This is a genomic window from Oceanobacillus halophilus, from assembly GCF_003628505.1.
GTDB lineage: Bacteria > Bacillota > Bacilli > Bacillales > Amphibacillaceae > Oceanobacillus > Oceanobacillus halophilus.
On the sequence record NZ_RBZP01000004.1, the window covers coordinates 57672 to 115342 of the forward strand.

Consider the following 57671-nt stretch of genomic DNA (forward strand, 5'->3'; position numbering starts at 1 on the left):
CAAAGATATATTTCGATTCATTTAATGGAAGCAAATCCCCACTGTTTATATCCTCAATCATCTCGCCGTTAATTCTTGTTTCCTGACCCGGCAGAACGGTCAGCGGAATATCCGCATCCTCTAATAGTTCATTTAGGATAGCTACATCTCGTACAATACTAGCTCGGTCATTGTCATATTTTCCATTTCTATGGTGAGGAGTTGCGATTATGGAGGTTATTCCCTGCTTAACAGCTTCGCGAGCCATTTTCAAACTATCATCTTCCGTCTTCGCTCCATCATCTATACCAGGTAAAATGTGCGAATGGATATCGATCAATATAATCACCTTCTCAGCCGATATTTTTTTGAATATTTTATGACTTATTATAACAAAACTAGGCAAGATGTAACAATGTTCTTAAGCCATCTAAATATTTATTTACATCTCTTTTACAGAAAATAGGTAATTAGTCACAAGAAATAGTGTAACAGATTTTAAAAATTTTAACAGTGATTTCTTGTATTTCTCACTAGTAATATCAGGAAGCATTTCCAAAAGAAAAACTCCTCACATGTTTACGTTGCAAGGAGTTCTATCCGGTTAATTCGTGCCGTAATAATAGTAATAGTTAGAGTTCTGCTTTTCACGACCATTCAATACAGTACCTAGAAGTTTTGCCTTCGCAGGTTCTAATGCATCTTTCGCCTTAGTCGCAGCTTCTAATTCTGTATGCTTGCTCTTTACAACCAAGATAGATCCATCTACGATATTCGCAAGTATCTGAGCATCCGTAACAGCTAATACTGGTGGAGTATCAAAAATCACGATATCATACGTCTTCTTCGCTTCTTCAAGAAACTGCTCCATTTTACGAGAAGCTAATAATTCAGATGGATTCGGCGGTATCGGCCCACAAGAAATAACATCCAAGTTCTCCACATCTGTACGGTTTGTTGCTTCATCGATCGTGTTTTCACCAACAAGGATATTGCTTAATCCTCTTAAATTATCCAACCGGAACGTATAATGAACAGTCGGCTTTCTCAAGTCTGCATCAATTAACAACACACGCTTCCCAGATTGTGCATACACAACAGCAAGGTTAGCAACAGTGGTAGACTTCCCTTCACTCGGCCCAGAAGAAGTAACAATCAATGATTGAATCTCATTATCTACCGACGAAAACTGGATATTCGTACGAATGGTACGGTATTGTTCAGAGATAGGTGACTTCGGATTCACTTTCGTAATCAGCTGCCTCATTTTATTCGTTATCTTAGCTGGTCTTTTGCGCGCCATTTAAAGCACCTCTTTTCGCACGTTGTTGCTGTTGCTGGAAAGTAACTTGCCCTTCCATCATTTCACGATCACTCACTTGAGAAATCACACCGATAACAGGTAGTCCAAGTTTCTTCTCCACATCATCTTCCGTAGTAACAGTATTATCAAGATATTCAAGTAAGAAAGCAATACCCACACCAACCATTACACCTAAAACAATCGCAATCGCGATATTAAGAATAGGATTCGGCGCAACCGGAGATGGATTCTCACTTAACTCCGCACGAGTCAAGATACTAACATTATCCACACTCATAATTTCCGGAATATTATTTTGGAACGTTTCTACCGTCGTATTCGCAATCTCAACCGCAGTAGCAGGATTCTCATCCGTCACCGTCACCGTAACCACCTGTGAATCTTGCGCACTCGCTACATTAATCTTCTCACTTAAAGCACCTGTTGTGTATGGCAAATTCAACGTTTCAATTACTTCATCTAATATAGCAGGACTCTTAATAATCACGTTATACGTATTGATCAAACGAATGTTTGTTTGAATATCATTCGACGTCACTTGTGCCGCTGCAGGATCTTGTTCCTTCTGATTCACAATAAACTGGGAACTAGATTCATAGGTGGGTGTTAATAGAAAATAACTAACAACCGCAGCTAAGATAGCAGCACCTAACGTAAGTGATATAATTAAAATCATTCGCTTCTTCAAAACCTCAAATATTTCCTTTAAGGAAATCGTCTCCTCCATGTCTTAACCTCCATGATCATGTATTCTATGTTTGTATAAAATTCATATATAAGTTCATTGGACTTCACAATAAGGAATTATATCATATGATTACACATTGATGTATGTTTTTTTAAAAGTTTTAAAGGAAAATTGTCGATTTATGGGGGTCGAATTGCATTTTACTCTTGCTAAATTACTATGAAGTCAATAATGGAAACGTTTTTATCTTATGTAGTTCAAATGTACTATATATTATTGGGATTAGTGGCAAATATTTCTTAATAAAGGAGACCGTAAGGTTAAATAGAAGAAACAAACCCACACTCCAAAAACACCCCCGCGCGATTCAGACCACTCCTCGGCCGATTCAACCACGAACCCGCGCGAATTAAAGCATCCCCCGACCGATTTAAGTATGCCCACGCACGATTTTAATCCACTCCCGCTCGAATAAAACACAGTGCGCACGATTCAAAACACAAGCGGTGCAAGCACCTTCCACACAACAAGCGCTCGTACACTCAACTGTTATTTAGTATATATAAATAAAAGTGTCAGCTTGTTTTGACAACACACTAACCATAACCACGCCTGTATTAACCCCCTTCTCACTCGATTCTGACGCAAACTCGCGTGTTTCAATCTTCCTCTCGCACGATTCCTACACGGAACCGCGCGTTTCAACGTTCTCCTCGCACGACTTAGCCGAGGCCTCGCGCGATTCTAAACCTCTCCCGCTCCATTCAACCTCACACTCGCTCGTTTCCACGACAACCTCGCGCGAATGCATCATCCCTACTTCATCCACCATCTCCGCTTCGCATCATAAAGCAAGTCTGAATTCTGTAGGATTCGAGTAATCGTGCTTCGAGAGTTAACTTTTAACCATTCCATACATTCTGAATTTCGTATCCGCGGTTTGACGAGGAGCAGGTAATCATCTATCGCTGGCATATGCGCGTTTCGGTATTTCTTCTGGCATTGATGGCAGTACCAGCCACTGTGTGTGCGGGGGATTCCCAGGTATCCACACTCAGGGCAAAACACGCCTTGTTGTAAATCAGATTGATTCAGTTGATGAATATCCATCACATCCAAATCAAATTCGACGCAATTATTTTTGATGGCATAGCAGATTTGTTGATGCTGGAATACGGGGCCATTGGTTAGGAGTTCTTCTTGATGTAAAATTCTCCTTGGCATATCTTCTCCGTGCCCAACGATTTTTGCAACTGCTTCTTCATCGCCTTTCACATGAATACTGGTACTCGGTTCACTAATCGCAACAAAATGATAGATAGGAATACTTGGTAGGGATTGTTCCAGAAGCCATTGTTGGAGTTTGTATTGCTGAAGTTCTACTTGTGTGATGGGGTACATATATCCTCTTTCCGTCTTGCCATCTGCGTGGATGGATTGCTTCAGAATGTGGTCAAAGTTAATCGAGCCATGGTAGCTTTTGACATCAATAATGTAGATTGCATGTGGGGTTATAATGAGGTTATCCATCTGGAAGGTCTGTCCATTTACATTCAAACAAACATCATGAAGTATCGTAAACTTAGACGCCAGCATCCGAAGGTAATAATCCACCTTCTTCTCCCCAGCATACCCTTTCCGCCTCTTCGCCAACTCATACTGCACCTCCGCCCACTTCGGATGCCCCCTCCTCAACCTCCGCGCCAACGCCTCATATTTCCGCAAAACCAAAGGCACCGTTCGATATTTAATCTCCACTCATATCTCCTCCTCTTTTTATTAAGATAATACAAATTAATTATAACTTTTCGTAAAATTTTGTCAAAACACGACTCCATACTCATAAAAATCGTGCGTGGCAGCATGATAATCGAGCAAAGCCTCCCAAAAGTCGCGCCACAATACTCCTAATTCGAGCAAGCAACCCATCACATCGCGCGAGCCCCCTCCCCACGCACGACCTCATTCTATCCCCGCTCGATTTCACACCATCATCACGCGAATTCAACTCCCTCTCGCACGATTCCCCATCACGCATCTCCCCCACCCTCACACGAATCTCACAAACAACAAATACAAGTCCACTAGACTCTTAGCAAATTATGTAAAATCATGTATAATATAGGTAAAATTTAGTATGTATAGAGGGGCTTGTCTGTTCATGAATAGAAAATCTATTATTTTTACATTGTTAGGTGTTTTAACAATTGGTGTGGCCATATTTTTTACTGTACAAGTCGTACAGTCCGAATCACCCACTGATAGTTTCGAGTTAGCCGAAGAGGCGCTGGATAACGAAGAATACGAGAAAAGCGTTGAACTTTTCAAAGAGATACTAAAAGAGGATGCTTCAAACACAGAGGCTCGTATCGGTTTAGCAAGTGCTTATATGGGACTTTCGAAATACGATGATGCAATTGATACTTTAAATGAAGGCATCAGACTAAAACCGAAAGAAACCCAATTCTATTATTTCCTATCATTAGCTTACGAAGGAAAGAGCGATTTACCTGGAGCGATTAATGCGTTTGAAGAAGGTATAGATGCAACAAATGATACAGCACTCACAGAATTATTCGAGCTACTAGAATCTAATCTCGAGATAGCAGTGGAAAGACATTACGTGCAAGCTGGACATAATCGAAACCTTGTCCTAGAGTGGACAAAGAATGATGGATCTGTAATCCCAGTAGAAGCTGAATGGGAAGTTGATGATCCATCCCAAGGGGAACTAGATAATACCACCACCACTTCCGTTACATTTACTGCAGAGGAAACAGGTACAGCAGAAATCACTGCAACAGTTGGCTCAATTACGAAAGAAACCGAACTACATATTGAAGAACAAGTAGTAGAAGAAATGAACGTTACACCTGAAGAAATTGATCCACTTTCTATAGGTCAAGAAATAGCAGTATCCGTAACGGGTGTAGATGCTGATGGCGAAGAGATGGAGATTAACCCAGAATGGGCAACTAGTGAGGATATTGTTAAGTTTTCCGATACGGAAGGTCAGCAAGTTTCAATAGAAACAACTGATGAAGGAATATCTACTATCACTTTAACTTATCAAGAATTAGAAGAAGAGATTAATCTAGTTGTCGAAGGCGAAAATAAACATATCAAAACCGATACAGAGGGACAAGGAACGGTTACGGTCTCCCCTAATGAAACGACTTACACTACTGGAAGCGAGGTAACACTTGAAGCCAATCCCGCTGCAGGTTGGGAATTTGTTCGCTGGGATGGAGATGTAACAGGAACTAATAACCCTCTAAGCATCACGGTTGAGAACAGTATGTCAGTCAAAGCCATTTTCAAAGAAACCGGTCATCATGAACTAACTCTTTCCATCTCAGGTGGAGGTAACATTCTCCGGGATAGTTTAAATTCCACTTATGCAGATAACGAGACAATCACTCTTGTCGCTCAAGCTGATGCTGGTTGGAAGTTTAGCGGATGGAGAGGCAGCGTTAGTGGAAGTAATTCGAGGATTAACGTGTTGATGGATGGGGATAAGGATATTCAGGCTGTGTTTGTGAGGGACGGAGTATCGTATGATAGTTCTGAAAGTGCAGGATCAAACAGTACGTCAAACAACTCGAAAGATAGTAGCAGTAAATCTAATTCTGAATCCAGTTCTAAATCTAAGAAAGATAAAAAAGAAGATACTAAGAATAACGATTCAAGTCCAAAAGACGACTCCAATAATTCAACAGATAAAGAAGATAATAAAGAAAAGGAAGAAATTGAAGAAGAGAAACCTGAACAGTCACCTGATGAAGAAAAGGAAGTACCAGTTTATTCTCTGACTACGGAAGTGAAAGGTAAGGGTATGATTACCGCTTCTCAAACAAGTGCTAAGGAAGGCTCTACAATTAGAGTAGAAGCACACCCAGCAGAAGGAATGATTTTTGCCGGCTGGATAGGTGACCTCCTTGGAAATGCTAAATCTAGAACTATTACGATGAACGGAAATAAAAAAGTGATTGCTATTTTCGAGCCAGACCCCGCTGTAAATAATAATAGCGAAGATTCAACCGACGACTAAGAAAATGGGGCTGGGACATAACTAAAGTGTTTAAATCAGAAAACGAACAATGTGCTAAATAACGGAGGAAATATACGTAGACTCCTTGAAAAAAGAAGACCACTTTTTTCTGCGTGCGATGTTTCACTGCCGAAGCGTTCCTTGTCCTGCGGGAAGAAGAGCATCGGTGATACTGCGTAGTGAGGGAACTACTTGAATACTCTTCCCTGCTCCCTTGCGCCGAGGAAGCCCGCTTCAAAGCATCACTGGAAGACGCAGGCGCACACGCTTTTCAGCACGAAGGAGGCTCACCAGCTCCCCGCGGAAAGCGAAGTATATTTCCGGAGCGGTATTTATGCACCGATTCACCAATCATGTTCGGTTTTTCTTATGAAAAAAACACTTCTGTCTCAGCCTCATTTTTTTACCTTATCTACCTATCACTATGTTCCACCTCCCTTTTGTATCATTACTTGTCCATACCCCAATAGATTCGTATAATAATCATATCTGCACAAAACAAAGGACGTGGATTTTATGGGGAGCGATCTATTAACTCTGGCCAAAGAAGCCCAGAAGAAACATCAATGGAAAAAATCAATAGAATACTTCGAGCAATATCTCCATATACAAAAAGATTCCAGCAATGAAACGGTTTATGCATCCTATGCCAGAAGCCTCAGAATTTCAGGCAGAACTGCAGCTGCTAAAAAAGTGCTGGACGAAGGCAAAAATCAACACGCACAAAGTGAACGTATCTTACTAGAGTATCATAATTTATATGATTTATTAGGAGACTGGGAAGCTGCAAAAAACGTCGCAATAAGCTTAATTAAATTAAATCCAACACATGCGGATTACCACTTTCGACTTGGCCGTAGTTATTCTTTCTTAAAGAAGTACAACAAAGCCAAAAAAACCTATCAAATTGCTTTAAAACATAAACATGGTCTATCATTTGAACAACTTACCGAACAAATTCAAAAAAGGTTTGCTGAAAATGCCCAAGAGGTTCGATCAAACTATGTTTACATAGACGGAAAAAATAATCTAGGAGCTTTTATTCACGAGTATAAAGGAAGGAAATTTTTCACCAAAATCTCTAAATACACGAATAAAAACAACGGGGCTGGACGAGAGGAAAATTTCTATAAAGACATGTGTACTAGCTTCTCACAGCTAAGAAACGTCGTACCAGAATATATCGATTCACTAGTTATTGATAAGATATCCTATATAACGGTAGAAATGATTGATTCTATCGATACGAATTCAATTGCCAAGGAAGATTATCTCATAAATGTAATTAAAGCATCTCAACAAATAACTTCCATTTCTTATGAGCAATTAGATAACTATCCATTACCAAATTACGTGTTCCAATTTAGAAAAGGTCGTGCTATTTCTGTCGTTCACTTTTTCACGCAGATTCATAAAGAAGGTTACAACCAGAAGCTATTTCAAGCCGTGAAAGCCATTATGAAACAGCATCGATATCCAAAAGCAGTACACCAACTTATCGAACGCCTAGAAACTGTAATCATGGATAACGAGTTATATACCTTCATAAATCCAGAAAAGCATTATTCCTTATTGCATGGTGACTTCGCTTTTCAAAATGTGCTGATAAAGAGAGAAAATAGAAATCCTAGCGTTATTGACTGGACATCTCACACAATCGGTCCGCATTTTATTGATATTGCCAGGTACTTCACAAGTATTTTACTCCCTTATTCAGAGGTAAAGCACCTCTATCTGGAAAATGATACGAATAATAAGAATCTCACGATGATTGAAAAGATCTTTTTCCTTTACGCATTAGTCCTCTTTTATTTTCAGAAGCTAGGTCGACAAGGGTTAGAAACAGAATTATCCGATTTTATTTTACCTGCTGTGGAGGATGTAGAAAAATTAGTATTATCATTTGCACAATCTAAAGAGGGGGATCAGATGATTAAGGACAGTGAATTACAACTGAAAGTAAAGGAACTGGAAATCAAGCAACTAAAACAAAAAGTCACGATTCTTGAACAAGAAAGAAAACACCTTCATAAACGACTGAATGACACACTAAACAGTAAGTCATGGCAGCTAACCGCACCATTAAGAATTTTTACAGAAAACAGAAAGAAAAGGTAGTTAAAAAAACTCCACTACATGTTACATGCAGTGGAGTTTTATCCTACATTCTTTATTCACTCAACTTAATAACAACAACATCATCAATAATTACGACAGACTCTTTTGCAGGCCAAGCATTCATCTCTTGAACCAAATCATTCTCCCTCAACTCACTCAACCGGTCCTGATTCACGAAACTAAAGTTTTCACCAAAAAAAGTAGCCCACATTCCAGTGAAATGATATGGTGCACTCAAAAAGGTCTCACCTATTACGCCAGTCATGCCTGGAATATTTTCACGTACCTTATTCGATGAGAGATTGGTCTCTACATGATGATATCCTAGGATAGCTACTTGAGACACATTATCATAACCTTCCAACTGCTCGATTCTGTCTAGTAATCGATTCATGAACGCGTAGGATTTTTCATAGCGCAGTTCCATATTAAAATAAGATATATTGCTGATGATAGCAAAGTTAAAAACAATTAAAAACAGCAGAACTACCGCGCTCCATGAAAAGACTTTCACAGATAAAACCGGTTCCTGCAATCTGTCATAGATAATGATAGGAAATATATAAAGGAATGCCAAGGCTAAAACCATTAACATATGATAACTCACACCAGGTGAAACAAAATAAAGAACAAACGCAGCAACTGGCAATAATAAACCAGCTAGGATAATCGAAACCGTTTTTAAAAGGGATAAATGTTGTATATTTCTTATTATCGCTACAATCACCGCAATTAAAATTAAAATGGCTAAAAAGATATTTAGTATTTCAAACAAGTTTATTGGCATATCCGATACAAAACCTCTGCCAAAAAAGTCGAGAAATCTGTTTACTATCTTTTTTAATTGCTCCGGAATCATACTTATTTCAAAACCAACACTATTCAATCCCTGGTAATCAACAATCCCCCTGGTGTTTTGATAGGATTTAAATAATAAGACATACAGAAGCATTCCAATAGAAATCATGATGACATATTGGATGAACAATTGAAGAGTCTCTTTTACATTTTGTTTAAATAGTAATTCAATAATAAGCCATACTAAAACTGCTGTAAGTACAATTGGCAAGTTTGCTTGATAAATGCCAACACTTATAAATAAAAGAAAGGATGAAGGCAAAAATCCTAACTTAAACTTCTTCGTAACCACTAAAGACAAAATAGCCAATAATAACCCTGCCATGTAGCCATCTGCTGTATACATATAAGCAAAAGTAGAAGCAATGGTTGGGAAAGTAACCATAATCCCAGCAACTAGGACAATGGATGGGGTTTTCTTTAACTTATAAAATTCCGTAAGCGCAACTACTGTTAAGGCAATATAAAAGATAGATAGCAAACCATTTATCCATGGCAAATTAAAAAAAGAACTAATCCCACTAAAAGGGGCGAGAAAAAATCGTCCGGAGGATAAATGATTCTGGGGATGATGCATATTATTAATTCCATCATGATTAAGTAACATATTGGTGAACACGTACATATGAGTTAGGAAACCAATAATTACCGTGCTAAGGAAGGCAATTTTCCATTCTCTTTTTACCATGCTCTTTAATTTAGAAAAAAACTGTTCTGGCATTTACTTACTCCTTTACCCTTTTTTCTTGAATCAAATAGTGTGGTCTGTCTTTTATTTCACAATAAATTCGCCCAATATATTCTCCGATAATTCCTAAAAACAGTAACTGTACTCCACCAAGGATGATAATCGCTGAGATAGTAGTAAAATAACCAGGTGTTTCAATGCCATGTAAAAAATAATTGATTAGTGTTAGAAATATGTAGATAAAACCAGCTATCGTGATATACGTGCCTCCATGAATAGCAACTCTTAATGGTTTCGTGTTAAAAGATAAAACACCATCGATTCCATAATTGAGCAGGCTCTTGAAACTCCACTTTCCATTTCCATCCATACGAACCTGATTATCATATTCAATCAACTTTTCATGAAAACCGATCCAGGCAAATAGGCCCTTCGAGAAACGATTGTATTCGCTCATCTTTAAGACTGCATTTAATGCTCGTCTACTTAATAATCGAAAATCTCCTACCCCATTCGTTATAGAGATTTCCACCAGTTGATTGGCTACTTTGTAATAAAGGTTCGTTAAGTGTCGTCTCCAAAAGCCTTCCCCTTTTCGATTCCTTTTTCCAATAACTTGGTCATATCCCTCTTCATAATACTTCCACATAATTGGAATTAATGATGGTGGATGTTGTAAATCAACATCCATCAAGATTACTGCGTCCCCTGTTGCATAATGAAATCCAGCAAGAATAGCAGACTCTTTTCCAAAATTCCTGCTAAAGGAAATAAAATTAACATTCTCATCATGATTCGCTAAATCACGAAGAATGGAAAGTGTCTGATCCTTACTGCCATCATCAATAAAAACAAACTCTATTTCAGCTTGAATTTCTTTTACATACTTTTGTGTTTCTTGATAAAAATCGTATACATTTTCTTGTTCGTTATAGCATGGAACAACGATGCTTAACTTTTTCAACGCAACATGCTCCTTTATGATTTTAAGATTTTTCGTGAAATGACAAAAGTAAACGGTATAGCCATACCCGCAGCCAATAATGGTGCGATTTTATTATCCAAACCTACCCACTCTCTAAAGATATAAAGTGCACTAGTGGAAACAGCAATATTAACAAGATAGGTTAATGGAAATTGGAAAAACTTCTTCCAACTTGGCTTGGAACGGTACGTAAAATAGGTATTTAAATAAAATGACCCAATCATACTAATCACAAAAGCCATCCAATGACCTATCAGATAGTAAATTGCCAATGGTTCCGTGAATAGCAAATACCACGCATAATAATGAATCGTATTAAAAAAACCGACTAAAACAAATTTAATCGATTCGGTCCTAAAAATAGTTTGCATAGATTCTCGTTTCATCTCTCTTCGTTCTATTGTCTAACCGACAACTACTCTAGACATTATCGTCTAAAGTAATAAAATTCATACCATCACTATTTAGAGAATGAACAAATCAAAACTGCTAAAACTAACCTTTAACAATACGTTTTAGGAGTGGCATGATGCAGCAGTTATTTGTTAACCATTCAATAGAAGAAAAACATCATAAGATTGTAGTTACTTTATATATTGATAAACGGTATGGTTACGAAGAATTTGGCGAAGAGTTTTTGGCAAAAGGAAAGAAATGGATTCTTGAAAATGAAGCACGAAAGTACGTTTCTACTCATTTACCGAATGTGAAGGGCGGTATTGTTAAGATTGCGTTTGGTACCATGATTCTTGCAGCTCTCCCCATTCATACCTCCGTCTCTGCAGAAGAAGCAAATAACATACCAAATGACGTGATAATCTATACCGTTCAACCGGGAGATACTTTAACTCATATTGCTAGTGAGTATAAACTAAACATTGATGAACTTAAACAAATTAATGGGCTTACAAGTGATGCAATTTATGCTAATCAAGATTTAATCATCCCTACTGATAATCCGGTGATTCCAGAGCAACCAACCATAGAGACAAACCCAGAAGATACTTCTCTTCCAGAAATAGAAGTAAAACAAGAGATTGCTAAAGAATCCATTGACAATGATATGGGAAGCTACACAGTGAAACCCGGTGATACATTAACTTCCATATCCAACAAGTTCGATGTAGATATAAACCAAATGAAAGCAGCAAATGACTTAACAGCTGATACTATTTTTATCAATCAAGTACTTAAGATTCCCGGTAAGGACGAACAAGGTACAACTCGTGTGGAAGAAACGAAAGATCAATCATCTACAGTCATTCTTGCACCTGGCACATCCAATCCAGATGTTAAGAAGATGAAATTAAATCTAGCCAAGCTCGGGTTTATCGTTTCCAACAATCCGAACAACGACTTTGGACCAAAAACGGAAAGTACGGTTAAAGACTTTCAGGCAGCTTATGGACTCCAACCTACAGGTGTTGCGGATGCGGAAACACTGAGTAAATTAGATGCGTTATCGTCTGCTTCTATCGTTTTAGCAAATGGGGTTTCCCATCCGGACGTGAAGCAACTCAAACTAGATTTGGCTAGACTTGGTTATATCGTGTCGAACAACCCAAATAATGACTATGGTCCGAAAACAGAAAGTACAGTGAAGGAATTCCAATCTGCCAATGGACTAAAAACGACAGGTGTTGCGGACACTAAAACGTTAAACAAAATAGAGGAACTATTGACCACTTCTACCGTGTTCGCAAACGGTGATTCCCATCCAGATGTTAAAAAACTGAAATTAAATTTGGCCAAACTCGGATTTATTGTATCCAACAACCCAAACAACGACTTTGGACCGAAAACGGAAAGTACGGTTAAAGACTTTCAATCCGCTTATGGGTTAAAAGCAACCGGAGTAGCAGATGCGAATACCATAAATAAAGTTGAGGAATTGCTAGCATCTTCTACTGTTTTAAGTAATGGTGTTTCTCATCCTGATGTTAAACAACTCAAATTAAAACTTGCCAAACTTGGTTTTACTGTTTCTAATAATCCGAATAATGACTACGGGCCGAAAACAGAAAGTACGGTAAAAGATTTTCAATCTGCTTATGGACTGCATCCTACTGGAGTGGCAGATGCAATAACACTGAATAAATTAGATGAATTATTAACGGGAACAACCGTTTTAGCAAACGGCATTTCCCATCCAGATGTCAAACAAATGAAAATAAATCTAGCTAAGCTTGGTTTTATCGTATCCAATAATCCGAATAATGACTTTGGACCAAAAACAGAAGAACAAGTTAAAAAGTTCCAAAGAAAATACGGACTTTCCGTTACTGGAATTGCCGATGCGAAGACGTTAGATACACTGGAAAAAATCGTCAAAGGAGAACATGGTGATTCGAACGAAGAAGAAACGATTCTTTTAAAAGAAGGCGTCAAACACAAAAAAGTTATTCAACTAAAATTAGACCTAGAAAAAGCCGGATTTAAAGTATCCGATAACCCGAATACAAGCTATGGCCCAATTACCACTCATACGGTCAAAGAATTTCAGCGTGCGTACAATTTGACTGCGGACGGTATAGCTGGTGAAGCAACGTTAAAGAAATTAGAAGAAGTAATTAGTCAAACGATTCCCTCTCCATTCAACCGAGTGATGAAGCAAGAGGATAGCGGAAATGACGTTAAACTATTGCAAACCTATTTGAATGATGTAGGTTTCAAAGTCGTTAATGTACCTACTAATTACTATGGAACATTAACCGAAAATAAAGTAAAAGAGTTCCAGCAACAAAATGGTCTGCCGATAACAGGTATCGCTGACGCACGAACCTTACAACAATTAGTAACTGCAAGAGCTGGCATCAAGGAAAATATCAATAGTTTTTTCATTACTGGAAGAGGATATGGACATGCTGTAGGTATGACGCAACACGGTGCTTACGGTATGGCAAGTGAAGGATACGCTTACGATGAAATCTTAAGTTATTATTACACGGGAACAGGAATCGGTGTACGAGATACGAGTAATCAAAATATCCGTGTCTTATTAGCGGAAGGGTTGGATAAGCTCACTATTTCCAGTAACCAAGCCTACCAGGTTGGTGATAGGGAATTCTTGCCAAACACGAAAACAACGATCATATATAAAGATGGGAAGTACACCTTAGAAAATAGCGGGAGAACGTATGAACTTACGAAAGCTTTCCAGGTTTCTTCATCAAATGACGGCCTTCTTATCTTTAATAATAAATACTATGAAGGGAATTTCTCTGTTTCTACATCCAAAGATAAACTAGATCTTGTCAACCATTTAAATATTGAAAACTACTTAAAAGGGGTAGTTCCATACGAGATTATTCCAAGCTGGAACAATCTAGATTTATTTAAAGTGCAGACTTTAGCTGCAAGAACGTATGCTTTAAAACAAATTAATCCCAACAAGAAATTTGATGTCTATGATACAACGAGGTCACAGGTTTATAATGGGATTCCACAAGCAATTCCAGAGCAATATGTCAGAAACATAAACCAAGCTATTTCAGCTACCAAAGGAGAAGTTATTCTTTATAATGGAGCACTGATTGATGCAGTATATTCTGCATCTGCAGGTGGACAAACGGTAGATGCGGTAGATGTTTGGGGCAACAACGTACCCTACTTAATAGGGAAGGAAGATCCATATGACAGATCCAAATATGCAAGTAATTGGTGGAGTTACACCATCACCAAGCAACAACTACAAAGTTTATATCCAGAAGTTGGGAAAATCATTAATGTCACTGTTACCGAAACAAAATATAATCGACCCACCAAGATCAGAATAAGTGGAGAAACAAAAGAAATAACCGTTACAGGATCCGAATTTAGAAACAAACTCGGAACCAACCATATGCAATCCGCCACATTCACCATCGAAGGCATACAATAACACAAGTGGTGCCAACTTAAGAGGTGCCTGGCACTTCCCGGATTTTGTCGAATACTCCATTGTAGCTTTACCCTATGGCGGACAAGGGTTTGCGACGTTCGCCTTATTATCAAAAAATGCGAACAGTGCCAGGCACCTTACTTATTTCTTGCTTAAAACCTCTAGTGCATGTCTAGCTGCGTAATAATACGATTCGTTTCTCAAATAATGTAAGAGTTGTATTTCTTTTTTATCCACTCTGTTTCTTCCCAGCCTTTTTCGAATGAAATTCTTTATAGTGGACTTCCAACTCCGCTCTAACGGAAATGGTAATAAGGAGTCCGAAAGCTTCCCTTTTATGCGATTATGGAAGATATCTAGAGACATTTGTTCAAGTAAGTCCTCATATTCTTGATCCAACGATGCATTCAAGTGCTCCAGATTAATTTGTTTTTCGGGTGATGATAACTGTACTTTTCCGTCCTGCTTCTGATGAAATACTGGCTCAAACTTAATAGGTCTGTCTTTATTCAAATCCAGTATGACTGAGTATGAACGGTCCTCTTTTTCCTTAAAATTAGCCGAATCAAAATAAAAATTACCTAAACTATAGAATATTAACGAATCACGGTAGTATTCATATCCTTGTGGAACATGAGGGTGGGAGCCAACCACTATATCTGCGCCAAGATGACAAAAATGTTTATATCTGTGTCGCCATTCTTTTTGGGGGATAGAGTAATGTTCTAATCCAGCATGCGCTAACACGATAACAAAATCGCAAACATTTTTTAACTCTAGAATCATCTCATCTATACGGTCATGATTAATCCAGGCATACCCAGGTTGATTCGACTTTGAATGGTAATCCAATACACCAAATTGAGCTTCACATGCATTTATAAACCCTATTTTCAGATCACGTATCGTTGTTACCAAAGGTTGATACGCTTCTTCCAATGTTTTCCCTGCACCAACCGTCTTAATTTCAGCTCGCTCTGCTTCTTCTATGGTAGCTAATAAGCCCTGCTCTCCATAATCCATCATATGATTATTAGCTAGACATAATAAATCAAATCCTTGCTTCTTCAACCCATCAATTGTTGACTTTCTTTGAAAATGATGAGGACCAATTTTCCTTATTGGCTCACCAACTCCTTCGATTGGCGCTTCCAAATTCCCAATGGAGAAGTCAACTTTTCTTATCTTGTCCGCTAACAGATCGGAACAAATCATTCCATTAGCATTCTCATAATTAACGATATCTCCACAGACAAATAACGTAGGCACCCTGCTATTCCTCCCCTACTGGTTTAAAACCCTTACTTTTATGGATTGTTAACACGATTAAAAGGATATTTAAAATTGCACCAGAAACTCCGAATAAGGCAATAGCTACGAGGTCACTTGAAAATACATAATACCCAATTGCTAAGAGGATGGTTCGAGTGCTCAGGGTGATAACCGTAAATTTCAAATGAAAAGACTGAGCAGACATAACCGGTAAAGCTTTCACACTTGGTTGATTCATAAACATAAAGTATATCCATAAGGCAATCCAACGTGCATATTCCCCTGCTTTCACCCATTCTAAACCAAAAACCAGTCCATAAAGCCATGGACCAAAAAGAATCACTAAACCATAGGGAAGGATTCCTACCGCCCCTAATGCAAGAGTAGCTTTTTTTATTAACTGCGTCATATTTTCTTTATGATTCGCTGCTTCTGCAATTCTAGGATAAAATACATCCCCTACAGATTTCCCTATTAGTTGTGAAGGCACACCAAGTACGGTCCTTCCAATAGAGTAAAATCCAGCCGCTGCAGGTCCAAAAAACGTTGTTAATAAAAGGATAGGTAAGCTCTGAGAAACTGCATTTAGAAAAACTTGCGGAGCTCTAAACATGGGAAAATCCCGATATTTCTTAGCAAGTTCTTTGATAGGTACACTCACCGATTCTGCGATAACCGAACGAAAGGAGTATTTAGCATAAACCAACATCAATGATGCCATTAATCCTTGTGAAATCGCTGAAAAAATAATCAATACCCCTGCAACAGGGTGGAAAAAGCCAAATCCCACTTTTCCACCATTAACAATAATGGACTGCGTAAATGTTGCCTTAGCTGAGACACCAAACTGTTTCTTCCGAATGAACCACTGCTCTACCACCTGTAAATAACCAGCAAGTAATACAACAATCGGAATCAAATACAAATAAGGTGCAATTTCTTCAATCCCAAATAATGTGACAATTTGCTGGCTGAAGATGATTAGTAGTAATGCTACAAATAAGGTGATGACACCAGAAATGGCTAAAGAAAGCTTCACTAATCCCTTTGCATCGCTATCACTTTTGGGAAGTACGATAGCCATTGGGTAGGTTAATGCCGCAATAGGAGTAATAATAAAGACAATTGCAGTAAAAGTCCCCATCAACCCATAAGCTTCTGGTCCAAAGAGTCTCGTAACAATCGGGGACAAAGCCATGGTCACTATTTGTGCCGCAGCCGTTCCCGAGGACAATATAAAAACATTCCGTATAAAAGGCTGTTTCACGAGTCTTTCCATTTTATTTCTCATATGTATATTCCTTTTCTAACCTAAACTACTAGTAATTATGCCCTTTATACCTACATTTAGACTATAGGGAAATGGTAAAAGAATTTTGAATAAAAAAAGCCACAGGATATTCTAACGGGTTCAGTTTTGCGAGGGAAAGATGTTAAGAACAGTAGAGATAACACAATAATTTGCCTATGTTTTGAATCTCTTTTCCGATTATATATAGCAAACGAAAAGAGGGTTGGTATAAATTTAGTGCACATTTACCGCTACGGAAAATACACTACGCTTTCCGCGGGCGCTGCTGAGCCTACTCCGAGCTGTCGCTCTCCATAGTCTCACCTAGGCTTTTCTTCCCGCAGGAGTCTCCGCGTATTTCCTCCGCTAATCAGTATTATTAATCAGAAAACCAGATATAGCGAAAGCAGAATACGGATACTCCTTGAAATTAAATATCTATTTTTTTCGTGCGATGTTTCGCTGCCGTAGCATTCCTTGTCCTACGGGAACAGCACGTGTTCGAAGCCCCCGTAGCGAGGGAACTACATGATTAAACTTCTATGGCCTTTGCGCCTAGGAAGCCTACTACGGAGAGTTACTAGAAACACAGGTACAGTTTCGGTCTTTCTGCTAGGAGGCTAAGACCGCGCTAGTTAACCGCAAGTATTCTGCCGGAGCAAATTCAAGCACTTTATTATAATTAGAACAAACGAGAGCTCATCTAAAAAAAAAGCCACAGAATAATCTGTGGCTTTATCTATTAAAGTACTCTATCATAGCATCTGCAATCCTCCGAGAAGCTTCTCCATCACCATATGGATTTGAGGCTTTCGCCATCTTATCGTGAGCCTCTTTATCACTTAATAGTTCATTCGCTAAGGCAAAGATGTCCGCTTCCTTTGTACCTGCTAATTTTAATGTACCCGCTTCGATACCTTCTGGGCGTTCTGTTGTATCACGGAGAACCAGTACAGGTACACCTAGAGATGGGGCTTCTTCCTGTACACCACCGGAATCTGTTAAAATTAAATGAGAACGAGCTGCAAAATTATGAAAATCAACAACACCTAAAGGTTCTATTAACTTAATACGATGATCCTGTCCGAGGATTTCATTCGCTGTTTTCTGAACAACTGGGTTTAGATGTACTGGATAAATCACTTTAATATCTTCATGCGACTCTACCAACCGCTTAATTGCACGAAACATTTGCTCCATATTCTCACCTATATTTTCCCTGCGGTGCGCGGTCATTAGGACTAATCTTTCTTCTCCTAAGCTATCTAAAATCGGATTGGAATAATTTGTATCTACCGTATTTTTCAATGCGTCAATAGCTGTATTGCCAGTAACATAAATACGATCCTCTGGTTTATTTTCATTTACTAGATTTAGCTTGGATTTTTCTGTTGGTGCAAAATGTAAATCTGCTAGAATACCGGTTATTTGTCGATTCATTTCTTCTGGATATGGTGAGTATTTATTCCACGTTCGTAATCCAGCTTCAACATGACCTACAGCTATCTGATTATAATAAGCAGCTAGAGATGCAGCAAAGGTCGTAGTCGTATCTCCATGTACTAACACGATATCTGGTTGTGTTTCTTTTAGTACCTTATCAAGACCTTCTAACGCACGTGTGGTGATTTGCGCTAGAGATTGTTGCTTCTTCATAATATTTAAATCATAATCAGGAATAATATCAAAAATCTGAAGTACCTGATCAAGCATTTCTCGATGTTGCGCAGTAACTGTTACCAGTGATTGAAATTCCAATGGACGTTTTTTTAATTCAAGAACTAATGGTGCCATTTTGATTGCCTCTGGCCTTGTACCGAATACGGTCATTACTTTTATAGGCTTATTCAATGATTTCACTCCAACCTACTATATTATCTATTCTATACCTATTATAGATGCTACCTCCCATCACTGTCATGTTATGATATTGTAAATTTACCATCAGAATCTTATGAAAAGAGACTTCTAACCATGCTATACGCATGCTTCATTAATATCATTAAAAAATCCCTGGTCACTGAAAAGAAATTCGTATTCGTTCTACAGACTTTATTGTAGATACTTAACTTTCCCAGTAATGTCATTCGGTGATATTGGAGCATCGTAAAAACGGTACTGCGAATAATTCGAGCAAACAGCCTCTCCTCAAATAATTGATACTGTCTATTTTGTTCTTCCATTTTTCGTAAAACAATAGGTAGTAGTGTTATGGTGTGATGATCTATTGTGAGTCCATGGATGTCATTAAAAAAGGCACAAAAAACGCTTACTTCTTGCTGCGTCAGTTCAAATGTGTAATAGGATAAAATATCTTGATGAATAGAATCAAGTATTTTTTTTCTTTGGTCCATTTTCTTTACATTAGAGTTTTTCGTTATATTGGCATGTCCCATCCGATAGTGTAATAACACTTCAGGTATAATATGTAAATGGCCAATCTTGGATAGCTGTACCCACATATCATAATCTTGAGCAACAAAATAGTGTTCATTATAGCGTAATTGATATTTATGTACGGTTTCCATTCGAATCATAGACGTAGGGTTTCCGATTCGATTGATAAAAATTAAACCTGTTTTCAATTCCGCCGAAGTTTTAAGATTGGATGAGACCACTTTATTAATTTTTCTCCCAAATTCCTTATAATAGCTTCCGACTGCATCTACATTCCTATTTCTCTCTAGGTATCCTACTTGTTTTTCAATTCTATATTTAACAGCAATATCATCCGCATCCATCACTGCTAGGTATTTGCCATTAGCTTCCCTTAAACCAACATTCCTTGTATAGGGTATTCCCTTATTCTCTTTATTCTGTAGGAACCGAATGCGAGAGTCCTCAAACCTTTTTATTATTTCCACCGACTGATCGGTAGAACCATCATCGATTATAAGTATCTCTAAATGATCATACGTCTGTCTAATGATACTCGTAATGGCCTCCTCTATGTATCGTTCACTATTATATACGGGAATAAATACCGTAACCAATGGAGAATTCATAGGCAACCCCTTCACAAGATATTTCCAATTGTATAAGTTTCCCTATTCAACTTTTAACATACTCAAATAGACGTCATAAATTCGATTAGCAAACTTTTCTACGGTGAAATGACGTGAAGCATAATCATAAAGAGACTCCCCCATAAAGTCTAAACGACCAATTTGGTGAAAGTGAATGGCTTCTTCCATTGCAAGAATTAAATCATCCACACGATTTGGAGGGATAATCCAGCCAAGATTATTATTGACAATTAAATTATTTACTCCCCCCACATCCGTTGCAATAACAGGTGTTTTGGCCCGTGCAGACTCCAATAATACAAGTGGAAAGCTCTCACTTAATGATGTTAATAACGTTATGTCGGCTAACTGATAGAAACAATCCACATCATCCCGATGACCCATAAAGGATACATTTTCCTGAATGCCAAGATCTTTGACTAAGGTTTCTAATTCTTCTTTAAGCGAACCATCTCCAACTAAAACCAGTTTACAGTTGGGAAATCTATCCAATATATTTGCAAAGGCTTTAAATGCTATGTGGTGTCCTTTGACCTGTTCCAGTCTAGCCACCATCAAAAATATAAAGTCCTCCTCTGCAAAACCAAGAACGGTTCTCTTCAGGTAGGTTTTTTTATCTTGCTGAAATTTAATTCCATTTAATGCGGTAACAATTCTCTCATTTTCGATACCAAATTCATTTAAACAGGTACGAAAAGGTTCGGAGATAACAATGATTTTATCTGCCTTTTTTAAGGCATTGATATTTAACCGACAGAGAAAATCCCCATATTTACCTTTTTCCATAAAATCCATCGTTGGGTTGCTATGTACGGTTACCGTCCATTGAAACGGTATTAACCGTTTTAATACAGAGGCATAGACGTTCGCCCTGGGTCCATGAGTATGGATAATACTAATTTGTTGTTGTTTAACATAGTTCTTAATCTTTTGAATGAGAGGGAGACTAAATCGTGTGTTATTCGAAAAATACACCGTTTTAATCCCTTCTGATTTAGCCCTTTGTAATAGTTCACCTTTCTCAAGCACACCTAGAATAAACTGATTTTTATCTAATTCTTTTAGCAAAGCCAGTATATGGTACATGCCTCCACCAGTTTCATTTCCTGCGTTTAAATGTAATATTTTCAATAATAGCACCTCATTGATTGAAACATGATTATGTCCATCAATATAACCAACTAGGCGCCAAATTATAATCGTATGGCTATCTATTAGCCAATTGATATAAAACCTGTAACAAATTTACTTTTTGTCTTAGATTAAATGCATTACTTTGAAACAGCTGTTCAACATCTTGTTCTAAAAACAAGGGGGAGATCTTAGAAAATCCACTGGAATATTCTCCCACGGCATGTTCCCAGTCACTACTTTTTACGACCGCCTCCCAATCAGCCCATGGCCCCTGATTTCCTTTAACGAATCCTATCCTATACCCTAAGCGGAAATACACCCAAGTCACGAAAGCTACGAATGAATTGATATACCAAGGAAAGTATGGCAAGCGCCCATCACTGTGAAATAGCCATTTGGTTGGTTTTAAGAAAGGCTTCACAGCTTGCTGAAAAAGTCTGCGATTAAGTTTCCACTCCTGTGGTACGGTCGCACTGATTTTCACTACTTCCTTATCCATAAATGGCTCATAGCTTCTCATTAACCTACGATTGGCATGAATGTTTGGTATATTCATATTCATCGAACTCGGCCACAACTCAAACCATTCCTCCGCCGAATTCTCTCTAAAACTTTTCACGTAGTTAAAATGTGACTTTCTCCTTGAGCTTATTTCCGACAAAATCTCCGCTTTTATCTGTCTATTTGTATTGCGGTTACCTTTAGTGGAAGTCTTCTCCCTAATATCCGGCACAAACGAATATCGTATGGAAAGCGGTGTTTTTTGGATTCGAGCTCCTTTTAATAAGGCATCCGCAAATAAGCCTCCGAAAACAGCATCATATTTATGTAAACCATAACTTTCTTGAAATCCAAAAGCATGCGCATGGCGATATTCGGAACCGCCGCCTACTAGTTCAGCGGTATCAGGTAACATGTGCAAATAATGTAGTCTGTCTCGTTGAGCCATTTTAAAAGTTGCTCCATATTTCTTTGCCGCTTTTTTGGCCATTCTTCCTTCCGTATTCATCTGATCCAGAAAAACGTAGGCATCTCTAGGATTGTCCTTTAGTAATGCAGAAAGTACTCGTGAATCTTCCCCTCCACTAATAAATTGAGCAATGTCTGATACTTCACTCGTAATGGTATTGACATATTTTGTTAGGGCATTTCTTATGTTATTTGCAGCGACGTTCATGGACGAATATCGTTGTTCTTCTTCAGGAATCCAATATGGAATAGTTTTTTCCACTACGTTACCTTGAATAATATTATGTGTTGCAGGACTACTCTGATGAATCGATTTATAAATTGTATAAGGAAAGGTAACTACACTATGCAGGATAAAATCAGCTATCGAAATCGAATCCATATCATCTGTTTGCCCAGCAGCCCTTGCTAGTGCATCCACATGTGTTCCTAACATGATATTTTGTGAATTCCGATAAATAAAAACTGGTATAAAAGACATCATATCCGTAATGCACTGAATCTCTGAAGTTTCTTTATTAATTATCAAGAAGACAAAGGGTCCGCTTACATCTTCCTTCCAATTAATATCCCCTTGCTGCCAGCGGTTATAAATGTGTCTAGTACCGTTATTATTTTTCCCATCTTTCAGGAAATGGTTATCACAAAAGTATAAAACGGGACCACCGATAACAATACACAGATACTTATCTGTTTCATATGGCTGAAAAGCTCGATATAGATTCTGGCTAACAGCTACCGAACCCCATTCACCATGAAACTCCAACACAGGTGGTTTATCTCCCGTGTAGATTCGCTGAATGTGTTCTGTCATCTTCCCCTTTGGTATGATTTGCCTAGAAAATAAAAAGTCACTCATGCCTATCTCATCCAATAATTTAATTTAAAGATTTTTTCACAAACGCTTGAATAAAAGAATAGCTCCTCAGGAAAATTAAAATTGGGTTCATCAGTCTCCATTCAAAAACCTTTATGTGGTTGTTCCTTAATTGCCGATATACGGAAAAAGCTTTATGAATACCTAAATTATATTTCCATGCTAGAATAATCATCATGCGTCCATTTATATTTAGTACTTCTAATTCTTTTTTGGTTAAATTATCTTGCAAAAAACGACAATGATTGATAAACACACCTAACCTTGTGTTGAACATCTTCTCACTTTTTTTAGCAGTTAAACTATCGTTACTTTTTGTCACACAGTAAATCACATCATTTGATACATAAAAATGGTTCATATAATAACCTACTTTTGTAGAAAACATTACATCATTGGAGGCCATTACTTCATCAAAATTAATTCGATTGCTTTGCAGAAAACTTCTTTTAATTAATTTCGACCATGGGACACTATAAAAGTACCTTAGAGGTGCTTCGGTCTTTATATCAGGATTATACAAATAATTCACCACTAGATTTTCATAGAAAAGGTGTCTGTCTGAACTTTTCCCTGTTTCTATATCGATACTATCAGGTCTAAAAAAGATCACATCGTAATCAGAGTTTAAAAAAGGTTTAATTTTTTCATAAAAACTCGATACAAAATAATCATCGGAATCAGCAAAAAGAATCCATTCTCCCCTAGCTTTCTCTAGCCCAATATTTCTGCAGACCCCAGCTCCTTTTTTATTTGTTTCATTCCTCATAAAGATAGTCTGCCCGTTTCTGAAGTCAATTAATAGCTCATTCCATTTATCTAATCCTTGCGTGCTTTTATCGTCAATGACAATTATTTCTATTCCTTCACTTGTAGGAATGCTGTTTAATAATTTCTCCAAAGATTCCACAGAATTATAATGAGGGATAATTATTGTAAGATGCATCATCTTCATTCACCCTTAATTGAGTGTACTTTTTTTACCGTATTAACATATTATTATTGATGATAGACCTTTTTATACTAGTAAATACTTCCTTCATAAGGAAATTTTTGAAAGCTACGGAAAATAGCTGATTTTGTCAAAAAAGCATTTACGAGTTTATAGATTCATAGTAAAATATAGTGTAACCTTTTGTATTTTATTTTTAAAAATCCTATCTTTATTAAAGGGGCTTATTAAATGTCTAAACGCAATAATAAAGAAACGACACGTTTAGTAAAAACAAAAAAGCGTAAAATCCGTAAACGTGTATACTTTATCATATTACCTATCGTTATTGCCTTTTTAGCTGTATTATCTTACGCATCGTATTTATATATCAAAGCAGACTCCGTATTAACCGATTCTTATGAAGATGATGGAAGAGAAAAATCTGATTTACGTGAAACGATTGTTGATCCAACTGAGGATAATGTTTCCGTATTAATAATGGGTGTTGATGCAAGTAACGTCAGAAACAATGCAGAAAGTTCCAGAACAGATACCTTGATGGTAGCAACTTTAAATAAAATTGATAACAGCGTAAAATTAGTAAGTATCCCACGTGACTCCTTAGTATATATTCCAGAGGTAGGATACGAAACGAAAATTAACCATGCTCATGCTTATGGTGGAACAAAAGCTACCATTGATACAGTTGAGAACTTATTGGAAATACCAATTGATTATTATGTTAAATTGAACTTCGAAGCATTTATTGATGTTGTGGATGCTATTGGAGGAATTAATGTAGAAGTACCATATGAATTGTATGAACAGAACTCTAAAGATAAAGCAAGAGCCATTCATCTTCTACCTGGGGAACAGGAATTAGATGGGGAAGAAGCACTGGCATTAGCACGGACCAGAAAGTTAGATAATGATATCGAACGAGGAAAACGCCAGCAAGAAATTATTAAAGCGGTTGTTCAAAAGTCCGTATCTGTTAATTCCATATTAAATATGGATGATGTCATTGAAGCTGTAGGAAGCAACATGACAACTAATATGACATTCAGTGAAATGAAAAGTTTTGTCTCTTATGGCACCTCTGGAAAGAACTTAGATTTCCAAACCATCACACTCGAAGGTACTGATTACCAGCCAAGTGGAACGTACTACTGGAAATTAGATGAAATGGTCCTAGGAGAAACAAAACAAGCACTGCAAGAACATCTTGATCTAATTGAAACAACCACTGCAAGTCAACCAACTGAAACAACAAGTGAAGAAATAACATACTAAAAAAGAGCTGCGACAAGCAGCTCTTTTCTTTATGGTTTTTGCTTCATTGCTCTGTATAAGTTCGTTAATGGTTTATATTGACTATTTATTAATTCCAGATTTTCAATAAGTATCTGTAACACGAATAGGGCAATTAGAAAGATAAGAATGGATCCCCAAATTGTTGTCATCGAAAATAATATGGCTGCTAAACTGAACATCGCACTTAATGCATAGATAACCAATACCGTTTGCTTATGCGTAAATCCACTCTTTAATAATCGATGATGCAAGTGGGAACTATCAGGCTTTGATATCGGCTGTTTATTAATAAATCTCCGAACCATGGCAATTAACGTGTCTGATATGGGCACTCCCAGAATAAAAATCGGTATAACAAAAGAAATAAAGGTTACATTTTTAAATCCAAGTAAGGCTAGTACAGAGATCATATAACCTAAAAATAATGCTCCGGTATCCCCCATAAAAATCTTCGCTGGATGAAAATTATACCGTAAGAAACCAAGTGTACTAAAGAATAAAATGACTGCTATGGTTGTTACATATACATCACCCATAATAATTGCCATACCCGCAATGGTGATTAGAGCAATAGTCGATACTCCAGCCGCTAACCCATCTAATCCATCAATCAAGTTAATTGCATTGGTAATCCCAGTTATCCACAATATCGTAATAATCGGGCTTAGTAAGCCAAAGTTGATTTCTCCGCCAAACGGCAAGTTAATAAAGTCAATGTCCAGACCACCCCAAAACACAACTAGCGATGCAACAACTAATTGCGTTAGAAACTTTATTCTAGGTGATAAGTCAAATCGATCATCCAAAACCCCTAGAGCAACGATGACAAATGCTCCAACTACAATGGAAAGATGATATTGCTCGTGTGGCTGAAGAATTAGTAAACCAAATAAAAAACTAATAAAAATCACTAAGCCGCCAAGTGTAGGGATTGGATTACTATGCATCTTTCGATTATTTGGCTTGTCCGTAATATTAAATTTTTTAGCTAATTTTATGATTACTGGTGTAATTAATATTGACATGACGAAACATAGCATCGCCAGTAGTATAATTTTCAGCAAAACTACCCCACCTCTTTTTATTAAGGGTCGTCCTATTCACGTATCCTCACTAAATTATATCTCTATTCTATATAAATCACCATGATAAAATGGAAATTTATAGATATTTAAATAGAAAGTCACCGTTTGCATTATTTAAGCTTCCCTGCTTTTAGAAAAACATGTAAAATATTCACAAATTGGTATAAGAAATAAATGCGATATGTTATGCAATTTCTAAATTTAACCATTAGGGAGATGATTTGATTTGGTTTTAAACTTCGCTCATCGCGGTTCCTTAACGGAAGCCCCTGAGAATACAATCCCCGCCTTCCAAAAGGCCATGGAACAAGGTGCTAATGCCATCGAATTAGATGTTCAACTTACCAAGGATAAACAACTCATCGTTTGTCATGATCACACATTCAGACGCTTGAACCCAGATGTGAAGGGGAAAATACAGGATTTTACATTAAAAGAAATCAAAAACATCGATGTAGGTTCCTCCTTTAGTGGTGAATATAAAGGAGTTACATTGCCAACGCTGCAAGAAGTTCTGAATATATGTCCAGAATATATCCTTCTTAATATTGAAATTAAAAACATTCCAGTCATCTATGAAGGAATAGAGAAAATATTATTAGATTGCCTTTCAGAGAATAACCGCCTAGAAAATATCCTTATTTCATCATTTGATCATACGGCATTAAAAAAAGTGCAAGAATTGAATTCCGACATCCCCTTAGGTATGTTGTTTTATTATCGTATCTTAGAGCCATGGAAGTACGCCCAAAATAGTGGATTAAACATCACCAGTATTCATCCGAATCAAGTGTATACAGATCGTTTATTTATCGAGTATTGTAAGGCATATGGATTTAAGGTTTATCCATATACTGTGAATTCTGTTGAGCATTATGAAGCGCTTCTGGATTATGGGGTTGATGGTGTGTTTTCTAATAATCCTGGGGTATTTGCTGTGGGGTGAAGAAAGCTATTTTCGCACTTGAATACATTGCTATAATTTTCTTCTAAATCTAAGCTAAAAGGCTATTCTGCAATTACAGAATAGCCTTTAGCTTAGATATTTTTCCTTTTTCTATATAGGAAGAAACCTAAAATAATAACAATCACCGCTACTATTGCAAGTAGGACATAGTTTATTCCATTAGTAGCTTCTTTATCAGATGAATTAATGAAGTTTTTCGATATTCCAAAATCTGACAATGGAACGGCATATACATTTGTATCCTGACTGCCAACAAATAAAGTATCATTTATTATTATTGGACCAGCTGGAGCTAATTTACCTTCTAACTCTACCTCTCCCAATTTCTCTCCTGTTTCTGAATTTAGTGCGTATACAAAGCCTTTCGTGTTAGAAAAGTATACAACACCATCTTGAGCTACAGGTGGGGCTTTCATAACCTCGTTTTCAAATTCCCATAATTTATCACCAGTTTCCAAGTCATAAGCATAGAAGGTTTTCGTAATTGGACTACCTACATATATCTTCCCTTCATATATCATAGGAGCACCAGATTTATTATTACTAACCATCTCTCCGATTCCTAGACTTACTTTCCAAATAATATCGCCTGATTCCTTATCTAAAGCATACATAAAATGTTCAGGAGTATCCCGTTCCCCTTCTAAAGCAGTAGTTACGACAATATCTTCTGATACAGCTGGTGGTACGTCGTCTAACCCTGCTATCACTTTAGGAAATTCCGTTTGCCATGCTAAGTCATCCTGCAACAAATCATACGCAGAAAAAGTATATGGTAACGGACCACTCCCACCTACAAATAGTGTATCATCATTAATATTAGGTGAAGACATACTAGTAGTAGATCCTAATTCTTCTTTATGCAACAGATCACCGGTCTTAGAATCGAGTTTATATAAATGTCTATCCCCAGTTGCAATGTAGACTGCTCCGTCGTAATAAGCAGGGGTTGGCATCACTTCTCCATCAGTATTGTACTTCCAGAGAATATCACCTGAATCAGCATCAAGTGCTAAAAGGCCACTTTCTCCAGTTCCACGAATTCCATTGTCTTGAAAAAAACGATTACCAAAGCCTACATAAACTATGTCATCTTGATATATCATTTCAGAGTGAATCCAGTTAGGAGCTTTATTTCTCCATAGTTCTTCACCAGTAACTACATCAAACGCAAATAAATCACCAGAGTTATGATTTCCTACAAATAATTTGTTCCCTACTACGACTGGGGTTGACCTTACTTCATCGGCAGTTTGATATACTTGTGAATTCAATGGTTCAGAACCATTATTATATACCGCATTCTTATCACTAATCATCCGATATTGATTCCATTCACTAGGGCCAAAACTCTCACCATAAACACCAGCAGGAAAGGTATTTATCATTAATATAGCTACTAGTAATATGCATATTTTTTTCATATATACGTCTCCTATTTTATAATCCTATGTTAACTGGGCCAAGGCCTCTTTCTGACGCTTTATACCGGCATCTCTATAAGCCTTTCGTTCCTTAGAGGACATATTTTTCCATTCTTTTAAGAATAATTCATACTTTGGAATGACTTCCTCAACTAATCCAAAATCTTTTACCATTCCATACTCTAACCATAAAATTTTCTCACAAAACTCTTTCATTTGTCCAATAGAGTGACTTACAAAGATCATTGTTTTCCCTCTTTGTTTGAATTCTTTCATCTTTTTTAAACTTTTATCCGCAAATGCTTTATCCCCAACCGATAATGCTTCATCAATAATAAGAATGTCAGGGTCAACATTAACTGATATCGCAAAACCAAGTCGGGATTTCATCCCACTTGAATAAGACTTAACAGGCTGATCAATGAACTTTTCAAGCTCTGCAAATTCAATAATGCTAGGTTCCAGTTCTTTAATTTTGTCTTTACTAAAACCAAGCATTAACAACTTTAACTCAATATTATCTCTACCAGTTAAATCATTTTTTAAACCTGCTGAAACCGCAATAAGCGCAGATTGCCCATTAACCTGAACACTTCCAGAAGTTTCAGGAACGATTCCGGCCACTATATTCGATAACGTAGATTTTCCTGATCCATTAATTCCTATAAACCCAATAATATCCCCTATCTCTGCTTCAAAACTAACATTTGCAAGTGCATAAAAATCTTCACCATAACTTTTTGGTGTGACTAAATCCAATAATCGCTCTTTTGTTCCACTATACAATTTATATTTCTTTGAAATGTTCTTTGCTATAATTGCTTTTTCCATTTTTATCACAAACCCTTATAGATAATCAATAAAATGTCTTCTAAATTTGACATGCATTGCAGCACCAATCAAAAACAATACTAATACTACTCCCCAAAATATCAGAGTATATTCCCAGTGTGTGATAAAATACCATTCAGAACCAAAGAATGATGTTCTATAGCCTTCAATAATATAATAAAGTGGATTTAACTTCATTAAATTCATGATTGCGGGGAAATCGACAAGCAATGTAACAGGCCATAATACCCCGGATAGATACAACAGCATTCTAAGTGTAGAATTTAAAAACATATGCACGTCTCTAATAATTGTTGATAATGTCGAAGTTATTAACGATATAGAGAAAATTAAACACAGCCCAGCTAAAATAAAATAAATGAGCTGTAAGTAATAAATATTAATGTAGTAGCCTGCAAATTGAAAAATAATGATTGTAATTGTTAACATAAATAAATGTACATAAAACTGTGAAAATATTACATAACTAGGAATAATGCTCATTGGAAAATTCATTTTTGAAAGCATACGCAATCTAGAATAGATAGATTTAGACCCTTGAATAGTGGACTGATAGAAAAATATCCATAGGAAAAACGCAGCTAAAAGCCAATAAAAGAACGGAACTTCGGCACCTCCAACTGAGACTGGTTCTCTGTCACGAAGGGTTCCAAATACAAACCAATAAATAAGTATTTGTATAGATGGGTTTAAAATCTCCCAGGCAATTCCTAAGTAATTATTTTTGTTTTTACTCTTTAATTCATATAGAGATAGCCTGCGAATTAAGTAAAAATGGTTTATTTGCTCTTTCAATACAGTTATTGCAGATTTCATAAGTGTGTCCTTTCAACTCTATATATGAATTATTATTATACCACAATCTCATATTATACAAATAACAGTAATACAAGAATAAAACAGGTATATCTATAATTATGATGATGATTTTGATTCAACTTTCGGCAAACACTTCTTCTACTACTCGTTTACTTGCTTGACCATCCTCTAAATAACAAAATTTTTTATAAAAGGCTTCAGTTTTATCAGATGGAATAAAGCCTCTTTCGTCAATTTCCTTAATTTTATTTATTATTTCTTTAGTGGTTTTCAGAAGAGGTCCAGGTGCTTTCTTTTCAAAATCAAAATAGAAACCTCTTAGATTATCCCTATAGTCTTCTATATCATAAACAAAAAACATAATTGGCCTTTTTAAGTTAGCATAATCAAAGAAAACCGATGAATAATCAGTAATTAATATATCTGAAATCAAATAAAGTTCTCTTATATCAACATGATGAGAGAAATCATAAACAAAATCTTCATATCCACTTAAATTTAAATTTTCTGCAACAAGGTAATGTAAACGTAATAAGATGATATAGTCATCTCCAAGTTCTTGCTTCATTCTATCCAAATCCATTTGCAATTCAAATTTATACTTACCCTTAGCATAAAATTGATTATCTCTCCAAGTAGGTGCATAAAGAATGATTTTCTTATCTAATGGTAATTCAGATTGTTTTTTTATATTTTCTATTGTTTCTTGATTGTTATTGTTAATTATGAAGTCATTTCTAGGATAGCCCGATTCAATTATTTTTTTTTCAAAATGAAAAGCTCTCTTAAAAATTTTAGTCGAATATGCGTTTGGTGAAACTAGATAATCCCACTTACTTGCTTCCTTTATAAAATTCTTTTTATACTTCTCTGTATTAGTTCCAGGCATATGAACTTCATTCATATCTGCTGCTAACTTCTTTAAAGGTGTTCCATGCCATGTTTGGACATAGGTTGTATGAATCGGTTTCGGTATCCACAATGGTAGTCGGCTATTAGATACCCAAAACTCAGCTCTTGCCATTAAAAATAACCACTTTAAAGATAGCCTTTTTACTTTATTCAGATTTCCATCTTGAAAAGAATCGATATATCTCCTGTCAATACTCCAATACATTTTATAATCAGGATAATATTGTTGCATATATTCAAAAATTGCTCTTGGACTATCACTATATTGTTTGCCTAAAAAACTCTCAAAAACAACTGTTTTCTTTTTAGGAGGTAGATTACCTAGTGTTTTAAAACTTACTTTATATAATCTTTTTAATGTTTTATCAATAAATAATTTCATTTTTTTTCTTATGCTATCTAAGTTCATAATCGTATTCCTTTCAATAGCAAAATATAAACGAAAAGATTATAAGATCTTTTCGTTTTTTTATCTTTTATTTTTTTTGAATTAGAGATTTATTATTTAATTTCTCGTTTAACTCTTTCAAGTAGTTAATTAACGGTTCACGCAAATCTTCTCTAGATAAAGCAATTTCTAAGGTAGTTTCAATAAATCCAAGTTTCTCCCCAACATCATATCTCTTACCTTCAATATCATACGCATAAACTTTTTGGATTCTATTTAATTCTTGTATAGCATCTGTAAGTTGAATTTCTCCACCAGCACCGGGACTTTGTTCACCTAAAAAGTCAAATATTTCAGGTGTCAAAATATACCTTCCTATGATTGCCATGTTAGAAGGCGCTGTTCCTTCTTTTGGCTTTTCCACAAAATCTTTCACCAAAAATCTTCTACCTACGTGCTCATGGTAATCAATTACACCATATCTATGCGTTTCATCAAATGGCACTTGTTTTACGGCGACAATAGATGAACTGGTAATTTCATGCTCCTTTATTAATTGCAATAATCCAGGCTCATCATTCCTTATGATATCATCACCCAACAATACAGCAAAAGGCTCTTCTCCAATAAATTTTCTGGCACACCAAATGGCATGACCTAAACCTTTTGGTTCTTTCTGTCTAATATAATGTATGTCTACCTTTGCGGATTTCTTTACTCTATCTAGTAGTTCAAATTTTTCTTTACGAAGAAGATTTTCTTGTAATTCAAATGAATAGTCAAAATGATCTTCTATCGCTCTTTTCCCTTTTCCAGTCACAATGATAATATCTTCAATCCCCGATTTTACCGCTTCTTCTACTATATATTCGATAGTAGGTCTATCTACAATTGGTAACATTTCTTTAGGCATCGCTTTAGTAGCTGGCAAAAATCTTGTTCCTAACCCAGCTGCTGGTATAATAGCCTTTTTTATTTCAGGCATAATAATCCTCCTAAATACTACTAATATTTCAGCCATAAATCTTTTGTTTATTATAATCAATTATATATTTTTTATAAATACTTTAAGTCGAGTTTTTTTCGATAATATTCTTCAGAAAACAACAAAAGAGTACATCAAATATAATAATAGCATATTTGATGTACTCTTGTAATTCTGATTTATTCAATTTTATTTAATTTATTCCAAATAACTAGAATGAATAAATACTTGCTTACCCTCCAAATATCCTCGATACCAAGTATTTTTTCCTACAGTTTCCGTCTTATTAACTTTAAGTTTTTTTCCTGCATACTCAGACAAATCATAAACTAAATCTTTACTACCTCCCCAGGCTTTACTATAGGCCTCTCCTGTACCTTTGGTGTGAAATATTTTTGATTTAGTATCTACACCTTTATGATTATGGGTAGATAAATCCTCTTCTCTCACCCAGCCAATTATTCCTCTTTCACTACTTGGTTGTTTACTTATTAAGTAATATATTTGATTGTCGAGTTTGGTTTGCTTTTTAATGTAGTACACAGCGTTCAAATACTCATTTGCAGATTTAGCTGTTGTCTTATCACCGATATTTTGATAAATTAATACATCACTATGTTTAATGTGCCCTAATTTACTGGTGCCACTTTCTGTTTTAACAGCTACATAACTTGAATGAATAAATACTTGTTCTCCATCCAAATATCCTCGATACCACGTGTTCTTTCCTACGCTTTCCGTTTTATTTACTTTTAATTCCTTTCCTGCATGTTCTGACAAATTATAGACTAAATCTTCATCTCCTCCCCAGGCTTTAGTATAGGCTTTCCCTGTCCCTTTAATGTGGAGAGTTTTTGATTTAGTATCTACCCCTTTATGAACATGTGTGGATAAATCTTTCGCCTTCACCCAGCCAATTACTCCATTTTTACTGCTTGGCTGCTCGCTAAGTAAATAGTAGGTTTGATTATCGAGTTTGGCTTGCTTTTTAATGTAGTATACGGCATTCATATACTCCTCCGCATTTATTGCTGACGACTTGTCACCAATATTTTGATAAATCAATACATCACTATTATTAATATGTCCTAGTTGGCTGGTGCCACTTTCTGTTTTAACAGCTACATAGCTTGAATGAATAAATACTTGTTCTCCATCCAAATATCCTCGATACCATGTGTTCTTCCCTACGCTTTCTGTTTTATTTACTTTTAATTCCTTTCCTGCATGTTCAGACAAGTTATAAACTAAATCATCGTCTCCTCCCCAGGCTTTACTATAGGCATTTCCTGTCCCTTTAATGTGGAGAGTTTTTGATTTAGTATCTACTCCTTTATGAACATGTGTGGATAAATCTTTCGCCTTCACCCAGCCAATTACTCCATTTTTACTGCTTGGTTGTTCGCTAATTAAATAAAAACTCTCACTTCCAATTTTTGCTTGTTTTTTTATATAATAAACTTTATTACTTCTTTTTTCTCCAGCTAAATTTGCAGAGTTTTCATTCCCTATTGATTCATAGATTTTTACATCTTTATTTTTTATATGTCCAAGCTTACTAGTCTTTTGTTCTTTTTGAGTTTCAACAAAGTTTTCGTGTATCCACACCGTTCTCCCCTGTAATACCCCTCGGTACCAGATATTATTTCCTACTTTTTCCGTCTTATTTATTTTAAAATCCTTATACTTATACTTAGAAAGGTCATGATAAACAATATTGTCATCTCCACCCCATACTTTGTTAAATGCCTTGCCATTTCCATTTACTATGAAACTTTTTGACTCTGTATCTATACCGACGTGATTATGAATCCTTAAATCTTCTGCTTTAGCCCATCCTAAGACTCCATTCTTTGTATTAGGTTTCCTACTTAATAAGTAATACACCTTACCATTAATTGTGGCTTCAGCTTTTATATAAAAAACTTCATCTGTGTTTGAAGAACCTGCTTTAGACGAATTACTTAAGTTAACTGGATTATTATAAATTAATGCATCGCTCGATTTCAGATGTCCAACTTTACTAGTATTTGCTTTTCTGCTGCTAACTATTTTATTGTGTCTATCATTCACCAACTCTAAGAATTCGTTCCAATTATAACCATATCTCGCAAAATAACCATGCGGATCTACGTGATTTGTTTTACCTAAGTGTATACTTACTGCTTTGTGTGACCATAAAGTTCCTTTTCCATCGCGCTCCGCACTATTCACTCCTAGATTATAGGTGTATAAAATATCCGCAATGTAATCTGCATAGTTGTTTATAGATCTAGCAAATTGATCAAAATTATTTACTCTCACCAACTCTACGTGAACAAAACGTTGGTTTGCAATTCTTCCTGCACCCCAAGCACCATAATTCAAAGGATGTATTTCTATAATATTTTCATGATCAACAAATGCATGAACGAAGGCATTTTCATGATTTCTCGACATATAGCTAATTTCTTGCGTTATATTTGAATTATCGTTAGCTGTTTCATGTGCAACAACACCTTCTATCGCGCCATATCCATTACGATAAGTGAATTTTGTAAAAAAATCCTTGTATTCATAACGAACTTTTGAGACATTGAGGTTTCTAATATAATTATTTACATCTGGATAAATAGACCTTATATAAATAGATGACTTAACTTCATCTGAAGATAGGTGTTCAGACTCAAACTCGCCATCTCTCCAGCCTTTCGGTATGTACTGTAACTGTTCTTCCGAAAGTTCACTAATATCCTCACCATAAACTTCGGTACCAACTTCAATACCAAATTCATTTAGGTCATTTTTGTTTGAGTCACTAATTTCGTCACCAAAACTAATTACAGGGCTAAATATTAATAAACAACTTATAATACTAATATATAAAACTAAATTCTTCATCTTCTCCCCCTATGATATTATCAATCTATGCAGTAAAAAAATAGCATCTTAGTTACATGGAGATTTTAGTAACTAAGATACTAAAGTTCTTTATAAAATACTTTTATTATCTATATTGAATAACATTGAATTTTAATAGTGGATTATCGATCATCTCATACATAGTCTTGATATTTGCGATTTGCTTAGTAGCCCATGCAATATCTGTTGCATATTGAGGATATCCTGGACTTGCAGGGTTCCAACGCATCTTATACAAGGTATCCTGATTGTATGAATTATGGATATAATCCTCTCCAATAAATTTTGCACCACCGATTATTGCATCTTTCGGTGTAAACCATTCCTCTTCGTATGCTCGTATTGCTCCTCCACGATGTGCATCTCCATCAACCGCATCAATACCATACATGTTATGGACAGTTTCAATGTCCGTTAAGCTATTTCTATTTTTGGAAGTAACTAGTACAGGATCACCTGATTTATTTAACCCAACTTCTATACCTGTTGCAAGACTAGATGTTCCATTTCCTGTTTCATGTAAAGCATGAGAAATCAGATAGATTTCATTAACTTTATGAGTCACAGCCGCATCAATGAATTCTTGGCCTCTTTTATTAAGAATGCCTTTTCCGTTAAGAAGAGTATTTAAAGAATTAGCATTCACTCCTATACTTTCTGACAGAACTAGATGCTGGAATATATCATTGTTATCTGGATTCATATAATAACGTACGTCATCGCGGGTTGGATTTCTCCAGGTGGTATAGGTTATTTCATACCATTCTCCTTTTTCATCCACTACGTTTACAGTCGATCCTTCTGAAAGTACTCCATATACATGAGCAGATTTGCTATTCTTAGCTCTTACTTCAATATTATCAGTTGTCTTAAAACTTTTAGCACCTTTTTGGGCAAGTGAAGTATGGACATATAAAGTTGAATCTTTATAAGATAATTTATACCATTTAGTACTTCCTTTATGTTCAGCCCCGGTTACTTCATCAAGAATTTTTATTGCTGTACCAATACCTACATTGTATTTAACATTATTATTAAAATTAGGCGCAGTTCTTAAATTAACTCCATCACCCGTTATTTTATCTGTTCTAGTGATTTCAACTTTATCACTATGGATATATGCAGTTTCGTTTCTATATTTATCCGTTTGCTGTAATTGATTCATTTGGATATCTAGAGCCTCTTCTAATGATATATCAAAATTTTGATAACTGATAGTTGAAGTATCTAGATAAGCTTCATGTATCCATACTTCTTTGTTATTAAGAATTCCACGGTACCAAGTGTTATTTCCAACTTTTTCTGTTTTGTTTACTTGGAATCTCTCTTCAGCATGTTCAGAAAGGTTATAAACTAGATTCTCCTTCCCACCCCACGCTCTATCATAAGCATTACCAGTGCCAATCGTGTAAAATACTTTTGAGTTCGTATCTACTCCAACATGATTATGAATGGATAGATCCTCGGCTTTCACCCAACCGATTATTCCATTTCTGCTACTTGGTTGATCACTAACTAAGTAATAAACTTGATTGTTTACTTTAGCTTGTTTCTTAATATAATAGACACTATCCATGTATTTACTTCCTGCTTTTTCTGATGTGTCTATATTACCGATACTTTCATAGATAATAACATTACTGTTATTAAAGTGTGCTAGTTTACTAGTACTATTTTCAGATTTTGTTGTTAGATAAGCAGTATGAATAAATACTTCTTCACCATCAAGTATTCCTCTGTACCATGTATTGTTACCTACTTTTTCAGTTTTGTTAACTTGAAATTCAAGTCCTTCATATGCAAAAAGGTCGTAAACTAAATCCTTATTTCCGCCCCATGCTTTTCTATAGGCGTTTCCTGTTCCCTTGATGTATAGGGTTTTTGATTTAGAATCTACTCCTACATGATCATGAGTAGATAGATCCTCTGCTTTTACCCAACCTACTATTCCTCTTTCACTACTAGCTTGATTACTAATTAAATAGTAAAGTTGTTTTTCATATTCAGCTTGCTTTTTAATATAATATACTTTATTCATATGTTCAGAACTTGGCTTGTCAGCACTATATTCATCAATGATGCTTTGATAAATTAATACATCTGAACTTTTAAGATGTCCTAATTTACTGGTATTACTCGCTGATTTCACTTCAAGATAAGCAGAATGGATAAAGACTCTTTCCCCATCTAGGTCACCTCTATACCAAGTATTATTTCCTACTCTTTCGGTTTTGTTAACTTTAAATTCCGATTCTTCATATTTAGATAGGTCATATACTAAATCCTTACTCCCGCCCCACGCTTTACTATAGGCATTTCCTGTTCCTTTAACAATAAAGGTTTTTGACTTGGTATCAATACCTACATGATTATGAGTGGATATATCTTCTGCTTTTACCCAACCGATTACTCCTCTTTCACTACTTGCTTTTTCACTTATCAAATAATAAACTTGTTCAGAAGTTTCCGCTTGCTTTTTGATGTAATATACTGCTTCAGTATAATCATTGGCTGGAACAGAAGATGTTGCATCTCCAATTTCTTTATAAATTAGAACATTGCTACTTTTTAGCTGTCCTAACTTACTGGTGCTACTTCCAATTTCAGTAGTTAAATACGCAGAATGTATGAACACTCTTTCTCCTTCAAAGTCTCCTCTATACCACGTATTTTTGCCTACTCTTTCGGTTTTATGGACGTTAAACTGTTTACCTTCATGATTTGACAAATCAAACACATGATCTTCACTTCCACCCCACGCCTTACTATAAGCATTTCCTGTTCCTTTGATATAAAAGGTTTTAGATTTGGTGTCGACGCCTTTGTGATCATGGGTTGATAAGTCTTCAGCTTTCACCCATCCGATTACTCCTCTTTCACTACTTGCCTGTTCACTTATCAGATAATAAATTTGACCGTCAACTTCTGCTTGTTTTTTTATATAATATACAAAATTAATGTAATCCTTGGCAGATCTAATGGACGATTCATTACCTATCTCTTGGTAAATAACAACATCATTATTCTTCAAATGTCCTAATTTGCTAATCTTACGTTCCTCTATTTGGTTAGCAGTTTCATTAGTCAAATATGCAGAATGTATGAACACTCTTTCTCCTTCAAAGTCTCCTCTATACCACGTATTTTTGCCTACTTTTTCGGTTTTATGGACATTAAACTGTTTACCTTTATAATTTGACAAATCAAACACATGATCTTCACTTCCACCCCATGCCTTACTATAGGCATTCCCTGTTCCTTTGATATAAAAGGTTTTAGATTTGGTGTCAACGCCTTTGTGGTCATGGGTTGATAAGTCTTCAGCTTTCACCCATCCGATTACTCCTCTTTCACTACTTGCCTGTTCACTTATCAGATAATAAACTTGACCATCCATTTCTGCTTGTTTTTTTATATAGTAAACTGCTCCTATATAATTTTTCCCAGCCTTAGTAGACGATTCATCACCTATATCTTGATAAATTAAAACATCACTATTATTAAGGTGCCCTAGTTTACTAGTTGATGACTCATTTATAGTTGATAATATCGTAACATTCCGCTGCTCATCTTCATTAGAGGAGTCCTTATACACTTCATCAACATCCTGTTTTTCTTCATAAATCTCGTCTTCAGTTTTTTTCGATTTATCAACTTCTTCTACTGGATCTGACTCTTCATTCAATTCCTTTTTTTCATCTGTCTCTTCATTTTCTACTTCTGTTTTTACTCCTTCTTCTGTTATCCCCTTATACTCTGTAGAACTGTTTACATCATCAGTTTCTTGCTCTTCTACATCTGTTACTTCGGTATCGGTATCAGAATCATCATGAATATTTTGTGGTTTATTATTTTCCTGTTCATCTGACTCCGTAATAACAGTATTATTATCTTCCAATTGACTATTACTCTCTTCTATATTGCTTTCCTTTGTTTCATCCCCCTCAACGGTAGTCTTTTCTACGAAGTCTTTACCTGTAGCCGCTACGCTTACATTGGGAGCTAAAAATAAAACAAAAACAATTATTAATATTCCAACCTTTTTCATTTATATCTCCTTTCTCCTCCTTTTAATATAATAGATAAATAGTTTTTTAAATAAGGTTCTATTTTCCTATTTAACTATTATACTAAAAAAAACGAGTTTTTAAATACAAATTACGACAAAAAAGTTCTTTTGTTTACAAAGACTTGATTTTTAGATGTACAGAAGTAAAAAATACAATAAAAAAACCAAGAATCCACCAAAACAGCGTCTTCTCAGTTTTTTTATATGATTTCTATGAGACAATTTACTGGAAGATTCTATCAGGATGATTTACATCAACAAAGCTGAAATTCCTTCCACTAGAAATACCTAGTTTCAATTTTATTTTATTGTCTTTTTTTAATTCATTATAAGTTTCTACATCAAAATCAAATTTAGCAATAATTACTTCATTATATAAAGTTGACTCTACCTTTTCTGCTACAACATATCGATTATCAAGTTTATCTAGATCAAAATAATTCTCGATGTACACATAATATCTTTCGTTCGACTCACCTACTGACACCGTATTATGAATATTAAACTCTACTTGAACGATATCATTTTCATTCCTTAAGCTTGCATTCACTTTGATTAATTCAGATAATAATATTCTTTTATATAACTTTTTTGGTTTGAAATTTGAAGCTTTCTCCACATCTTCAATAAGAGAAACCCATTTACTTTTAATCAATTCGATATCAAACTTCTTCACATCTTGTTGAGCTTGTTTAGAGAATGAATTTAGAATCTCTTTATTTTTTACTAAATATTCCATTTTGTCAGCAAGACTTTCTATGTCTCCATTCGGTACAACAAAGCCATTCAAACCATTATTTATTAATTCTCTAGGTCCATAGTTAAAATCATAGGCGATAACAGGGGTACCGTTTGACAGACTTTCTAATATAGTCATTCCAAATCCCTCATATTTTGAAGTAATCACAGAGAATCCAGCTGAATGAAACACCTCATGTGGTTTACTAGTATACCCCATAATTTTAACAGATTGATTCAGATTGTTTTCATCAATAAATTCCTGGTACATTCTCTTTTCTTCACCTGTCCCCCATAATTCTAGCTTTGCTTCTGGATAAACTTTAGAAACAATTAAGAAAGCCTTTAAAATATCTATGATACGTTTTATCTCCACAAATCTCGATATAACTACAATCTTATTATTATCTCTTGTCAAATTATTATTATTCTTTTTTAGATTTACAGAATGAGGTATCTGATACAGATTATCAAAAATACCAATCTGATTGTTAATATGCTTTAGTTGTTCATTAGTCAGTACTACAACTGCTGAATGCCTGTCAATTTTACTTAATAATCTCCCATTATACTCATTAATTCGAGAGCCGAATGTATAAGGTTTTCTCAAATGACTGCTATGTATTACTGGAATTGATTTTATCTTATCCGTATATCTATTTTTCGCAAGCAACTCATCTAGTTCACGATCTTCACAGAAAAAAATCGCATTCTTATATTTTTCATTAAGTTTAGCTAACCAAAATTCTCTCATAGCAGTTTCACTATCAAATATATATTTAACTTTTCCACTCTTATCAAAAATCAAACAGTTATTTCCTTTTCCTGACTCTATATCATAATCAATACTCAGAAAGATTCTCTCATTTTTGGTTAGAAAGTTTGTTTTTATAACCTTATTTTTTCTCATATCATAAAATGACTCTTTTCTCTTATTCCCGTAGGCATCGTATGTTTCACGTCTAATTTTTCTTAGCTTTTCATCAAAATAATCAATATAATTTATGGTATTGTCATTTGCAAGCTGAATATAGCATATTTGATGAGACTGGTTATAAACCTTGTATGCATTTTTAGATTCAATATATTTATACCTATATTCTTCCCTCTTCTTAAAAAATACCTTTGCTATCGTATCTTTGATTGAATAAAGATCTTCATCCGCATAGAATTCAAATATATTTAAAAATGTAATTTGTGGCGATATATTTCTGTGTTCTCTTATATTCTTAATTATTTGGCCATAATTAAGCTTATAATTAAACGTCATAATGAATGAGTTTTTAGCATTGTTTTTAAGCATTTCTGCTCTATAAAAGGTAGCTTGAGTTCGACCTCCAAATTTTTCACTAAACGAGTTGGCTAGGTAAAATAAATTTCTTTTTTTACGTGATATCATGGTTTAACTTCTCCTTTGTAAAAAGACAAAAAGTGCTTGGGGAATCAGAACAGTTAAATTTAATAAGAAATTCGATTAAAGAGGAACAACTAAGAAAAATAGTTATACACAGTTTGCTTACTTTGATAATTTTGGAAACCAATTATTTATTATTTCGAAATCCACCCAGATCTTTATTTTAATAACTGGCTAACTAATTAGTCTATCCTTGAAATTAAGAATTTTTCTTCTCCATTTGAATGGTATTATATGACTTAACTTTATCCTTTTTTTCTTAGATTTTTGATATAAGTTTTTCTTATTCTCCTGAATAGCGTCATAAATTCTTTCTGAATTATTATGGTCCATATAAGTAAAATAAGTGTTTCTAAGGTTTCCAAATTCCTCTTTTTCCCGAAAGTCGTTATTAATATATGATTCGACTATGTTTATTAAATTTACAGTGTCGAAAGCGACATCTCCGAATAAATCTTTATCAAGATCCATGTATGTTCCTTCATATTCTAAATACTTATCCCGATCAAAATGGAAAAACACGCATGGTTTTTTCAAATAAAACATCTCCCAAATAACACTTGAATAATCAGATATCATTAAGGAACTTTTCATAATCATTTCATCCAAAGGGACTTCAAGAAAACCAAACTTTTCAATATGATTTGAATTGATAGTAAATAAGTCAATATAATCTTTAAATTTTGGATGAAGGAAGAATTTTATCTTTATATTATTCTCTTCCAACAATTTATGAAGTTTTTCAGAAGACAAGAATTCATTATATTTTTTATAGTATTCACTCTCGATGAATTGTTGCCGCGTCATACCGTCCATCCATGTTCTCCAAGTGGGCATTAGGAATATTTGCTTATAGTTGATTTGATCAGATTTATCCTCTAAACCATCCCATCTGGCTAATCCTGTCGTTACAACCTCTGACCTATCATAACCCCAATAATTGATAATCATCTTCCGTTCATATTCAGAGGGAGCTATGACTAAATCAAACACACCTCTATCCTTATAAAAATCACGGACTACTTTCAAGCCATTTACTCCATGCTGTAAATAAACAAGTTTTTTATCTGTTAAAGCTTTTGCTAGTTTACTTTTCTTTAACTTCAAGTTATAACTATTTCTTTTAGTGTCTGAAGAGATAAGAAGTTTAGCTGCAAACATATAAACAAAGTATTTAAATGACATGAAGTAAATTATTCTATCTTTTTTATCCTCCAGATTAACTATCTCTGGGGAGTCTTTTCTTATTACATAGTAAAAATTATCATGTTTATTATTCTTATAAACATAATCAAAGAAATAATATCCACTATCATGTGCCGACATAGCAAGCTTCTCAAAAGCTATCCATATGTCCTTTTTAGATAAATGTTTTCTAAAGAGCATTGCCACATAAAAAGCAATATTCTCTTTAAATAAGTAATATCTGTTCTCAAAATATTCTTTTTTTCTATAGGTGAAAGATAAATCTTTAGATAATGTGATATAAGGATATATAATTTCTTCATTATTAACTTTAAATTGATACTTAGAAATTGTGTTATCAACATCGTGGTAAACTTCTTGTGAAACCTTAGAAACCTTTACATAATATTCCTTACTATTTTTAATTAATCCTATGTAAACATCCCAATACAACGGATAAAAGCCTTTTTCTAATAGGTCAACTGTACAATATATATATATACCTTTATTATACTTTTGAACTTTTTCTACCGTATATTTTCTATCATCAAGCTTATCCTTATTTCTGTAAATTAAGTGAACATCACCTATATTCAAATATTCACTGTATGGCGTTTGAAGGTTTATTCTTAATCTAACTACATTTTTTTTCATTGAAAACTTATCTATTTCTGTCTTAATTGAATATTGCTCTCTAATTAAGTTTGATAAATTATTTTTCACTAAAGATAGCTCATTTTTTGCAGCAAGATATATTCTAGACCTATGATTATATGTAGAATTATTTTCAAATTCCTGTTTGAAGATATTAAAGAACTTATTAGGTTTTTCATTAAAATCAGCATCAAAGCATCCTAACTGATAACTTACTAAACCGTTAGCATCATAAAGCAAAAATAAGTTCCATCTTTTCACACCTTTACTGTCAGTTTGGTCCAGAAAGTTTCTAAAGTTAAAATAAAGCGTATTATATCTTCTGTTTCCACTAATATAATAAATATTATTCGTTTTTCTTTCTTGCAACAGTAGTAAAGGATTTAAGTTCAGATCATACTCTGAACTATCTATCAAATCAAAGGATAGTACCGTTTTATCAATGCTAATATTTGTTACATTTAACTTTTGTGCATTTTTTACAATCTCTTTTGAAATCTTATATTTTCTTAAATCAACATAATCGAGCAAAATTCCTAATTCATACATTTTACTTTTTTCTCTTAGATCATCTGTCAGAACTTTATAATCTACTTGCATAACTAACTTTACTTTCTTTACATTACCTATTTTAATATCATTAAATACAATCATAAATTTATCTTTATCGATAGATCCAGAAAATAAACAGTCATCAGTAATTATATAGGCTTTTTTTATAGTATCTATCTCGGAGCTAAAATGAAGGGAAAAACTTGTATCACTGATTTTCTCAATATTATAGCTTAATTTCTCTAAAGCAACTTCTTTGATTACCTTTGGTACATCAATCGATGCAAACTTAAATATATTATTATTTCGAACTATTACCAACTCTAAATCAAATAGCCCTGTTAGATATTCATTAGGGAAAAATAAGCAACCATCTTCAATAACTATTGGTATCAAATGAACTATTTTAATTTCTTTTTGAATAGCAATAGCTAATAAATTATGTAAATGATTGTTAGCTATATTTTTGCTTTCCCCTAGCTGAATAGATTGCTTTTCATCCAGTCTAAAATGTTTAGGTTTTGATAATTCATAACCATTCTTATTATTGAACACACAATTAGTATCAACAAATTTCAATAAGATTTTATTATATATTTTAACCAATACTCCAGCCTGATCCACAGTATATGAGAATGGAAATATCCCATTCTTTTTAAGGTCTATATCCAGAAGATGATCGTGTTCATCATAGAATTTTATTTCAATAAAGGTATTACTAGGGAAAATCTCTTCTGGTTCAAAAACTAGTTCTTCCCCAAAATGTCTCTTCTGGAAAGAATAGTTAATGCTAAAATTATTGATTACTATCTTACTTAGCATTTTCTTTAATTTAGTTGATACAATTAATCGGTTATTCTTAATTTCCAAATGCATATCTTCACCCTATTTCATTCTTTTTATCGAATCGAAAATCCTTTTTGAGTTATCGTGATCAATATACTTGAAATATTCCTCGCGTAAAACTTGAAATTCAGGCTTGATTGAAAAATCATTTTCCACATAGTTTTTCAACTCTTTTGCTAATTCATCAATATTCATCACGCGATCGCCAAAAATCTCAGTAGCCATATCCAAGTAACTTCCTTCATATTGATCATATTTTTCATAATCAAATTGAAAGAAAATCACAGGTTTATTCAAAAAGAACATATCCCAAGTTACTGAAGAGTAATCGCTTATCATAAGCGAAGATTCCATAATTTCTTCATTAACCTTTATATCCAAAAATTCTCTAATAGTTATATTGTTATTTTGTATATTAAATTCTGTTATATATTGTTTAAATTTCGGATGGAGAAAGAAAACAAGTTCTAAATTATTATCAATTAAAATATTATTAATCTCCTTTGATGTTAGAAGAGAAACATAATTTGAATAATAATCGGACTTTTTGAATTCCTCTTTTGGCATGTCTTCCATCCATGTTCTCCAAGTCGGCATAACAAAAATCTTTTTCTTTTTTCTTTCCTTCGATTTGTCTGTTAATTTATCCCATCTAGCAAAACCAGTTACAATAATTTCATCATTAGAATATTTCCAGTTCTGATTTATAATTTCCTTTTCCATTTCAGAGGTTGCAACTACTAAATCAAAGTTACCTCTTCCTTTAGCTTTCTTAAAGACGTTAGATTTTTTAAGTGCAGTAACACCATGCTGTAGAAAGACACTTTTCTTCCTATCAATGGCTCTTGCAACCAAGCCCGCTCTTACTCGTAGATTATACACGTGCCTCTTTGTTTCAGAAGAAACCAAAAGCTTTGCAGCAAATAAATATAAGAAATATTTAAATGACATGAATTTGATTATATTACTGCTTTGTTTGGCAACCCTTTTATAGTCAGGTGAGTTTTTATTAATAACAAAGTAAAAGTCATCATGCAGATTATTTTTATCAACGAAAGAGAAAAAGGCGTAACCATTATCCTGAGCTGTGCTGGAAAATTTCTCAAATCCAATCCAAATATCCTTGTTTCTAAAATAAAAAGGTTTGAGAAAAATATAAATAGCGAAAGCTAGCTTTTCTTTCAGTTTGTTCCAATGATTTTCATAACCTTCTCTCTCTCTCATCATAATAGCTATGTCTTTGCCAAGTGTTACATAGGGATACATCATTTTTTTATCTTTTGATTTTATTGCATTTTTAAAATAATCTTGATTGACTTTAGATAACAAGTCTTTAGTAGCCTTGTTTACTTTAATCAATCCCTGTGTTTTACTTTCATCTTTACACAACACATACAGATCCCAATATAATGGAAAAAAGTCTTGAGTCCAATCAACATAATACCTACAACTTATTCCATATCTATTCTCTTCAATATTTGCAACTGTAAAATCATCAATACTAATGTTTTTAGCATTATCATTTGAGCGAAGTTTTAAATGTATACTTTGTATTTTTAATTCACTTTCAGATTTAATTTCAAAAGAAAAAATGTATCCTTCATTTTTTTTCTTTTGAAATTCTGTCATCTTTGTTGTAATTTTATTTTTCTCCCTAAAAACATTATGTTCTCTTCCCTTGACTAAGGAAAGGTTATTGTATTCAGTACGATATATAAGTATTGCCTCTCCATTATTCAAAGTTTGATAATGTATCTTCTCCTTACCTAATACATCATCATACTCCTCCATTCTACCGTATAAAGTACCTTCCTCTGAGATTAATTGACCATAAATATCCCATCTACCATTAATTAAATTATTTAATTCCCCACTTTCAAGACTATTAAACGAGCATTGGATATAATTATCACTAACAGTTGTAACTCTTTCTATTTGTTCATTAGTTTTACGGGAAACAAGTAATATTCTAAATAGGGTACTTTCTGTAATTGGTTGATTGATTAATGAAAAACTCAACATGTTATCATTGAATTCAATCTCGTTTATAAGAATATTCTCTCCTTTAGATAAATGAGCCACATTAAAATACTTATCTTCAGATAATTGACAATACATTAACTTACTGTGGTTAATATAAAGTCCATAACAATATTTATTATTATTTACAACTAGTGTTTTTATATGTTTGATAAAACCATCAGCGCTATTTGATTCACTTTCGCTCCCAAGATATTCTAAAAGGGTATTAGAATTAATTTCGCTCTTTATACAAAAATACCATTCCCCTTCACTGGTTTTATCCAAGGTTAATGAGTCTAAATCAATTGTTAATGATTCATTTTTGTAATAGAAGTTCAAATATTCCATCGTATGATTATCATTAGTTAAGCAAACCTCAAATTCTTCCGGCAAGTTATATCTATTCACATATATAATAAGTTCTCTATTTAAGTATGTAGGCTCACCTATATTTATAGTTCCTGTGATAATTCTATTCGACTGACCGTCTAACATCTGATTTTTATCTAGATATGAATCTTCCAATTTTAACTGCAACCTTTTATTTTTGGCTTTAACAATTAAAGTTTTGGAATTGTCAATATTAATTAAGCCGTAAAAGTCGTTTACAACCGTCAATTCTTCACCATTAACGAATAATGAAGCAAGTGAAGAAGCTAATAATTCTCCTGACAATTCTATAGCTAGTAAATTTTCAGTATCCAAAAAACTAACTGATAGCTTCTCGTTGTCTTCCTGATCTGTTAGAAAAACATTTTTTACAATAAAGTTATCGACTTTCTCAAAAATAATGGAATCCTTATTTATCTCTTTTATCTTAGTTATATATTTCACTTTTATTCCTCCAAATGAAGTATTCAAAACTCTCAAGAAACTCCATAGTTATATAATCTATACAACCTAGTCCATTATATCCTTTCATATTTAATTCTGATGTTTAAAACCATGTAATGATATTCGTTGTAAACTGCTTTTAGATATCATTTTTATTATACAATTTTAGTTATACATCTATATATTACCAAATAAACTTCATCCATATTCATTCGATCGCTTCAACCAAAAATTGTCTGTTTGCATTATGGGATTCTTATAATATAATATAATAGATTTGAGAATGTAAAATTTTTGTAAAGCTACTATGAAATTAACTCAAAATAATATGTTATAATACCCTATATAGAAATTCAACGGAGGTCTTACGAATGAAAAAAGTAATCACGTACGGAACATTCGATTTACTTCATACAGGACATATTAATATCTTACGTCGTGCTAAAGAATATGGGGACTACTTGATTGTAGCTATTTCATCTGATGAATTCAATGCCATTAAAGGAAAAAAAGCTTACTATACTTTTGAGCAACGTAAAGCAATCTTAGAAGCCATTCGCTATGTGGATGAAGTTATTCCTGAGCATAAATGGGAGCAAAAAGTAGAAGATGTTCAAAACCATGATGTCGATGTTTTCGTTATGGGAGATGATTGGGAAGGTAAATTTGACTTCTTGAAAGATTATTGTGAAGTTGTTTATTTACCACGCACCGTTGGAATCTCTACAACGAAAATCAAAAACGACCTAAACCAAGCAAACAATGCTTAGGGAGTTAGCCATACATCTCTACCTTTTTGCTTTTCAAATAATCTTTCATACTTTTAAACTATTTCCCCAAAAGAAAAAAACAGTTGCTGTTGCTTCATTTGGGGATAATATTATGTACACGGCAAAAGCTATAAAAGATATATCTGATGAAGAAGTTATTGTCTTAAAAGATGAAAAATGCAGGTACGATTTTGGACAAGTGGTTGATGATACGTTGTCTTTTACTATCCAACAACCTACTCAATTCATAAAATCGATCTATCACCTAGCTACAGCTACTACGATTTTAGTAGATAATTATCAGGGCTTTTTAGCTGTTACCAAATTCAGACCAAATGTAACTTGCATTCAGCTCTGGCATGCTGCTGGAGCTATTAAACGATTTGGGTTAGAAGATCCTAGCAATGATGCACGAACTGAAAAGGCTATGAAACGTTTTCAAAAGGTTTATAACCATTTCGATTATACAGTTGTTGGTTCCGAGAAAATGGCTACCACTTTTCACAAAAGCTTCGGTTTAGAGGATGATCGATTTATCCGCACAGGTATACCCCGTTCGGATATTTTGTTTGATGAACAGAAGAAACAGCAAATGTATACAGAAATTAACCAACAGTTCCCGTCTATTAATGGGAGAAAAATCATACTATATGCTCCAACATTTCGTAATGATCATCTAACTGATTATGAGTTAGAACTGGAAATTAATCAAATGTATGAAAAACTATCGGATGAGTATGTCCTTTTTATTAAACTGCATCCAGCAGTGACTAATGCCATTGACGAGGGCTACTATGACTTTGTATATGATGTTTCTGACTTTACAGAGGTTAATTCCTTATTGTTAATTACAGATGTGCTAATCACCGATTACTCTTCCATTCCATTTGAATTTGCGTTACTGGAAAGACCAATGATTTTCTATGCATATGATATGGAAGAATATAAGATTAAAAGTGGTCTAATAGAAGATTATGAGAATCAAATGCCAGGACCGGTTGCGTTTTCTACCATGGAATTGGTCCAAGTCATTCAGGATCATGCTTTTAACTTAGATGAAGTGAAATTATTTGCTAAGCAATGGAATGAGTACTCTAATGGCAATGCTAGTTTAAAATTAGCTAGATTTATAACTGGTGTGGAAGAAAAAGAAACAGAAAGAAAAGAAATTCTTGTTTAATCCCTTTCTCATATGGAAAGGGATTTTTTATGTTGCTATTTCTTTAAGCATGTAAAATAAACGTTAATATTGTAAAGCCTTCCTAAACTTTCACCATCATAAATCACAAAACCAAAAATTTATATTACCATGAATATATAAGTTATATAATGGGATTCATTCCAACCATGTAATCATCTACTTGATCATTTGGGATAAATTAGAAAGTTTCAGATATAATGAGGAATAAAAAGGGACAATTTTTTATTCTCACTAAAGGAGTTACAATCTATGAAGCACGTAAACATTATGGGAATCCCATTCTTACATACCAATCAAGAGGACTTTGTTTCGTTACTTAATCAGCGAATCCAAGAAAGGCAAAAGACTTTTGTCGTGACTGCAAATCCAGAAGTGGTAATGAAAGCAAATGAAGAGAAGGAATTTAAACAGTATTTGGAACAAGCGGACTATATAACAGCAGATGGGATAGGTATTGTTAAAGCTGCAAGCATCTTAAATAATCCCTTGCCAGAGCGAGTTACCGGTTTTGATACGATGATGCAACTGTTAGATGTAGCCAATGAAAAGGAGTATAGGATTTTCTTGCTTGGTGCACAAAGGGAAACACTCGATAAAGCAATAAGCAAAATAGAAGCGAATTATAAGAATATACATATTGTTGGTTCTAATGATGGGTTTTTTGACTGGGAAAACAATAATATTGCTGAACGAATTGCTGAGCTAAAACCAGACATCACTTTCGTAGCATTAGGCGTACCCAGACAGGAAAAATGGATCTCAGAGAATATAACCAAATTTGAACAAGGGGTATTTATCGGGGTTGGAGGTTCCTTTGATGCGGTTGCAGGTACGGTTAAGCGGGCACCTATATTTTGGCAAAAGTTAAACCTTGAGTGGTTTTACCGATTAATGAAACAACCAACCAGATGGCGGAGGATGCTAGCCCTTCCTCGTTTCGCATTCCGTATACTTAAACAAAAAAGGAAAGGATTCTAATGATGGGGCGGGCAACTTTTATAAAGGGAACGATTATCTTAACAATTGCAACACTCATTTCTAAAGTTTTAGGTAGTTTATTCCGTATTCCATTACAGAATATTGCCGGTGATGAAGTTCTTGGAATATTTACCTTAGTCTACCCAGTATACATGGTTGCCCTTATTTTGTCGGTTGCTGGTATTCCTACCGCTATCTCTAAGTTAATTGCCGAAGAAAGAGCAAAGGGTCAAGAAGCAAATGTGAGGCCTATTTACGTGACAGCACGTATCTTAGCTATCTGCTTTGGGGTAATCAGCTTTGTTATTATTTATCTCCTTTCATCTCCTATAGCTAATGCTTTAGGTGGTTCTACTACTCAATTAGCACTAATTGTTGTCGCAGCTAGTCTTCTGGTTGCTCCATATATGGCTGTTTATCGGGGGTTTTTCCAAGGTTATGGCGATATGGGCCCAACCGCGATTTCGCAAGTCTTTGAACAAATTATTCGTGTGGGAGCCATTCTTGGCATTGCTTATGTGCTTGTTGCAAAGGATTTTACAAGTGATCTTGTAGCAGGATGGATCATGATTGGATCTGTCCTAGGAGTCTTTGCTTCTTTACTTTATTTACGAACGAAATATCAACTTACTTCTAAGAAACCCACTTCAAAGAAACCTTACACATTTCAAACATTTAAACAATTTAGTAAAAAAATACTCTTTTTATCCATCCCAATTGCTATCGGGTCAATCACCATGGCATTGTTCAACTTTGTTGATTCCTTAACCATTCCCTATGGATTGAATCATTATGGAGTAAATACAGATGAGATTAATTATACTTATGGAATATACGGCCGTGGTCTTGCTTTGGTACAAATAGCAACCATCTTTGCCACTTCGGTTGTTTTACCATTAATTCCCCTGCTTACGGAAAAATTAGTGGATAAAGATATGCTCGGTACAAGAAGAGCCATTGAAAAAACCTTTCATATAGCACGTTTAATATCCTGGCCAGCTGCCTTGGGATTACTTGTTCTAGGTCTGCCAATTAATCTAGGTTTATTCGCAGATTTAGAAGGCAGTTCTTTTATCGCAATTCTAGGACTTAGCTCCATTTTCACATCCCTTACTGTCTTAACAACAGGAATCCTTCAAGGAATCAATTTGGCAAAACAAGCCGCTTTCCTCGTTTTTATCGGGGTATTACTAAAAGCATTCTCTAATATATATATGGTTCAAATTTTAGGTTTGATGGGCGCTGCTATCTCCACTTTATTGATTTACCTGATTATATACGCCCTAAATAGTTTGATGATTTATAAGAGAGTCCCCTTTTCCTTTATAAACGTTGATTCTATGAAAATTCTATTTGCTTCTATCATCATGGCCGGTGTTGTGGGATTGCCTACTATTTTTATACATTTCGAGAATTGGTCCAGATTGCAGGCATTGTTGTACGTCTTCGTAGCATTTATAACAGGGATAACTGTTTACTTTTTCCTTTTATTTTTCTGGAAAGTTATTAAAAGAGAAGATTTAAGAGGAATTCCAGTCATTCACACGTTTTGGAAGGAGAGGAGGAAAATGGTGGTTAGACAAAAATGGATTTGGATGATGATTTTGTTATTACTGCTTATTTCTTCTCCAAGTGTATACGATCGCTGGAATGCGGAAGGACAGAATAATACTTATGAAATAGTAGCTCCTTTTGAGGAAATTCATCACTTAACGGTCGACAGTTCCTTTTCCATTGATGAGGTACTTTCCCGGTTAAAGGAGGCTGGACTTACAACCGTAAGTATAAATCCTATTACAATTAAAAGCCTAGAAAAACAAGGCATAATTAGCCTTTATACAGGTACGGAAATAGAAAAAATGCTGCTCTTCTCAAAGGAGGTCATGCCTTTTGAAATTGATGAGAATGGTTATTATATTACCATACCAGAGGAACCACACTATCAGGATTTATTAGTAGAAAGTATGGAACCAAAGGAGATTGTTATTTCTGGTGTCCCTTTTTATTACGTTCCAGAAGATTTTCCCCTTGGATTGATGCTTCATTATGATGAATCCATTGTTCAGCAGATAGAAAGACATAATCTCAAATTTATTTTCCGAGTTCCTAATGACGAAAATCTCAGGCAGTCTCACCTTGATAAGTTACTTCAATTCAGGAACAGAGATACAAACCTTCTTTTCTCAGGGGAAGAAGTAGTTGGTTACCCTGAGACGGAAAAAATAAATACATGGATGAAACAACTAAATACAGCGGGCTTCCACTTTTACATGATTGAATTTTCACATCAAAGGGGATTTCAGACAGTTGCAAGAAACACAGACTATGACATTCTGCGGCTCCACAGTATGAATCTTACTCAGAAGCCATTGGAGGAAAACATAAATCAAGCCGTTCGTGCTGTAAAAGAACGAAATATACGCTCCCTCTTCTTTCATTTACCAACAGGAGACCCGGAGGAAAGTATAAAAGTTGCTGAGTCCTTTGTTTCTGGAGTAGTCGAAAACATGCCTTCTCATTTCAATCCTGGTTCACCTAAGCCTATTGAAAAAATCTCTATATCTATTTGGACACAAATCGCTCTTTTGCTTGCTGGTATCTTATTTACTTATTCAGCCTCACGCATCATGAAAAACAAATGGTTTCATGATTTAACTGTTTTATTGATGATTTGCATGGCTGGTTTGTATTTGGCTTTAGATAAACTAATAATCCTCCAAGCCTTTGCATTGGTTATAGCGATTATCACGCCAATTTTTGCTGTAATAGCAACATCCCATTCAAAAACGAATACGATAGGTAAGATTAGTCTGCAATATATAAAAGCCCTTGGAATAAGCGTGGCTGGCATTTTCATGGTTATTGGTCTATTAAATGGAAATGCATTTGTAACCGGGATAGAAGTTTTTCGAGGAGTGAAATTAGTTTATGTTGTACCAATCCTCTTCGTTGCCTTGTATTTATTTGGAAAGCAGCTACTTAAACTTTTCACAAACAAAAGATTGCTCCAATCTGAAGTGAAATATTGGCATCTTTTCGTTGGATTACTTATTACTTTGGTTGGAATTTATTATGTTAGTAGAACTGGAAATACCGGACTTGTGAGTGATTTCGAGTTAATCCTTCGTAATAAACTCGAGGAATGGTTATATGTTCGGCCAAGGACAAAGGAGTTTCTCATCGGTTTTCCATTTTATCTATTAGGTTTATACGTAATGAACCAACACAAAACTTTAGGAAATGTTTTATTATTACCCGGCACTATTGGATTTTTGTCCATGATGAATACTTTTACTCATTTTCATATCCCATTATATATTTCGTTTTTAAGGACGTTGTATAGTGTAATGATTGGGTATCTTATTGGTTTGTTACTAATTTACGTGTATAAAAAATGCTATTCCTGGTTTTCTAAAATCTTTCAATCGAGGTGGTCCTAATGCACGTCGTTCTATCTGGTTATTACGGTTTTGATAATGTTGGCGATGAGGCAATTTTATATTCTATGATTCTAGCGATCAAAAAGGTTCAACCGGATATAAAGATTACTGTCTTATCTCAAGATCCACTCTTAACGGAAAGATTATATGACGTTCATGCAGTTAAACGGAACCAATGTAAAGAAGTAAACCGAGTGATAAAGGAATCTGATGGACTTATTAGTGGTGGTGGTAGCCTTATGCAAGATAAAACAAGTATGAAGTCTATTCCCTATTATTGTGGTATTATCCAGCTAGCCAAATGGCATAAAAAACCGGTGTTTATCTATGCACAAGGAATTGGCCCAGTTAACAGCGAACTCGGAAAATGGATTATCCGCCATATATTTAATAAGACGGATGGCATTACCGTAAGAGACCAGGATTCACAGAATCTATTGAAAGAAGTTGGGGTGGAGAAAAAATCCATACTTGTTCCAGACCCTGTGTTAAGTATCCTTCTAGATCAGCTAGAGCGGAACCCAAAAGAAAATACCATTGCTGTTTCGGTAAGAGATTGGCCAACTGAGATACATTATAAAGAAATTATAGCAGATTGCTTGGATTCGCTTGTTCAAAGTGGTTATGACATTATATTTGTTCCGATGCATGGGAAACAGGATCAGAAGGCCTCAGAGGATATAGCGAACCTCATGGTTAAAGGTAGCCAAATGTTTCCTCCAGATGCATCACTGGAAGAGAAAATTGCCGTCATTTCCGAAGCAAATTTACTAATCGGTATGCGCCTGCACTCCCTAATATTTGCAGCTATTGGCAACACACCTTTTATAGCTATTTCGTATGATCCAAAGATAGATGCATTCGTAGAGATGTTTCATCAATCCGTAACAGGTCATGTAGAAAAGGATGACTGGAATCACGAATCTTTGTTAGAACATGCTAATCGGTTGTTATTGGATGAAGCAAATGAGCGTGAGCGACTTGATGGATTAGTTAGCAACTATCGAAAACTTGCTCTAAAAACAGCAGAAATAGCATTGCAAACACTTTCCAATGAAAGGAAGGAAAGCACATGGCCAATAAAAAAATCCTCTTAGTTGCAGTTGTAGCTACAATAATGATAATTGGCGTTACTATTTGGATAGGAAATCAATCGTTGAATTGGTCTGACTCAGCAGCTGGAGAAGACAATAGCTCTCGATATTCTAAGGATATTGTTTTTGACGGTGACCATTATAAGCTTCAATATGATGTTTTTACTGGAAATGGCCATTTATATATTTCCTTAGTAGATCTTAGAGAGATACTTGATTTAGAAGTGGAACAAGCAGAAGAGAAAGTATCTATTACGTATCAGGATAATCAACTGATATATGATAGAAACATAGTTCAAAATAGCCAGGCGAAGGAGAATGAAATACGTGAATATCTGGTAGATAATGATGTCGTTTATTTACCCGATTTGCACTTGAAAAAATATTTGGGAATTCAGGTCAATTATTACCTTGACCAGAAAACCAATACGATTCAACTATCTAGTCCTGAAGAACAGCAGAAAGAAGCGTATGACAAGGGACTTGGGACAACAATCTTTCTACATAAAGACGATGTACCGCTTGCAAAATATGAACCACAGGATGGTATTTATCTCGGTGGATATGTCATTCAAGATGAGTTCATTGATACAAGCATGAATAAATTTAATGAAGTATCGGGGAAAAATCATGCCTCTTATTTTAGGTACGTAGGGTATGGACAGCCCTTCCCAACTGAATGGGTCCATCAAGTAAAATCAGTCGGAGGATTCCCTCAAATTGCCTGGGAGCCCAATAATGGTCTAGAGGAAGTAAAGGATGACGAGTATTTACGGGCGTTTGCTAAGAAAGCAAGAGAAGTTAATGTACCGATATTGCTGCGTTATGCAAGTGAAATGAATGGGAACTGGACCGCTTATTCTGGAAATGCTGATTTATACATAAAAAAATGGAAGTTAGTGCATGACGTGATGGAGGAAGAAGCACCGAATGTCATGATGCTTTGGAATGTTTTTACAATGCCGGAGCACACCATTAGTAAGTTTTACCCCGGCGATGAATATGTGGACTATGTTGGGGTCAATATATATAACGTTGTATACCACAATGACCGATTAGAAGACAAATCAGATTTTGAGGATCCATTAAGGCTATTAGACTATGTTTATAATAGATATAGTGATACGAAACCAATTGTAATCGGAGAATTCGGCGCTACCAATTATACTGTAACAGATGGGTTATATCATGTTGATTTTGCGGAAGAGAAGATAAGCAGGATGTATAAGTATCTGCCAAAACTATATCCAAGAGTAAAAGCCATTTATTATTTTGATGTGAATAACTTAGTCAATGCACCTGAAGGGAGAAAAATTAATAACTACGCCATTACAGAAAATAGCCGGATTACAGAGGCTTATTCTTCTCAAGTAGAACATCAGAATTATCTGTCAGGTATAGTTGATAAGGCAGAGCGAAATAGTAAAGAGACTTTTTCTTATCGTGATTTCTTATTTTACTACCAAAATGAATTATTTGTAGATGTTCAATTTGTGGAAGAGTACTTGCAGATGAATGTGGCAGAGAATGATACGGAATTTAGTGTAGCTTTTAATGATGAGACAGTAACTATCCAGAAGGAAATGCATACGATTGATAAGGCCGCTTTCTTTGAGAAACGAGAGATAAAAGGGATTTCTCTGGATGAATTACTAGATGCGTTTGATATGGAGCATGAGTATGATGGGGATGGAAATTTGCATATATATCTTTCGTATGTAGAGGGAGCGCTCGCTGTTTTATTTGATGGCGGGCGCTTTTTTAGTGAAGGAAATTATCATTTCCTGTTAATTTGATTCAAAAGAACACAACATTTCCTACAAATCAAAAAACCCGAAGACATGAACTTCGGGTTTTTACGTGAAAATCTGGATCCCCTATATCTGGTGCACGCTTCACGCGGGAATCGAGTCTCCCCCACATCTCTAGCGCTCTCCAAGTTTACCTCCCTATCTTCCTCCCATTATCCATCCACTTAAGCAAAGGGCGATAGTTTTCACTGATTAAACCAGTTACTTCCACAATCAACTCAACCAGAATTAACAATGATAATAGTATGAGTATCGATCCCCAGAGGGTTGATCTTGTAAATACGATAGCGGCAATGCTAAATAGAGAACTGAGTGCGTAAATCATAATAACTGTCTGCCTAT

Annotated in this window: 36 protein-coding genes and 1 pseudogene (2 of these 37 cut by a window edge); 11 read left to right on the plus strand and 26 right to left on the minus strand. The window is 35.0% G+C overall.

Going from position 1 to position 57671, the window contains the following annotated elements; all coding sequences use genetic code 11:
- The 4 genes from D8M06_RS07875 to D8M06_RS07890 all read right to left on the minus strand — a co-directional run.
- Positions 1 to 319, minus strand: the start of a protein-coding gene (locus D8M06_RS07875; RefSeq protein WP_121203852.1) for a tyrosine-protein phosphatase. Its footprint begins 449 nt before the window's first position; only the first 319 of its 768 coding nucleotides appear in the window; the start codon lies at positions 317 to 319; the stop codon falls past the left edge of the window.
- A 264-nt stretch (positions 320 to 583) separates the two neighbouring features.
- A complete protein-coding gene (locus tag D8M06_RS07880) occupies positions 584 to 1282 on the minus strand; it encodes a CpsD/CapB family tyrosine-protein kinase (RefSeq protein WP_121203853.1) in 699 nt (232 codons plus the stop codon).
- Complete coding sequence (locus D8M06_RS07885; protein WP_121203854.1) at positions 1260 to 2030, minus strand: YveK family protein; 771 nt, start codon at positions 2028 to 2030, stop codon at positions 1260 to 1262. The genes D8M06_RS07880 and D8M06_RS07885 overlap by 23 nt, the downstream gene beginning before the upstream one ends.
- Positions 2031 to 2807: 777 nt before the next feature.
- Complete coding sequence (locus D8M06_RS07890; protein WP_147404956.1) at positions 2808 to 3644, minus strand: nuclease-related domain-containing protein; 837 nt, start codon at positions 3642 to 3644, stop codon at positions 2808 to 2810.
- A gap of 508 nt (positions 3645 to 4152) precedes the next feature.
- On the opposite strand from D8M06_RS07890, the gene D8M06_RS07895 reads away from it, so the two are divergent.
- The gene (locus D8M06_RS07895; RefSeq protein WP_158591758.1) at positions 4153 to 6042 is read left to right on the plus strand and encodes an InlB B-repeat-containing protein; all 1890 of its coding nucleotides are present in this window, start codon (positions 4153 to 4155) and stop codon (positions 6040 to 6042) included.
- A gap of 516 nt (positions 6043 to 6558) precedes the next feature.
- On the plus strand, positions 6559 to 8160 hold the full coding sequence (locus D8M06_RS07900; RefSeq protein WP_121203857.1) for a phosphotransferase: 1602 nt from the start codon (positions 6559 to 6561) through the stop codon (positions 8158 to 8160).
- Between the two features lie 52 nt (positions 8161 to 8212).
- Here D8M06_RS07900 and D8M06_RS07905 read toward each other — a convergent pair whose 3' ends face one another.
- From D8M06_RS07905 to D8M06_RS07915, 3 genes are read right to left on the minus strand one after another with little or no spacing between them, the layout of a single operon-like run.
- The gene (locus D8M06_RS07905) at positions 8213 to 9739 is read right to left on the minus strand and encodes a glucosyltransferase domain-containing protein (protein WP_121203858.1); all 1527 of its coding nucleotides are present in this window, start codon (positions 9737 to 9739) and stop codon (positions 8213 to 8215) included.
- Between the two features lie 4 nt (positions 9740 to 9743).
- Positions 9744 to 10670, minus strand: a complete 927-nt coding sequence (locus D8M06_RS07910; RefSeq protein ID WP_121203859.1) for a glycosyltransferase family 2 protein — start codon at positions 10668 to 10670, stop codon at positions 9744 to 9746.
- Positions 10671 to 10684: 14 nt separating this feature from the next.
- Positions 10685 to 11077 (minus strand): GtrA family protein, encoded by a 393-nt coding sequence (locus D8M06_RS07915; protein ID WP_241558904.1) that lies wholly within the window; start codon positions 11075 to 11077, stop codon positions 10685 to 10687.
- 143 nt (positions 11078 to 11220) lie between these two features.
- Between D8M06_RS07915 and D8M06_RS07920 the strand changes: the two genes are divergently transcribed.
- Complete coding sequence (locus D8M06_RS07920) at positions 11221 to 14571, plus strand: peptidoglycan-binding protein (RefSeq protein WP_158591759.1); 3351 nt, start codon at positions 11221 to 11223, stop codon at positions 14569 to 14571.
- Between the two features lie 141 nt (positions 14572 to 14712).
- Here the strand turns inward: D8M06_RS07920 and D8M06_RS07925 are convergent, their stop codons facing one another.
- From D8M06_RS07925 to D8M06_RS07955, 7 genes are all read right to left on the minus strand, one after another.
- The gene (locus D8M06_RS07925) at positions 14713 to 15840 is read right to left on the minus strand and encodes a CapA family protein (RefSeq protein ID WP_121203861.1); all 1128 of its coding nucleotides are present in this window, start codon (positions 15838 to 15840) and stop codon (positions 14713 to 14715) included.
- A gap of 4 nt (positions 15841 to 15844) precedes the next feature.
- Positions 15845 to 17134: a lipopolysaccharide biosynthesis protein gene (locus tag D8M06_RS07930; RefSeq protein ID WP_121203862.1), complete on the minus strand. Its 1290-nt coding sequence runs from the start codon at positions 17132 to 17134 to the stop codon at positions 15845 to 15847.
- Between the two features lie 735 nt (positions 17135 to 17869).
- Positions 17870 to 18985 carry a non-hydrolyzing UDP-N-acetylglucosamine 2-epimerase gene (gene wecB / locus D8M06_RS07935; RefSeq protein ID WP_121203863.1) on the minus strand — a complete coding sequence of 372 codons (1116 nt, stop codon included), beginning with the start codon at positions 18983 to 18985 and terminating at the stop codon, positions 17870 to 17872.
- A 101-nt stretch (positions 18986 to 19086) separates the two neighbouring features.
- Positions 19087 to 20139, minus strand: coding sequence for a glycosyltransferase family 2 protein (locus D8M06_RS07940; RefSeq protein ID WP_121203864.1), 1053 nt, complete (start codon positions 20137 to 20139; stop codon positions 19087 to 19089).
- A gap of 42 nt (positions 20140 to 20181) precedes the next feature.
- Entirely contained in the window at positions 20182 to 21291 is a 1110-nt protein-coding gene (locus D8M06_RS07945) for a glycosyltransferase family 4 protein (RefSeq protein WP_121203865.1), read from the minus strand.
- Positions 21292 to 21367: 76 nt separating this feature from the next.
- A complete protein-coding gene (locus D8M06_RS07950) occupies positions 21368 to 23122 on the minus strand; it encodes an asparagine synthase-related protein (RefSeq protein ID WP_121203866.1) in 1755 nt (584 codons plus the stop codon).
- Positions 23123 to 23141: 19 nt separating this feature from the next.
- Positions 23142 to 24089: a glycosyltransferase family 2 protein gene (locus D8M06_RS07955; protein WP_158591760.1), complete on the minus strand. Its 948-nt coding sequence runs from the start codon at positions 24087 to 24089 to the stop codon at positions 23142 to 23144.
- A 234-nt stretch (positions 24090 to 24323) separates the two neighbouring features.
- Here D8M06_RS07955 and D8M06_RS07960 point away from each other — a divergent pair, with 234 nt between their 5' ends.
- Positions 24324 to 25367, plus strand: a complete 1044-nt coding sequence (locus D8M06_RS07960) for an LCP family protein (RefSeq protein WP_121203868.1) — start codon at positions 24324 to 24326, stop codon at positions 25365 to 25367.
- Between the two features lie 29 nt (positions 25368 to 25396).
- On the opposite strand, the gene D8M06_RS07965 is transcribed toward D8M06_RS07960, so the two are convergent.
- Entirely contained in the window at positions 25397 to 26428 is a 1032-nt protein-coding gene (locus tag D8M06_RS07965; RefSeq protein WP_121203954.1) for a glycosyltransferase family 4 protein, read from the minus strand.
- A 271-nt stretch (positions 26429 to 26699) separates the two neighbouring features.
- Here D8M06_RS07965 and D8M06_RS07970 point away from each other — a divergent pair, with 271 nt between their 5' ends.
- Entirely contained in the window at positions 26700 to 27419 is a 720-nt protein-coding gene (locus D8M06_RS07970; RefSeq protein WP_121203869.1) for a glycerophosphodiester phosphodiesterase, read from the plus strand.
- Positions 27420 to 27511: 92 nt separating this feature from the next.
- Here D8M06_RS07970 and D8M06_RS07975 read toward each other — a convergent pair whose 3' ends face one another.
- From D8M06_RS07975 to D8M06_RS08020, 10 genes and pseudogenes are all read right to left on the minus strand, one after another.
- Positions 27512 to 28864, minus strand: a complete 1353-nt coding sequence (locus D8M06_RS07975) for an outer membrane protein assembly factor BamB family protein (RefSeq protein ID WP_121203870.1) — start codon at positions 28862 to 28864, stop codon at positions 27512 to 27514.
- A gap of 24 nt (positions 28865 to 28888) precedes the next feature.
- Entirely contained in the window at positions 28889 to 29695 is an 807-nt protein-coding gene (gene tagH / locus D8M06_RS07980; RefSeq protein ID WP_121203871.1) for a teichoic acids export ABC transporter ATP-binding subunit TagH, read from the minus strand.
- Between the two features lie 15 nt (positions 29696 to 29710).
- Complete coding sequence (locus D8M06_RS07985; RefSeq protein WP_121203872.1) at positions 29711 to 30532, minus strand: ABC transporter permease; 822 nt, start codon at positions 30530 to 30532, stop codon at positions 29711 to 29713.
- Between the two features lie 118 nt (positions 30533 to 30650).
- A pseudogene (locus D8M06_RS07990) lies at positions 30651 to 31838 on the minus strand (CDP-glycerol glycerophosphotransferase family protein); the annotation flags it as partial.
- 85 nt (positions 31839 to 31923) lie between these two features.
- Positions 31924 to 32820, minus strand: coding sequence for a UTP--glucose-1-phosphate uridylyltransferase GalU (galU, locus tag D8M06_RS07995; protein ID WP_121203873.1), 897 nt, complete (start codon positions 32818 to 32820; stop codon positions 31924 to 31926).
- Positions 32821 to 33018: 198 nt separating this feature from the next.
- Entirely contained in the window at positions 33019 to 35700 is a 2682-nt protein-coding gene (locus D8M06_RS08000) for a peptidoglycan recognition protein family protein (protein WP_121203874.1), read from the minus strand.
- A 106-nt stretch (positions 35701 to 35806) separates the two neighbouring features.
- A complete protein-coding gene (locus D8M06_RS08005) occupies positions 35807 to 39769 on the minus strand; it encodes an N-acetylglucosaminidase (RefSeq protein WP_121203875.1) in 3963 nt (1320 codons plus the stop codon).
- A gap of 244 nt (positions 39770 to 40013) precedes the next feature.
- On the minus strand, positions 40014 to 41927 hold the full coding sequence (locus D8M06_RS08010; protein ID WP_121203876.1) for a glycosyltransferase: 1914 nt from the start codon (positions 41925 to 41927) through the stop codon (positions 40014 to 40016).
- 189 nt (positions 41928 to 42116) lie between these two features.
- Entirely contained in the window at positions 42117 to 45203 is a 3087-nt protein-coding gene (locus D8M06_RS08015) for a CDP-glycerol glycerophosphotransferase family protein (protein WP_158591761.1), read from the minus strand.
- Positions 45204 to 45218: 15 nt separating this feature from the next.
- Positions 45219 to 48035, minus strand: a complete 2817-nt coding sequence (locus tag D8M06_RS08020) for a CDP-glycerol glycerophosphotransferase family protein (protein WP_121203878.1) — start codon at positions 48033 to 48035, stop codon at positions 45219 to 45221.
- A gap of 371 nt (positions 48036 to 48406) precedes the next feature.
- On the opposite strand from D8M06_RS08020, the gene tagD reads away from it, so the two are divergent.
- From tagD to D8M06_RS08050, 6 genes are all read left to right on the plus strand, one after another.
- A complete protein-coding gene (gene tagD, locus D8M06_RS08025; protein WP_121203879.1) occupies positions 48407 to 48805 on the plus strand; it encodes a glycerol-3-phosphate cytidylyltransferase in 399 nt (132 codons plus the stop codon).
- Entirely contained in the window at positions 48798 to 49985 is a 1188-nt protein-coding gene (locus D8M06_RS08030) for a CDP-glycerol glycerophosphotransferase family protein (protein WP_121203880.1), read from the plus strand. The genes tagD and D8M06_RS08030 overlap by 8 nt, the downstream gene beginning before the upstream one ends.
- Positions 49986 to 50255: 270 nt before the next feature.
- Entirely contained in the window at positions 50256 to 50984 is a 729-nt protein-coding gene (locus tag D8M06_RS08035; protein WP_121203881.1) for a WecB/TagA/CpsF family glycosyltransferase, read from the plus strand.
- A 2-nt stretch (positions 50985 to 50986) separates the two neighbouring features.
- Positions 50987 to 54424: a DUF5693 family protein gene (locus D8M06_RS08040; RefSeq protein WP_121203956.1), complete on the plus strand. Its 3438-nt coding sequence runs from the start codon at positions 50987 to 50989 to the stop codon at positions 54422 to 54424.
- The gene (gene csaB, locus D8M06_RS08045) at positions 54424 to 55521 is read left to right on the plus strand and encodes a polysaccharide pyruvyl transferase CsaB (protein WP_121203882.1); all 1098 of its coding nucleotides are present in this window, start codon (positions 54424 to 54426) and stop codon (positions 55519 to 55521) included. The genes D8M06_RS08040 and csaB overlap by 1 nt, the downstream gene beginning before the upstream one ends.
- On the plus strand, positions 55497 to 57314 hold the full coding sequence (locus tag D8M06_RS08050) for a glycosyl hydrolase (RefSeq protein ID WP_158591762.1): 1818 nt from the start codon (positions 55497 to 55499) through the stop codon (positions 57312 to 57314). Before csaB ends, D8M06_RS08050 begins: the two co-directional genes overlap by 25 nt.
- Before the next feature lie 145 nt (positions 57315 to 57459).
- On the opposite strand, the gene D8M06_RS08055 is transcribed toward D8M06_RS08050, so the two are convergent.
- Positions 57460 to 57671: the final stretch of a glycosyltransferase family 4 protein gene (locus tag D8M06_RS08055; RefSeq protein ID WP_121203883.1), read on the minus strand. Its footprint extends 841 nt past the window's final position; only the last 212 of its 1053 coding nucleotides appear in the window; its start codon lies beyond the right edge, outside the window; it ends in the stop codon at positions 57460 to 57462.

Coding starts and splice junctions, on each gene's coding strand:
- D8M06_RS08000 (WP_121203874.1), bottom strand. CDS start 35,700: ATGAAGAATTTAGTTTTATATATTAGTATTATAAGTTGTTTATTAATA.
- D8M06_RS07955 (WP_158591760.1), bottom strand. CDS start 24,089: ATGATGCATCTTACAATAATTATCCCTCATTATAATTCTGTGGAATCT.
- D8M06_RS07915 (WP_241558904.1), bottom strand. CDS start 11,077: ATGAAACGAGAATCTATGCAAACTATTTTTAGGACCGAATCGATTAAA.
- D8M06_RS07895 (WP_158591758.1), top strand. CDS start 4,153: ATGAATAGAAAATCTATTATTTTTACATTGTTAGGTGTTTTAACAATT.
- D8M06_RS07920 (WP_158591759.1), top strand. CDS start 11,221: ATGCAGCAGTTATTTGTTAACCATTCAATAGAAGAAAAACATCATAAG.
- tagH (WP_121203871.1), bottom strand. CDS start 29,695: ATGGAAAAAGCAATTATAGCAAAGAACATTTCAAAGAAATATAAATTG.
- D8M06_RS08030 (WP_121203880.1), top strand. CDS start 48,798: ATGCTTAGGGAGTTAGCCATACATCTCTACCTTTTTGCTTTTCAAATA.
- D8M06_RS07905 (WP_121203858.1), bottom strand. CDS start 9,739: ATGCCAGAACAGTTTTTTTCTAAATTAAAGAGCATGGTAAAAAGAGAA.
- csaB (WP_121203882.1), top strand. CDS start 54,424: ATGCACGTCGTTCTATCTGGTTATTACGGTTTTGATAATGTTGGCGAT.
- D8M06_RS07940 (WP_121203864.1), bottom strand. CDS start 20,139: ATGAATTCTCCATTGGTTACGGTATTTATTCCCGTATATAATAGTGAA.
- D8M06_RS07965 (WP_121203954.1), bottom strand. CDS start 26,428: ATGCTATGTTTCGTCATGTCAATATTAATTACACCAGTAATCATAAAA.
- galU (WP_121203873.1), bottom strand. CDS start 32,820: ATGCCTGAAATAAAAAAGGCTATTATACCAGCAGCTGGGTTAGGAACA.
- D8M06_RS07900 (WP_121203857.1), top strand. CDS start 6,559: ATGGGGAGCGATCTATTAACTCTGGCCAAAGAAGCCCAGAAGAAACAT.
- D8M06_RS07985 (WP_121203872.1), bottom strand. CDS start 30,532: ATGAAATCTGCAATAACTGTATTGAAAGAGCAAATAAACCATTTTTAC.
- D8M06_RS07950 (WP_121203866.1), bottom strand. CDS start 23,122: ATGAGTGACTTTTTATTTTCTAGGCAAATCATACCAAAGGGGAAGATG.
- D8M06_RS08010 (WP_121203876.1), bottom strand. CDS start 41,927: ATGATATCACGTAAAAAAAGAAATTTATTTTACCTAGCCAACTCGTTT.
- D8M06_RS08040 (WP_121203956.1), top strand. CDS start 50,987: ATGGGGCGGGCAACTTTTATAAAGGGAACGATTATCTTAACAATTGCA.
- D8M06_RS08035 (WP_121203881.1), top strand. CDS start 50,256: ATGAAGCACGTAAACATTATGGGAATCCCATTCTTACATACCAATCAA.
- D8M06_RS07930 (WP_121203862.1), bottom strand. CDS start 17,134: ATGAGAAATAAAATGGAAAGACTCGTGAAACAGCCTTTTATACGGAAT.
- D8M06_RS07975 (WP_121203870.1), bottom strand. CDS start 28,864: ATGAAAAAAATATGCATATTACTAGTAGCTATATTAATGATAAATACC.
- tagD (WP_121203879.1), top strand. CDS start 48,407: ATGAAAAAAGTAATCACGTACGGAACATTCGATTTACTTCATACAGGA.
- D8M06_RS07880 (WP_121203853.1), bottom strand. CDS start 1,282: ATGGCGCGCAAAAGACCAGCTAAGATAACGAATAAAATGAGGCAGCTG.
- D8M06_RS08005 (WP_121203875.1), bottom strand. CDS start 39,769: ATGAAAAAGGTTGGAATATTAATAATTGTTTTTGTTTTATTTTTAGCT.
- D8M06_RS07960 (WP_121203868.1), top strand. CDS start 24,324: ATGTCTAAACGCAATAATAAAGAAACGACACGTTTAGTAAAAACAAAA.
- D8M06_RS07885 (WP_121203854.1), bottom strand. CDS start 2,030: ATGGAGGAGACGATTTCCTTAAAGGAAATATTTGAGGTTTTGAAGAAG.
- D8M06_RS08050 (WP_158591762.1), top strand. CDS start 55,497: ATGGCCAATAAAAAAATCCTCTTAGTTGCAGTTGTAGCTACAATAATG.